Source organism: Odoribacter sp. AF15-53, from assembly GCF_003479425.1.
Classification (GTDB): domain Bacteria; phylum Bacteroidota; class Bacteroidia; order Bacteroidales; family Marinifilaceae; genus Butyricimonas.
Window position 1 is genome coordinate 737,718 of record NZ_QUHC01000002.1, and the last position, 57,671, is coordinate 795,388.

Consider the following 57,671-nt stretch of genomic DNA (forward strand, 5'->3'; position numbering starts at 1 on the left):
ATAATACTCGACGGTTCCCGTGAAACGATTACTCAACAAACCTAAATCCACTCCCAAGTTAATGGATTTCGTCTTTTCCCATCTCAAATCAGCATAGGGTAATGTCTTAATAACCAACTGGTATTCTTTCGTAATCGGATGAACGACATTTTCAGGAATTGAAGCAATCAAATCCGGTCCGAAATTCTCGGCCACGTTCCCCTGCCAACCGTAAGATAAACGAATATTTAATTCACTCAATATACTTTGTCCTTCCAACCAAGGTTCGTTATGAACATTCCAACGAATACCGGTGGACCATACTGGTAAAAAACGATTTCTCTTATCCTGCCCGAAGCGATTGGAGGCATCCGTCCGCACGCTCCCCGTGAGCACATAGCGTTCTGCAAATGAATATGTTGCCGTGGCATAAAACGAAATTACATTAGACTTGGTATCCGTTATTTTAGAAACCATTTTATCATAAATAGGATTAGGTATTGCCACGTCTCCCCATCCCGTTCCTAACCACTGCCTTTGCATTATCGTCCGGTCAGGCAGAGTAATCCCTTTTCCTCTCTCCGGGAAATAACCGTACGTGGTTGCCTGTGATCCTTTATTTACAGAAGTGCGTAGCTCTTGCCCGATAGAAGCTCCCACGCGGTGCAAACCAAACACTTGATTATACGTGAGGCTATTTCGCCAAGTCACGGACGTATTATGCGTTTCTGTCGTATTCAACTCTCCACCATGAGGCAACGGGGATTGTTTATAACTATCTGATCCAAATTCAGCCCCACCTTTGTCATATCCCCGGATGCTTGCAATGTAATACGTATTTTCAGAAGCATACGACTCACCCGTCATATTACTGGTATTCAAACCGAAAAGACTTTCAATACGAATTCCAGGTGCCAACGCCCAATTGAGATTCACGTTAACATTTAAACTCCGGGTTTCATTACTGTTCCCTGTCTCATCCAACTCGTTCAGCACGTTGAATGAAAGCGCACCGTTCATCGGGTAAAAAAACAATTTCCCGTTATCGTCATAAGGCGAAATAGCCCGGGATGTCTGAATCGCGTAAGTATAAGGATCTACTTGATAAAAAGCTTTCGTAGAAGCGACACTCCCACTCAATCGCACGCTGATGTTCAATTTATCGGTAATCCGAGCATCCAGATTCACCGATCCCCCATAGCTATCATTTTCATTTCCCTTGGCAATACCGAAAGTCTTTCTATAATTAACAGAAGCGTAATAATTTGCCTTACTGTTACCACCCGAAATACTAAGGCTATGATTATGACTAAACGGGACCCTGTACAAAATATCCATCCAATCCGTATTCATCGTCTCCAATTTTTTGACACCGGAATCAAAGTCATAATAACTAATCTCTTTATTCAAATAAAGCCGCAATAGATGCTCGTAACCCACTAAATCCGAAACTTTATTGCCTAGTATCCGACGTTCATAAATTTCCCGAGAAACGTCAATTCTTTGCTTGGAATTCATTAAATTCATTTTATCGTAATTCAATTTTTCCGTTATGGCAAACCCTCCGCTATAATTCACCGACATTTCTCCATCACTACTCTTGCCGCGTTTTGTCGTAATCACAATCACCCCATTCGCAGCCTTTACCCCATACAAGACTGTTGCGGAAGCATCTTTCAATACCGTAATATTCTCAATGTCATTTGGATTAAGCCACGATATTCCATTCCCCACGAAATCTTTGATCATATCAAAATTATCCGCCATATTTCCAAATTCCTGAACATTAAAAGGCACCGGATCTTCTTGTATGATCCCATCAACCACCCACACCGGTTCCGGATTACTTAACAACGTCGAGGTTCCTCGTACTCGTACCTTCTGACGCACCCCTACATACCCGCTGGTGTTCATCACTACCGTACCCGGTAATTTTCCCTGAAGCATTTGCTCTATACTATTCGTTCCGTCATAAAACAAATCTTCACGAGAGATTGTGTTGGTAGATCCCACCATCTCAGACTTTCGAATTTTCTGATATCCCGTTACAATAACCTCTTCGATCACTTTTTTCTCTTCCTCCAACACGACAACGAGCTCTTTTTCTCCCTTGTACTCCACTTCTCTACTAATCATTCCTATGAATGAAAAACATAATACCACCGAATCCCTCTGGGGAATAGTAAAAACAAATTGTCCGTTTTGCCCGGTAGAAGTACCCACGGTTGTACCTTTAATCAGAATAGTCACACCCGGCAACAATGTCCCCTTTTTATCCTTAACAATCCCACTGATTCGAAGTTCTTTCCGCTGTTGTTGAGTTTGAGGTTTCTCTCGAATAACCACCACATTATTGTCGTAATAATACTCTAACCCCAACCCGGGCAATATCTCGTCCAACACTTTTGATAATTCTTTTTCTTCAACCTTCACACTAACTTGTTTATCCTTTATCAAATTATAATTATAAAGGAAATCACAGTTCGTCTGCTTTCTTAATTCCAGAAAAAAGTTGTTTAACGAAACTCGTTTTACCTCCAACGTGACTTTCATCGCCTGAGATAACCCCCTAGCATGCACTGACATACAAGCTAAAACCATAATAATCGTCAAGAATTTCATAAAGATTAACATTTTACGCGACAAGACATAACATTCTGTCCACACGCCAATTCGCTTTTTTTTCATAAATTTGTTATTTAATTTATTATACCTGCTATACATTCCGTTACCTGCAAGTTTTGAGAAAGTATAGCGCATTTCAACAAACCGCTAATATGTTTATTATCGGTTTGTTTTATTTTTAATTATCACTTTGTTTTCCTTGAAAATAAACTCGACCGCATTCGTATCTTCAAATTTTTTCAACAGATACTGAATATCCGCATAACGTTTCAATTGCCCCGTAAAAAGCAAGCTTTTAGCTTCCGGGTCTTCGAAGACAACGGTCAAATTATACCAAAGAGATATTGTTGATAAAATCTCCTCCAATGATGTCTGATCAAAAAAATAGTAACCGTCTTTCCAAGATGTATACAACTCGGAATTTACCTCCCGGATAGAAGACTCATTTGTCTTTTTATCAAAAACAACTTGAGAACCGGGATACATTCGATAAGTGGTATCGGGTAAAAGGATTTGTAACGCACCCTCTTGAAGAGTTGTCGCTATAAAATCTTGCTGTGAATAGGAACGAATATTAAAGGAAGTTCCTAATACAACCACAGTCTGTTGACCGGAACGAACAACAAATTTTCGAGTTTCATCACGAGCAACTTGAAAAAAAGCTTCTCCTGTTAAGAACACTTCCCGTTGGTCCCCTTGAAACACCACTGGATAACGAATTTCCGAACCGGAATTCAAACAAACCTTAGTCCCATCTGCAAGTAAAAGATTGTACTCGGCACCAACAGGTATTCTCAACGTGTTATACTTTAACCCGCTCTCCCGTGCTCGTGCAATATAAACCAACATATTTTCAGTATTGGTAATTTCAGATAAACTGTCCGCATGAACAATATCCTGAACATCAGGTGTAAGAGATATAATTTGTCCATTATCCAATTTTAACTCGGCATACGTCTTACCTGAAGTTAAGTGAGTAATTTTAGAATCAATATTTTCCATGAATAAATAATCATACATGAAAAATATCCCCACAAATAATATAATTCCCGCGGCAACAGATGACCACCACGTCATCTTCCTAAACCGGGATTTACGCCGAATTTTCATTAATATTGAACGATAAGCAAAAGTAGAATCTTTTCCCATCCGTTCATCTACAGCATATCTTTCTCTTAACACCCTCCAAAACTCAACAAACTCCTTATCTCCCTTGTCTCGCATCAAGCGATTTTCCAAAAAAGCGGCCTCTTCCTTGGACAAAGGTTCTCCCGCTAAATAGTCAGCTAAAATCTCTTCTATTATTCTCATCCTGTTTCATATTTTTCTTCTACTGTCAAGAAAAAACAAAACAGGTGACAGTTAAACCCTCTTTTTTTCTAACAAAAAGAAAAAAAGAGTAAAAAAAAGATCATTATTAATTTGTTCCCGCAAAAAACGAATAGAGCGTACCAATTGTGTTTTTACCGTATTTACACTAATTCCCAACACATCAGCCACTTCTTGATACTTCATATTTTTAACTGAAACCATTAGAAAGATTTTTCGACGCTCCTCGGGTAATTTATCTATTATTGAAAACAAGAATTCCAACCTATCTGTCTCCAAATCCTCAAATGCGGTCTCCTCCTCTTCTCTCTCCGCGGCAAAACTGGTATAGACTTGTTGTTGCTTCTTTTGCTTTTTCAAATAACGTAACGAGGTAAAACGAACGCATTTATACATATAATCAACAATACTACCCGAAATATAAAGATGTCGTTTATGTATCCAAAAATCAACAAACACTTCTTGCACAATGTCTTCTGCTGCCTCCGGATCATCTACAATACTATCTGCAAAATAAACCAATGAACGGTAACAATAATTATAAAGAAGTTGAAAGCCTTCACCCTCATTTATTTGAAACGCGGACAATATGGTTTTAGCATCACTCATATTTTGCTGTTTTGTACAAAAATATATCATTTTAATAAAAAAACAAAGAAAAATATATTAAACACTTTCCCCACAAAAGGAGAATTGGAAATTCTCCGGCAATTATATATTTTTGTACCAATCATCAAATCCTGATTTATGCATTTATTTTACACGCCGGATATTACAAGAGACCAGTACACGCTTCCCGAGGAAGAGTCAAAACATTGCGTTAAAGTCCTTCGCCTCGAAACGGGAGACCGGATTTCGCTCATTGACGGTAAAGGCGGTTTTTACCAATGCGAGATCGTACAGGCTAACGCCAAACGTTGCGAGGTGAAATGCATTGAAAAGGTCGAAAAGTACGGACAAAGGGATTTCCACATCCACATTGCCATCGCCCCGACCAAAAATATCGAGCGCATCGAATGGTTTCTTGAAAAATGTACCGAAATCGGGATAGACGAAATCACCCCCTTACTTTGCGATCACTCCGAACGCAAAATCATCAAGGAGGATCGCCTTGAAAAAGTGATTATTTCTGCCATGAAACAATCGCTCAAAGCCTATCTTCCCCGGCTCCACCCGATGACGGAGTTCTCCCGTTTCGTGAAAAATCACGAAAACTCGCTGAAATGTATCGCCCATTGTGACGAGGGAAATAAAAAATCTCTTCACGAAATATATTCTCCCGGTCAGGACATCACGATCCTTATCGGCCCGGAAGGTGATTTTTCGGCAAATGAAATAAAACTTGCCCTAGAACAAAATTTCAGCCCCGTCACCCTAGGCGAAAGCCGATTACGAACGGAGACCGCCGGAATAGTGGCCTGCCACAGTATCAATTTCATGAATCAGAAATAAAATATTAGCACGAATAACAGACTTATTATTCTTGATAAATCATAAATCCAAAATGAAGTAGTTCCGCAATATTATTTGTATTTTTGCAGGCACAAGATTAAATGTTTTTCTGAATCGTAATTATCGTGGACTTTATTAACGAACTGAACGAGAGCCAAAAAGAAGCCGTTATTAACACGGAGGGACCCACACTTGTCATTGCCGGAGCCGGATCGGGTAAGACGAGGGTACTCACGTATCGCATTGCAAACCTGTTAAGCCGGGGGGTGCCCGCTTATCGTATCCTAGCCCTAACCTTCACCAACAAGGCCGCCCGGGAAATGCAAAAACGTATAGCGACTCTTGTCGGAAGCAGCAATGCCGGAAATCTTTGGATGGGAACTTTCCACTCGATCTTTTCAAAAATCCTGCGGGTAGAGGCCGAACATCTGGGGTACTCCTCGAATTTCACGATATATGACTCTCAGGATTCCAAGAACCTGATCAAATCCATCGTGAAGGACCTGAAACTCGACGACAAGATCTACAAGCCCAACGATGTGTTAGGACGCATCTCCATGGCTAAAAACAATCTCGTCGTGGCACAGGCGTACGCACAATCGGCAAAGATCACTTCTGCCGATCAGGCTGCCAAGAAACCCATGATCTCGGAGATATACAAATACTATCAATCGCGTTGCAAGCAAAGTGACGTCATGGATTTTGACGATCTTTTATTACAAACCAATATCCTTTTCCGGGATTTCCCGGAGATATTGGAAAAATACCAGAAGAAATTCGACTACATTCTGGTTGACGAGTACCAGGACACGAACTACTCGCAATATCTTATCATCAAGAAACTGGCTGAAAAGCACAATAATATATGTGTCGTGGGAGACGATGCTCAGAGTATTTACTCTTTCCGGGGGGCCCGTATCGAGAATATCCTGAATTTCAGGAATGACTACCCGGGATACAAACTCTGTAAACTGGAACAGAACTATCGTTCCACGACTACGATTGTCGATGCCGCAAATAGCATCATCAGCCGGAACAAGGAACAAATCCCGAAAAAAACCTTCTCCGAAAATGAAGAGGGCGACAAAATTCGGGTCATGAAATCCCTGTCCGACAAAGAAGAAGGTTTTCAGGTAGCCCAAGAGATCTTCCGAATCTCGCAGAACGAGCAAGCTGATTTTAATGACTTTGCCATTCTGTACCGGACAAATGCCCAATCCCGTATCATGGAGGAAGCTCTCCGGAAACGGAATATCCCCTACAAGATATACGGGGGACTCTCGTTCTACCAACGCAAGGAGATCAAGGATTTAATCGCCTACTTGCGCCTGACGGTAAACCAGAACGACGAGGAAGCATTAAAGCGAATCATCAATTACCCGCGACGAGGGATCGGGGATTCCACGATCGACAAGCTTAAAGAAGTTTCACAAAAATATAACGTGAGTATCTGGACTGTACTTTGTAATTTGAACAAAGTGCCCGGTACCGTTTCCGCCATGACGGCAGCCAAACTAACACATTTCAGACAGTTAATCGAAGGATTCACCGAAATAGCCAAAGAAGAAAACGCCTACGAGACGACGTACCGTATAGCGAAGGCGTCGGGTATTATCGAGGACCTGTCATCGGATGACACGCCTGAAGGAGTTTCCCGGCGGGAAAACATCCAGGAATTGCTGAATGCCGTCAAGGATTTCTGTGAAACCGCGTATAAAGAAGCCCGGGAAGATAAACTCCCCTCCTTCCTAGAAGGGGTCGCGCTTCTTACCGATCAGGACAGCGAAAAACCGGAAGACAATAACAAGGTTACACTCATGACGATCCACTCCGCCAAAGGGTTGGAATTCGAAAATGTCTTTATCGTAGGTATGGAAGAAGAACTTTTTCCCGCCCAGCAAAGCGCCTATTCTCCTTCCGCCTTGGAAGAAGAAAGACGTCTTTTCTACGTGGCCTTAACCCGTGCCGAAAAAAGAGTGATCATGACTTATTCCACGTCCCGATATAAAAACGGGAATGTTGTCTACCCGCAGCCTTCCCGGTTCATCGCGGAAATAGACCCGCATTATCTCGAAGGCTTTTTCACCCCGGCACGCTCATCCTCCGAACGTACACTAAATATTCCGGGACGTCCGGAGAGAATGGCTCGCCCGAATATCCAGCTTCAACAAAAAGTAGAAGTTCCGGATATTGACACCTCCAAGTTGAAACCGATTAACGGGGAACTCATCGTACCCGGGATGGTCATTTTTCACCCGAATTTCGGGGCTGGGAAAGTGGTTGCATTAGACGGTTTAGGTGTCAATAAAAAGGCAAAAGTGGCATTCGCACAGCACGGACAGAAGGTTCTATTGTTAAAGTTTGCAAAACTATACGTGCAAGAGGATACAAATTAACGACTTATAAACAAAAAATAGTATATTTGTCCCATATTCTAAATTCTAATGCATGCGAGGGATTGATTTTTCCGGTATTTTAGTATGATTTTTCCGGCGTTTCCCCATGAAATAAAAAAAATTTTAAGATAAAAAATATCCTGTAATGGACTATAATAGCCAAAGAAAAAGACTTATTCTTCCCGAGTACGGAAGAAACATTCAAATGATGGTTGACCACCTGGCAACAATACAAGACAGAGAAGAGCGAACTCGTGCAGCAAAAACAGTGATCAGCGTGATGGGTAATCTCTACCCGCACCTCCGGGATGTTCCGGATTTCCGTCATAAACTGTGGGATCACTTGATGATCATGTCAAACTTCACGCTTGATATTGATTCTCCCTATCCTCTCCCTGAAAAAGATATTCTAGAGGAAAAACCGGAGAAGATGCCTTACAACAATCATCGCATCAAATACAAACACTACGGTTTGTTGACAGAAAAATTGATCGAAAAGATCAAAGAAACAGAAGATCAAGAGATCAAGAGAGTTCTAACCGTTCTGACCGCCAACCACATGAAGAAATCATTCCTTACTTGGAATAAAGACTCGGTGGAAGACGAACAAATCTACGACGATATCAATACTCTCTATGGTGGTAATATCGAAATGCCCGAGGGAATGATGCTATCGCACTCGAAAGACTTGTTGCAGAAAAAGAACAACAAACCCATGAATAACAACAACAAGCAACAGAAAAACAACAAGAAGCAGTTTTACAAGAAACACAATTAATTTTAAATTTTAGATTTACAATTTTAAATTGAAGACTTGTATCTGATTTAAAATCTAAAATCTAAAATCTAAAATCTAAAATTATTTGAATGCGGGTAACTCTTATTTTCGGGGGAAATCAAGGTGACCGAAAAGCTCTTATCAATGAAGCTATAAAAGAAATGTCGGATATAGGGAAGATCGAATTATGTTCTTCCCTTTACGAGACTGCCCCGTGGGGATTCGAGTCATCGAATTCATTTTATAATCAAGTTGTCACGTACACAACCGACCTATCCCCGGAAAGCGTTCTGGATAAATGTCAAGAGGTGGAAAAAAAGTTAGGAAGAGTACGTTCCGGCGCGCAGTTCTGTTCCCGCACCATGGATATTGATATCCTTTTTTGCGACACCCAGATTATCAATACTCCCCGTTTAACAGTTCCTCATCCCAGAATGGCTCTACGAAATTTCGTACTCGCACCCCTCAATGAAATCATGCCCGACTTCGTGCATCCCGTCACGCACAAAACCATATCCGAACTTTTCACGGAAAGTCCAGACACGTTAAAAGCGGAAAAACAACTCATTCCGTGATCCGAATGATTTGATAATTTAGTCATTTCGGAGTAGGTGATTCCCACCACGCAAGGCTAACGCTTTTTTCAAATCACAAAATCATTCAATCTGCAATCACAGAAACCTTAGAATCTTTTTCCATTCTACATTTCTCAGAATTATTCTATTCGTCGAATTTCAGCCCCGATTGCATTCAGTTTTTCATCAATATGTTCGTACCCGCGGTCAATTTGGTCAATATTGTCAATCACGCTCGTTCCCTGTGCCGATAAAGCCGCTATCAACAAGGCAATCCCGGCACGGATATCCGGGGAGGTCATTTTCGTGGCCCGTAACTGCGAGTCGTGATTTTGACCGATCACCGTGGCCCGATGTGGATCACAAAGAATAATCTTCGCCCCCATATCAATCAATTTATCCACGAAGAACAAACGACTCTCGAACATTTTCTGATGAATCAACACGCTCCCCTTTGCCTGGGTTGCCACCACGAGGAACACGCTCAACAAGTCGGGCGTCAATCCCGGCCACGGAGCATCGGCTACTGTCAGGATGGAACCGTCTATAAAATCCTCTATCATGTAATGCTCCTGACGGGGAATATACAGATCATCCTCCCGCTCCTCAATACGGATACCCAGCTTCCGGAAGGCATTCGGAATAATTCCCAACTGGGGAATCGCCGCATTCTTAATCGTGATTTCCGAGCGAGTCAAAGCAGCCAGCCCGATATAACTTCCCACCTCGATCATGTCGGGCAAACAACGATGCTTACACCCGCCGAGGCTTTCCACGCCCTCGATAGTCAGCAAATTAGAAGCAATCCCCGAAATCCGGGCCCCCATGGCATTCAACATACGACACAACTGTTGCACGTAAGGTTCACAGGCCGCGTTATATATCGTTGTCACCCCTTCCGCCAGCACGGCTGCCATGATAATATTAGCCGTACCCGTCACGGAAGCCTCGTCAAGTAACATGTAAGTTCCTTTCAACTTTTGGGCAGAAGCTTTGTAGCACCCGCTAACGACATCATATTCAAACGTGGCCCCCAGCTTCTCGAATCCGAGGAAATGGGTATCCAGTCGACGTCGGCCGATTTTATCCCCGCCGGGCTTCGGCACCAAGCCACACCCGTGCATCGCCAACAAGGGGCCGAGAATCATGATTGATCCCCGTAAACTCGAAGCCTTGCTATAAAAGTCGTCCGACTCCAGATAATCAAAATTTATATCGCATGCTTTAAAAGAAAACTCACCCTTTTGAAGTTTTTCCACCTTCACACCCATTCCCCGCAACAAATCAATCAACTTCATCACGTCCAGAATTTCCGGGACATTACTGATAATCACTTCCTCTGTTGTCAACAGGCAAGCACAAATCACCTGCAATGCCTCATTCTTTGCTCCCTGGGGAACAAGCTCACCTTTTAATCGTCTTCCTCCAATAACTTCAAACTTACTCATAGCGTATAATTAAAGAGTTACAAATCGCACTCGCGGCGCTTTAAATTGCACGTAAAACTATCAAAAAAACAAACGTGAACAAAATATTGAGTTCATGGATTAAAATTTTGTATGAACAAATTATATCCATACATTTGTAAACAAGATTTATAATCTTGCACACAAAAGAGACCGTAAAATTGTTTTGATTGAAGTATTAATAAATAAAATAACACATAATGAAAAGCTTTCTGAAATACCTGTTAGCAACTATTGTCGGTATCATTATCGTACATATTATCATGTTCTTCGTGTTTATCGGAGTTATCGGGGCGATTGCCAGCATATCCAGCCCCACGGTTGAAATTAAAGACAATACGGTCTTAAAATTGTCATTCAAGAATGCCATCCCGGACCGGGCTTCCGAAAATCCGTTACAAAATTTCGACCTGATGACGCTAAGCCCGGCGAAACAAACCGGGTTAAACAAAATACTCGAATATATCAATAATGCCAGCACGGATGCCCGCATCAAGGGGATATACCTGGACTTAACCGAAATCAACTCGAATTTCGGGGCCTTGGCCACGATCGACGAGATTCGTAACGCCTTGTTGAATTTCAAAAAAAGCGGAAAATTCATTTACAGTTATTCCAACATGGGATATTCTCAAAAAAGTTATTATCTGGCTACCGTGGCCGACAGTCTCTTCGTGAATCCCGAAACCCCGCTGTTGTTGACCGGAATGAGCGCCAACATTTCATTCTACAAAGACCTACTGAAAAAGATCGGGGTACAACCGGAAGTAATCCGTGTTGGTAAATTCAAAGCCGCCGTCGAACCCTACATCGAAACACATATGAGCGATGCCAACCGGGAACAGGTTCAAACTTATTTGAATTCACTCTGGGGAAATATCGTTAAAGGAATTTCCGCCAGCAGAAATATTTCAGAAGAGAGAATCAATCAATTAACCGATGACTTCAACATCTACCCGACAGAAGAATTCGTGAAAGAAGGCTTCTTTGACGAGGCGATCTACGAGGATGCCATGCTCCGGAAACTAAGAGAAGCATGCGGTTTGACAGACGAGGAGAAATTAGCCATGACATCCTTGGAGAATTACGTGAACGCCAGCTTCCCGGCCAAGAATTTCCCCACGGATAAAATCGCCGTTATTTATGCCCAAGGTAATATCGAGTTCCAACAAGGTCCCACAAGTATCGGACCGGAACTCGCCACGACCATCCGCAAAGCACGGGAGGATAAAAACGTCAAAGCCATCGTGTTGCGCGTGAACTCTCCGGGAGGAAGCGCCCTAACATCCGATATTATCTGGAAAGAAGTACAACTGGCAGCTCAAGCCAAACCGCTTATCGCTTCCATGGGTAATGTTGCCGCTTCCGGCGGGTACTATATCTCTTGCGCGGCAGACACGATTATTGCCGACCCGACGACTCTTACCGGGTCTATCGGTATATTCGGATTACTGTTCAGTGGTGAAACCCTCATTAAAGACAAACTGGGGATATCCTCAGACGTCGTTAAGACAAACGAACACAGTGATTTCGGCGGAGGCTACCCGCTCCCCATTCCGATCAGCGACCGTCCGTTGACCGCTTACGAGCGCAACGTGATGCAGAACTATATCAACCGGGGATACGATACCTTCCTTGACCGGGTAAGCCAAGGACGTCACATGACCAAAGAGGCCGTGAACGAAATCGCACAAGGCCGGGTATGGACCGGGGAAGATGCCTTGAAAATCGGATTGGTCGACCTGCTGGGTGGTCTGGAAGATGCCATACGAATCGCAGCCGACAAAGCCGGATTGAGCCACTACCAAATCTCGGAACTTCCCGTGGAAAGAAGTGCCTTCGAGGATATTTTATTAAACTTCTCACAAAGTATCAGAACCCGGATATTAAAATCTGAGTTGGGAGACTTCTACGACACTTACCGGGAACAGAAAGATTTGTTGAAAATAAAAGGAATGGTAGCCAGAATACCTTACGATCTCACTTTTAACTAAAGCCAAGCATGGTGTTTAAATATCTAACTTTAGGACCTTTAAGCGTACTTTACGGCTTGGGAGTCAACCTCAGAAACCGCCTGTTCAACTTGGGCATCTTGGAGACACACGAGTTTGACGTCCCCATTATTTGCGTGGGAAACATCACCGTGGGCGGGACCGGAAAAACCCCGCACACGGAAGCATTAATCAAGGTGTTGAAAAATGACTACCGGGTAGCCTGCCTCAGCCGGGGATACAAACGGAAAACCTCCGGCTTCGTGCTGGCAACCGAGAAATCCACGGCAAATGATATCGGTGACGAACCCATGCAGATAAAAACCAAATTCCCAGACATCACGGTTGCCGTGGATGCCGACCGGGTGAGAGGGATAAAAAAATTGATGCAACTTCCCGAGAAGCCGGAAGTCATCATTCTGGACGACGGTTTTCAACACCGCTACGTGAAGGCAGATATAAACATCATGCTAGTAGATTATAATTGTCCCATATATGAAGATTGCTTGCTTCCTTTGGGACGTCTTCGGGAAAGTCTGCATGCCAAGGATCGGGCAAATTATATCATCGTGACCAAATGCCCGCCGAATATCTCGCCTATCGAGAAGCGGATCATTTCGAAACACCTTGATCTAAGGGCCTATCAACAGTTATTATTTACCACGATGAAATACGGGGATATTCTCCCGTTGGACGGAAGCAGTCATTGCCCGATCACATCGAAAGGCTCTATCCTCTGCATCACCGGGATTGCCCAACCCGCTCCTTACGTGGAATATTTAAAAAAATATTCCGAGCAGATCAAACATATTGCTTTCCCGGATCACCACAATTACAGCGACTCGGACATTCAACGCATCCTCCAGGAGTATGCAAAAATCGACAACCCGAACAAATGCATTTTCACCACGGAGAAAGATGCCGTCCGTCTCAAGTTATGTAACCTCCCGGAAGAGATCAGGCAACAGATATTTTATATCCCGATCGAACCGGAATTCCTGACCCCGAGAGACCAACTCATTAAAAATATATACGACTATGTTAGACAAGATAAAAGAAAGTAGCACCTACCTGGCCCCCTTCGTGAAAGGAGACCACACGATCGGAATTATCCTGGGTACCGGGTTAGGCGAACTCGGTCAGTCGATCGAAGTAGAACATGCCATCCCGTACATGGCCATTCCCAATTTCCCCGTTTCCACGGTACAAGGTCACCGGGGCGAACTGTTGATCGGTTCCTTCGGGGGTAAAAAAGTCATCGCCATGCAAGGACGTTTCCATTATTACGAGGGATATTCCATGAAAGAAGTAACTTTCCCGGTAAGGGTCATGCACGCCTTGGGGGTTAAAACCCTTTTCGTATCAAATGCCGCCGGGGGAGTCAACACGAATTACCTCGTGGGTGATCTCATGATTATCCGGGATCATATCAACCTTTTCCCGGAACACCCGCTACGAGGGAAAAATATTGATGAACTGGGCCCCCGTTTCCCGGGCATGGCGGAAGCTTACAGCAAACGCCTGATTCAACTGGCAGAAGAAGCCGGGAAAAAACTAAATATCCCGTTGCAAAAAGGCGTGTACGCCGGATTGCAAGGGCCATCATTCGAGACCCCGGCAGAATACAACTGGATTCGGGTTATCGGCGGCGACGCCGTCGGGATGTCAACCGTTCCCGAAGTCATCGTGGCCCGCCACATGAACATGGAATGTTTCGGAATGTCCGTCATCACCAACAGCACGGCCAGCGAGGAACTCATAAAAACGAATCACGCGGAAGTACAAGACGTGGGCAATCACGCCCAACCCCGCATGGGAGCAATTTTCAAAGAAATAATCAGTCAATTGTAAGAATATTACGTGGGAACGTGAAGATAAATCTTCCTTCCCACATTTTCATATCTCCTGATTTCTAAAACCGAATCTCTAACTGACCTCCCCTCCTGATCCGATCCAACTCGATCATGATCTTCGCCGCTCCCCGGGCATCACTCAAAGCCTCGTGATGATTCAAGGCGATCCCGAAATGATCGCACAGGGTATTCAACTTATAATTCGGCAACCCCTTCACCAGCTTTCGGGACAAACGGCAAGTACAAAACGACTCAGGTAACCGGGCATACAAATCCGCCCTCTCCAGACAAGCCCTTAAAACACTCATATCAAACTCCGCGTTGTGGGCAACCAAGGCTTCCGTGTCAAAATAACGCCCGATGATCCCCCATAAATCATAAAATGAGGGAGCATCCTCCACCATGGCTGGGGTAATTCCATGAATCTCGATAAACTTCTTATTAAAATAAAAAGGCTCCGGTTTAATCAAATGTGAAAATTCTTCCGTGATCTCACCACCTTCCACGACCACGATCCCGATCGAACAAGCACTAGTCGGGTAACGGTTAGCCGTCTCGAAATCAATAGCGGTGAAATCTTGCAACATTTTTAAAACAACGACATTACCCATTCTACAATCGGGACCAGAATAGCCGTCATGATCCCCATCAAACCAATCGCCAGCCCACTGATAGCACCTTCCAACGCTCCCAACTCCATCGCACGGGCCGTACCCAACCCATGTGCCGCAGCCCCAAGCGACAATCCACGGGCTATTTTACTATCAATATTCAACTTATTCAACACGAAGGGCCCCACGATTCCCCCGAAAATCCCGACAACAATCACGATCACGGCCGCAATCGCCGGAATACCTCCCGCTTTTTCCGCTACCCCCATGGCGATAGGCGTGGTCACGGACTTAGGTTCCAACGTGGCGATCAGCACGTGATCGGCCCCCATCCAACGGGCAATACAAATCACGCTCACAATCCCCACCAGGCTCCCCACGAAAATCGAAGTCATGATCGACACCGCGTTACTTTTCATGTATTCCACCTGCTCCCACAACACGTATCCCAAAGCCACGACCGACGGTCCCAGCAAAAAGTTTATCATCCGGCTCCCCTGTTGAAACGCCTCGTACTGAATCCCGATCACGCTCATCAACCCCAGCAAAGCGGGAATCGACACCAACAACGGGTGCAGCAACGCCAACTTCGTTTTCCGGTACAACCAGAGAGAAGCCAGGTAAACCCCGGCTACTAACGTTATTATAAATATCTCCGACGAAACAATGTTTTGCATCTTTTATAAAATTAATCCGTTCAACCACGTGCCCGACGATCTTCCTGCCATTGCTGGAGAAGCGCCACCACAACCAACACGAGTAAAGTAGTCACCGTTCCCACGACCAACACGATATCCCAGTAACGGGACAAAACATCCATCGACGTGATAATACCCACTCCCGCCGGAAGAAAAAAGAAGGCCATGTTGTCGCAAAGAAAACGAGCTACCGGGCGTACCCGCTCCGGTTTCACCCAACGCATCGACAAAGCCAGAAACAGGAACATCATTCCCAACACGCTCCCCGGCACGAAACCATTCACCAACCAGGCACAACACTCGCCCAGCAAATAAAAAGCCATAATAATAAAAATTCCTCCTAACATCCTATCTCCGTTTTAAGCATAATTCCAGCCCCAAATCGTCCCGTGTTCCCCCGGTCTCCCCGGTAAGAAAAGAACCGATCGTGATGACACACCGTGCAAACAGCCGCCGTCTCGATATTCGATGTCCGCACCCCGATCTCCTCCAACTGCCGACGATTCGCCTCCCACAAATTCAACAAATATTTCCCGTCTCGTTCCCCGTTCACGACCAATCCCTGTAAATCTCCCAGACCTTCCCGTGCCGCCCCGACAACTTCCTCGCCGACCTCGAAACAACAAGGTCCGATCGAGGGACCAATCCCGACAAGCACGTTCCGGGGATCACACCCGAATTCGTCCCGCATCCGTTCGACCGTCCCGGCCGCAATCCGCCCGACCGTTCCTCTCCATCCGGCATGCACGGCCGCAATGACTTGCTCCCGGGGATCATAAAGCAGCACCGGGACACAATCGGCAGCGAGTACCGTCAAGCAAATTCCAGGTTCACGAGTAATCAAAGCATCCGTGGCCGGCAATCGAGTTACTTTCTCTCGTGCCCCGGCTCCACGTTGTTCAACGGACACGACTTCTACGTGAGTCGTGTGTTTTTGTTCCCCGAAAGTAAAAGCATCGACCTCACACCCGATAGCCCCCGCCAGTAACATCCGGTTCGTTAAAACAGAATCCACCCGGTCTTCATCCATAAATCCCAAGTTCAAGGCCGCCTGGCCTCCCACGCTGACCCCGCCTTCCCTTCCTGACACGAAATGAAGTAATCCCGGAAAATCCTTCAATCCCAAGAACTGGTAATATGCAACCCTATCTCTCTCAACTCTAATCATACTTGTTTATTCTTTCGAGGGCACAAAGATACAACATTCCGATAAGAAATGTTCCGGATTCAAATTTCGCCTTTTAAGTTTTTAACCTACAAAACAAAACCCGGTCCCCCGCTAACACGTACCATAATCAAAAAAGAACGATTATGTGGCAAGAACTATGCAAAACCAGAGAAAAGTATCTCGAAAGAGCGCAACTGAACACGAAAGGCTACTCGCCCCGACGGTCCGAGACGCTACTTTACGAGATTGCCCGCATGGACGGAATGGACATCAAAAAACAGGACTTTTTCAACATCTTGAATGATATTGAGATCTCACCCAAAGTTACACGGGAAAACGTACACCGGATAAAAGACTTGAGTAACGCATTTCTCTACGTGATGAAATGCGCTCAACAACGTAAAAAGCTCGCACCGGAGTTTATTCGAGAAATTAGTGCCAAAGTGATGCAACACACGGGAAAAGAGGTATACACTGCCGTCGGAGGATACGACACCTCCCTGGGCGACTTCCGGCTAGGAGAGGAATATTACGAAGAAGGCGTACTCGCTGATTTCACGCAGATTCCCGACAGGCTAAGCCTCTTGTGCAAGGAAACAAGCGAAAAGTTAGGAAACGTTCACGATATCCTAACCGTGAAATTGGCTGCCGACTTTCACTACACCTTCATGCACATCAAACCCTTCGGGGCCGGGAACATCAGCGTCGGACTCTTGTTGATGAACTATATACAAATGATGTTCCTCGAACCCTTGATCATCATCCCGGCAGAAAACAAGGCAAAATATCTTGCCGCGATAAAAATGCAAAAAGATAACCCGACACCGGAAGCATTCGAACGCTTCGTGGGAGAGGAATTACTTTCCCAACTTCGTAAAGAAGTCATCCCACGACAATAATATAATCCATTCCCTGATGCCGAAAGTATGTCCTGACAAGCATAAACTTCGGCATCATTTCTTTTGATAGTTTCATCACAATTCCTACCTTTATTCCCGGAATTCGTGAATTTCAAGACTTTTCTCAAGTCTTTTCTTCCTAGCGATTAAAAAAGTCGCTGAATTTCTTTGTGGTTTATAATGAATCGACTATCTTTGCTGCCCGTTAAACCAAGAACAATTTTAAAATTATATACGAAATGAAAAAGGGCATACATCCTGAAAATTACAGATTAGTAGCGTTTAAAGATATGTCTAATAACACGACTACTATCACCAAGTCTACCGCCGCTACGAAGGAGACTATCGAGATCGACGGAGTTGAATATCCATTAGTAAAAATGGAAATTTCTAACTCTTCACACCCGTTCTATACCGGTAAAATTAAATTGATCGACACCGCGGGACGTGTTGACAAGTTCATGAACCGTTATAAAACTCACATGGAGAACAGAAAGAAATAATTTTCTGATAAAGCATATAAAAAAGGGAGGTTCGACCTCCCTTTTTTATTTCCATCTAATGACAAACCTTTATACCTCCCATAGCCATTATCTTTGACATCCCCTGTCGTCAAATTTATTCTCGAAAGAAATGAAAACATTTCTCTATTTATAGCGAATTTATTATTTTAGCCGTCACAATCAATACTCATTAACATGTAGGATACAAGAATATTTCATCTATACATACTTTTTAGATGCAGCAAATTTTTTCCTGTTATATGTTTTATGTATCATCCTAACACATGTTATCAATGCAAATCATCTATCAAAAACCAACTTTATTCAAAAAATCCGTCCATAATATATGGACCGATCCTTATATCCAACAACAAATATTAAAAAAACATCTCGACCTTCTATCTGACGAGGCAAGCAGGCAACAAGAATCTATTTTGAAAATAGTGAATTTTATACTCCAACATTCCACCCCCAAAAGCCGTCTACTGGATTTAGGATGTGGACCGGGATTATACACTTCGCTTCTGGCAGATGAAAAATATACAGTAACGGGCATTGATTTTAATAAGGCTTCCATAGTGTATGCCATCAAAGAACGAAAAGATATTAAATATATACTTGGGGATTATATCAGGAATTTTCCCGAGGGAAAATACGATACAGTAACCATGATTTATTGCGATATGGGGACCCACCCGGATTGTGATCGTGACCAGTTATTGGCAAATATCTATCATTCATTAACAGACAACGGCATATTCATTTTTGATGTCTTTTCAAAAGAAATTATCCATGACAAACGGGAAGGTAAAAGCTGGGAATACGCACCCGCCGGCGGGCTCTGGCACGAAAGCGAATACCTACTTTTAAGCCAAACATTTCATTACCCGGAAAACAACGTATTCGCATACCAACATAACTTGATACTCGGAAAAACAATCAAACAATTTATTATCTGGGAAAGGTATTACTCTGAAGAAGAGATAACAAACATTTTGAAGAAAACAGGATTCCGTAAAATTGCCATTTATAAAAATTTACTTGGCAAAAATACCTTCACGTCAAGCCATGAAATGTTCATCGTTGCAGAAAAGTAAAAACTCGCATCCACGCATGTAGAAACAACGGTATAGACATTCGCTAATCATGTAGCTTACCCTTCACGTGAGATCGCAAGACTCTCCCGGTAATGCCTCACGTATATATCAATTATTCATCAAGCAAACATCATGAATAAATTAATACCCCACTCAATTAACTTTCAATCAACTATCAGTTAACTTTCAATTAACTTACGCGCGAATCCCCGGCATGAATCCCCGGAAACACGCTAGAATCCACCCCTCAACAGGCCAATAGTACCCCATGATTACCCATAATAATAATTCCCCTTTCTCCCTGTCGCAGACCTCGTTATTCGTCATTATCCGTGCAACGAAAACACACAAAAGCAGCAAAGAAGAAAGGGGATTATTACCCTACTATTACCATTGTATCACCTTGGGTTCCTTACCTTTCCGGATCGGCAAACACGTGCTCGATAATCCGCCGTTCCACGTCATCAAACGTCTTATTCCGGCGTTTCATCACGGCTTCGGCCGTCGCGGCAAACTGCGTCATCTTATGCTCGGTAAACCCGCTGGCCCCGCCCCAAGAGAACGAGGGAACAAAATTACGAGGAAAATCTGCCCCGAAAATATTAGTTCCGACCCCGATCACAGTTCCGGTATTAATCATCGTCGAGATTCCCAACTTAGCATGATCGCCCATGATCAAACCGCAAAACTGAAGACCGGTCTTACGGAAATGCTTCGTCTCGTAATCCCACAACTTCACCTCCACGTAAGTGTTCTTCAGGTTGGAATTATTCGTCCCGGCACCGATATTACACCACTCGCCCAACACGGAATTACCCAGAAAACCGTCATGAGCCTTGTTCGAATAAGCAATCATCACCACGTTATTCACCTCGCCACCACATTTGCAATAAGGTCCGAGTGTCGTGGCCCCGTACACCTTGGCCCCCATCGTCAATACCGCATGCTCGCACATGGCAAACGGCCCTCTTATCAGCACCCCTTCCATGATCTCGGCATCTTTACCGATATAAACCGGACCGCCTTCCGTGTTAATCACCGCGCACCGCACGACAGCCCCCTCCTCCACGAAAACCGGATGCTTCCCGTACACCTGCACACAGGGATTCAAAGGAGCACTTTCCCGACTTTCCGTCAATAACCGGAAATCAATCTCCAACTCTTGGGCATTAAGAGAAAACAAATGATAAGGATAAACAACACGGGTGAAAATCCCCGTATATTCTTTACGTACCCCCTCGGGCAACGTCATGGGATCAAAGGTTGCAACTTCCCGTTGACTCGAACGCCAGGCAATTAAACAATCACCCTGTAACAACATCTCTCCTGCCTGTAAAGATTTGATTTTCCACAACAACTCGTCATTCGGGCAAACCGAAGCATTGATCAACAAATTGTCGTCTTCCACAGACAGCGGGAACTTTTCTTGAAGGTAATCTTTGGTCAGATATGCAACCTTATCCCCAAACCGCTTTTCCCACTTTTCCCGGATCGTGAGAATTCCTACCCTCAGCTCAGAAATCGGACGAGTAAAAGTCAGAGGTCTTAACGTTCCCCAACTCTTATCATCAAACAAAATTATTTTCATGTGTGTTTTATATTTACCTGCAAAAATAACAAATGCATTACTTTTTACCGTATTTCTACAAAAAAATCTTTGGCATAAGAATTGTCCTATTAGGTAATAGCTTATTTTCAGGGTATACTTTGTCAAAATGTCAGTTTTCTGATTTAAGGCTAATAATAAGGAAATCCAGGAAATAACGGACACACGGAAAAGTAAAAACAATAGAGATAAGGAGATCATAATGAATAAAATAGATTTAAAAGATATTTTACAAGAAAACCTATCGGAAGAGAATCAAGATTATTTATCCATCCTGGGCGACGAGAAAGAAATGCTCAACGACCACACGGACATTCCTGACACTCTGCCAATTTTACCGCTTCGGAACACGGTTCTGTTCCCCGGCGTCATTATACCCGTAAACATTGGCAGGGAGAAATCTTTAAAACTCATCCGGTACGCGTACAAGAGCAGTGTACCCTTCGGGGTTATTGCCCAAAGAGATACCAACACGGAGAACCCGAAACAAGCCGATTTATACACGATCGGTACGGTAGCTACCGTCTTGAAAATACTGGAAATGCCCGACGGCACGACAACTGCAATCATACAAGGTAAGAAAAGATTCGAATTGGATGACATCCTGTATGACGAACCCTATCACGTGGGGAAAATCATGGTCAAACAAGAAGAAAAGATCATAAACGAGGACCAGGAGCACAACGCTATCGCGGAGGCCTTGAAAGATATGGCCTTGAAGATCGTGAAATACTCCAGCAACATCCCGAACGAGGCCGGATTTGCCTTGAAAAACATCGAGAGCATGTTGTTCCTGATCAATTTCATATCGTCAAACACGGACATTGATTACCGGAGCAAACAAGAATTGCTGGAAATTGACACCCTGAAAGAACGGGCCACGAAATTACTGGAACTCCTGGGTAAACAGGTAAAAATACTGGAACTCAAGGAGGACATCCAAAAGAAAGTCAAGGTTGACCTCGATAAACAACAACGGGAATACCTGCTTCACCAGCAGATGAAGACGATCCAGAACGAGTTGGGAGCCAACCCGCTGGATGAAGACCTTCAGGAACTGGAGGAAGCAGCAGCAAAGAAGCAATGGAGCAAGGCCGTTCAAGAGATTTTTGAAAAAGAACTTCAGAAACTGAAACGCCAAAACCCATCAACACCGGACTATTCCGTGCAATTCAACTACGTGAAAGAATTGACAGAACTGCCCTGGGAACATTATTCAGAGGATAATTTCGACTTGAAAAAAGCCTCCGAGATTCTGGATTCCGATCATTACGGGCTGGATAAAGTAAAAGAAAGAATTTTGGAATACCTCGCCGTGCTAAAACTGAAAGGCGACATGAAATCCCCGATCCTGTGCTTGTACGGACCTCCGGGAGTGGGTAAAACTTCTCTGGGAAAATCCGTCGCACGGGCATTAAACAGGGAATTCGTACGTATGTCGCTAGGAGGTCTGCACGATGAATCGGAAATCCGTGGACATCGCCGCACCTATATCGGGGCCATGCCGGGACGTATCATCCAGAGCATTAAAAAGGCCGGAACTTCAAACCCGGTATTCATCTTGGATGAAATAGATAAAGTCGGCCAAGACTTCAGAGGCGATCCACAATCAGCCCTGTTGGAAGTGCTTGACCCAGAACAGAACACGACATTCCATGACAACTACCTGGATATAGACTACGATTTATCGAAAGTCATGTTTATCGCCACGGCAAACGATATCTCCACGATCGCTCCCCCGTTAAGGGATCGTATGGAAATGATCGAGGTGAGCGGCTATCTCATGGAAGAGAAAATAGAGATCGCCAAACGGCACCTGATACCCAAACAACTCGTCAATCACGGATTGAAAGCCGAACAGATCGAGTTCACGGATAATGTCCTGAACTTCATCATCGACAAATACACGCGGGAATCAGGAGTACGAGGACTAGATAAAACACTGGCCAAAATCATGCGTCAAGTAGCGAAAAAAGTAGCTCTTGATCCGGCTTTCACGATCCAACCGACCAAAACAACCGTGGAAGAATACCTCGGTACGCCCATTTTCACAAGGGAGGAATATCAAGGGAACGAACTGCCGGGAGTGGTCACCGGATTGGCATGGACAGCCGTGGGAGGAGAAATCCTTTACGTGGAATCAAGTACCAGCAAGGGGAAAGGCAACCTGACCATGACGGGAAGCCTGGGAGACGTGATGAAAGAATCCGCCACGCTGGCCTTGGAATACATCAAATCGCACACCGAAGAACTAGGTATCCAACCGTCCGCCGTGGAAGAACACAACATCCATATCCACGTCCCAGCAGGTGCCGTACCAAAAGACGGGCCCTCGGCAGGAATCACCATGGTCACCTCGTTAGCTTCATCGCTAACCGGTAGAAAAGTCAAAAAAGCCTTGGCCATGACCGGGGAAATCACCCTGAGAGGCAAAGTCCTCCCCGTGGGTGGGATCCGTGAAAAAATCCTTGCCGCCAAACGTGCCGGGATCAAGGAGATCATCCTTTGCCGTGAAAACAAAAAAGACATTGACGAGATCAAAAAAGAATACGTCAAGGGCATAAAATTCCACTTCGTCGACCACATTCGAGAAGTACTGGAAATCGCCTTAATCTAAAATTAACGGGAGCTTTTCAAGCTCCCGTTAATTTTTTGCACAAATCCATTTTTCTTTATCTCCCTTTTCTCACCTGAAAGCTAAACATTTTCAACAAAAAACCGTCTTTTATCCCACATAACACGCTAATAATCAATCATCATTAATTCAACTTATCTTGCCATAGAATCTTTCAATCAAATTTCTTGTTTTAATAAAAATAAATGATATATTTTTGTATCGGAAAACAAAATAAGAATCATTATAAATAAAAAAACAATGGAACCAATTATCAATTCACAACTTCCTGAGTTCAAAGTTCAGGCATTTCATAACGGAGAGTTCAAAACTGTAAGTAGCGACGATGTAAAAGGCAAGTGGGCGATTTTCTTCTTTTATCCCGCGGACTTTACATTCGTATGCCCGACTGAACTAGTTGACGTTGCCGAGAAATACGAGCAATTCAAAGCCATGGGCGTTGAAGTATATTCCGTGAGCACGGATTCACACTTCGTACACAAAGCATGGCACGATGCCTCAGAAAGCATCCGTAAAATCAATTACCCGATGTTGGCAGACCCGACCGGAGTATTAAGCCGCGCATTCGGGGTGATGATCGAGGAGGACGGAATGGCTTATCGCGGAACATTCGTGGTAAACCCGGAAGGAAAGATCAAGATCGCCGAAATCCATGACAACAACATCGGACGTAACGCAGACGAATTACTCCGGAAAGTGGAAGCCGCTCAATTCGTGGCAGAACACCCGAGTGAAGTTTGCCCGGCAAAATGGAAAAAAGGTGCAAGCACCCTGAAACCGAGCATTGACTTAGTAGGAAAGATTTAATTAGTTTAAAGTTTAGAGTTTAGAATTTAAAGTGGAAAATATTCTAAACTCTAAATTTTATAGCTTCAACTCCAAATTTCACACCTTAAATTCTAAACTTCATTTATATGCTAGATACCTCTTTAAAAGATCAACTGAAAAATATTTTCGCCGGACTAGAGGCCCAATACACGCTTGATGCGATCGTATCGCCTCAACATGAGAATCGTCAAGAATTAACAGAAATGCTCGCCGATGTGGCCGAATGTTCCGATAAGATATCTTATCAGATGAGAGAGGGGAAGAATTTAGAGTTTTCTTTATTAAAAGACGGGGAACCGACAGGCATCAGATTCCGGGGAGTACCTAACGGTCACGAATTCACCTCTCTCTTGCTTGCCATCCTAAATTCCGACGGGAAAGGAAAGAATTTCCCGGACGCAAGTATCTGCAACCGGGTAAAAGCATTGAAAGGCCCGATCAACCTGACGACTTACGTTTCCCTGACGTGTACCAACTGTCCCGATGTAGTGCAGGCATTAAACGCCATGACGACATTAAACCCGCGAATCCATCACGAAATGGTTGACGGGGCTATATATCAGGATGAAGTTGAAGCACTCAAGATTCAGGGAGTACCCGCCGTGTTTGCAGACGGTAAACTCCTGCATGTCGGCCGGGGAGAATTCGGGGAATTATTAAACAAACTCGAAGCTCAATACGGCATTGAAGAAAATAATCTGGACAAGGAAGAAAAAAGCTATGACGTCCTCGTGCTGGGAGGAGGCCCTGCCGGATCGGCGGCAGCCATCTATTCGGCCCGTAAAGGTCTGAACGTGGCCATCATTGCCGAACGCATCGGGGGACAGGTAAAAGAGACTGTGGGAATCGAGAACCTGATTTCCGTACCGGAAACCACGGGTAGCCAACTTGCTGACAATTTAAGAACACACATCCAACGATACCCGATTGATTTATTGGAACATCGTCGGATCGAGAAAGTCGAACTGATCGACAACAAAAAAATCCTTTCCACGGCCAACGGGGAGAAATTCTCTGCCCCCGCGGTAATCGTGGCTACCGGAGCCAGTTGGAGGAAACTGAACGTTCCGGGAGAAAGCGAATATATTGGTAGAGGCGTTGCATTTTGCCCGCATTGTGACGGGCCATTCTACAAGGGCAAACATGTTGCCGTTGTCGGAGGGGGCAATTCAGGAATAGAAGCTGCTATTGATTTAGCGGGTATATGTTCAAAAGTTACCGTACTGGAATTTTTAGATAATTTGAAAGCCGACCAAGTGTTGCAGGAAAAACTCAGAAGTCTACCCAACGTGGAAGTTTTCGTCAGTTCGCAAACACTGGAGGTTATCGGTAACGGTGACAAGGTAACAGGAATTCTGGTAAAGAACCGGGTAACCGAGGAAACCCGTACCATCGAACTGGACGGTATTTTCGTACAAATCGGATTAATGCCCAACAGTGGTATTTTCCACGGGCTAATCGACACCAACCGTCCCGGTGAAATTGTCATCGACGCGCATTGCCGGACCAATGTTCCCGGTATCTATGCCGCTGGAGACGTTTCAACCGTTCCCTACAAACAAATCATCATTGCCATGGGAGAAGGTGCAAAAGCAGCTCTTTCAGCCTTTGAAGACCGCATGCGGGGAACGATTTGAAAAGCTAAAAGTTAAAAACTAAAAGCTAAAAGTTGGAACGGAAAGCAACTTTTAGCTTTTAGTTTTTAACTTTCACTCACATCCAGCCCTTTAGTCAACGATTTGACTAACTTGTACTTATTGAAAAACTCTCTCAATATCACCCGCAGAACCGTGTAACTCGGTATAGCCAAAATCATTCCCGGTATACCCGCCAAATTTCCGGCTATCAAGATCACCAAAAAGATTTCCATGGGATGAGCATGAACGCTATTCCCGTAAATCAACGGCTGTAACACCACGTTATCAATCAACTGGGTTATAATGAAGACGATACTCATATAGATCAACAAGGGAAACACGATCGTGTAAAAATCGACATCCACATTCGTCGCGATCCCTACCGACAACCCGAAAGCCGCCCCGATCAAAGGCCCGATATAAGGAATTACATTCGTGATTCCCGTGATCAAACCGATCAACACGGCATTATTAAACGGAAGTCCCACGATCGTCAGTCCCAAAATATTCAACCCCATCACGATCAGCACCTCGAAAGTTATCCCGATAAAATACCGCACCAGCAACTTTTGAATGGAATCCAACGCGTTACCGACCCCTTCCCCGTAGCGAGTCGGCACCACCGTCAGCAACATCCGGTAAAACAACTTGCTATCTTTCAAGAAGAAAAAAGCCATAAAGGTGACAGAAAACAAAGCTATAAAAATACTACTAATCGTTCCCGCCAAAGAACCGAATATATTTTGAATCTGCGTGACATCCACAACCGACTTCAAGTTCTTCACGATATACTCCTTGATATCCTGATGCGCCTCAAGAATCCCGAAACGCTTCAATCCTTGTTCCAAATCCGCCAAAGGATCTTCGAGCTTGTTCACGATATTTGTGATACTGATATCACTCAACGATTGAAATTCCTGACTAACCAAAGGGATCACCGAATAAAAGAAAAGCACGAACACCACCCAGATACAAATCAACGCGATTGCAGCCCGCAAACCTCCCGGTATATGATACCCTTTTATCTCCAATTTCTCCATGAGATTCATCACCGGACGTCCCAAAAAAGAGATGATCACGGCAACCAAAATATAAGCAATAATCGAAGAAAAATACCATCCCAAAAAGCCGACAACGGCCAACACTAAACCTCCCAAACAATATTTTCCAATGTTATTCATAAATTCTATTTTATACAACCGGTTAAAAACCTACATCCCGTTTACGACGAGAAGGCCTTGACGTTACACGTTATATGAAACTTTTTTCCCCTACCAAAATTAGACAAATAAATTTACTTTATATGCACATCAGTATTATTTATGGGAAAAAAACACCTACATTGAAAAAACATTTTTACCTTTGATTACGTTCTTAAGGAATAGACATTAAAAACTGCCGTGTATGTTAAAAAAAGTTTGGGATCTCTATTATGACGGATTTAAGAATATGCCCCGCTGGGGACGTACTCTTTGGCTTATCATCATCATTAAGCTAAGTATCATGTTTCTGGTATTCAAATTCTGGCTGATGCCGAATTTTCTCAACTCCAACTACGACAGCGCGCAAGAAAAAAGCGATCACGTTTTCAAAGAATTAACAACAAAACCTTAATGTTATGCTTCTTGATCTGACAACAACCTCCCTCGTGGAGTGGTCTCGATGGCAATTCGCCATGACAGCAATTTATCATTACATGTTTGTACCGTTAACACTCGGTTTGGCCCTGATGCTCGCCATCATGGAAACCATGTGGGTGAAAACGGGCGATCAGAGTTGGCTGAACGCCACGAAGTTCTGGATGAAATTATTCGGCATTAACTTCGCTATCGGCGTGGCTACCGGGTTGATCCTGGAATTTCAATTCGGGACGAACTGGTCGAACTATTCCTGGTTCGTCGGGGACATTTTCGGCGCCCCGCTTGCTATCGAAGGTATCATCGCCTTCTTCCTCGAATCGACATTCGTGGCAGTCATGTTCTTCGGTTGGAACAAAGTCGGTAAACGCTTCCACCTCGTATCCACCTGGATGGTATTCGTCGGGGCAAACATTTCCGCTCTCTGGATTCTGGTAGCTAACGCCTGGATGCAAAACCCCGTGGGCATGGAATTCAACCCGCTGACTGCAAGAAATGAAATGGACAACTTCTGGGCGATCCTCTTCTCCCCCACGGCAATCAGTAAATTCACGCATACCGTGACTTCCGCTTACACGCTCTCCGCTTGTTTCGTCGTAGGAGTCAGCTCTTGGTTCATCCTGAAAAAAAGGAATCTCGAATTCGCCCGCAAAAGCATCATGCTAGCCTCAGTCTTCGGGTTGATCAGTATCATACTCACCATCTACACGGGAGACAGCAGCGCACAAGATGTCACCAAGACCCAACCGATGAAATTCGCGGCCATGGAAGGCTTGAACGAAGGCGGTCACGGGGCGTCGTTCACCGTGATCGGGCTACCCGTGAGCGACCCGTCGCTACCGACCGACAAGATGAAAAAAATGGAATACGCCATTCATATACCCAAAATGCTTTCTTTCCTCGGATATCATGATTTCAACGCTTATATCCCAGGCATTCAAAACATTCTGGACGGCTACACGTCACAAGCCGGCGTAACCTACCCCTCGCTGGAACAACGCATGGCCAACGGGCGCACGGCAATCGAGGCATTGAAAACATACAAACAAGCCGTGAAAGACGGGGATCAAACCGTTGCCGATAGCACGTTGCAAGTATTCAAGACAAACTATTCCGATTTTGGATACGGGTATTTATCCTCCCCGTATGACGCGATTCCTCATGTCCCGCTGGTATTCTATAGTTTCCGGATCATGGTCGGGTTAGGCATGCTATTCGTACTCTTGTTCATCCTCTCCCTGTGGTACGCGAAGAAAAGGAAATTCGAGAAATTTAAACTGATCCCTTACCTGGCCTTGGTTTGTGTCCCTCTCGCTTACGTGGCTTCCCAATGCGGCTGGATCGTGGCCGAAGTTGGCCGCCAACCTTGGGTGGTACAAGACCTGATGCCCACGAATGTCGCCGTCACGAAGATTGCTTCCAACTGGGTTATCACCACGTTCTGGATGTTCGCCGTGCTTTTCACCATCCTGTTGATCGCCGAGCTGAAAATCATGTTCACCCAGATCAAGAAAGGACCGGAACAATTGAAAATGGAGAATTAAAGGATTCTGTGATTGCCGATTCAATGATTAAGTGATTATTAAAAAAGCGAGAGAACAGTGCGACCGGAATCACTTAATCGGAAATCATCGCATCACAAATCAATAGTATCTAAAATCATAAATTTAAAATTAAAAGGGTTATGGAATTTCTTCAACATTACTGGTGGATATTAATATCACTACTTGGCGGATTACTGGTATTCCTGTTATTCGTGCAAGGAGGACAAACACTACTATATACCATTGCCAAAACCGAGGATGAGCGCAATTTACTCGTCAACAGCTTGGGACGTAAATGGGAATTTACATTTACCACATTGGTGGTTTTCGGGGGAGCATTCTTTGCCAGTTTCCCGCTATTCTATTCAACCAGCTTCGGGGGAGCCTATCTCGCCTGGATGGTAGTCTTGTTTTGCTTCGTGATGCAGGCCGTTTCCTACGAGTATCGCCGGAAAGCAGGAAACCTGCTCGGGGAAAAGACCTATAACGTATTTTTAATCATCAACGGGGTGGTCGGGACCATTTGCATCGGGGCCGTGGTCGGATCATTCTTCACGGGTAACCCCTTCAAACTGGGAGAAATGAACGATGTCACGTGGATGAGTCCATGGAGAGGAATCGAAGTGCTGTTCAACATCGCCAACCTCTGCCTCGGTTTTGCCATTTTCTTCCTGGCACGTACCCTTGCCTCTCTCTATTTCATGAATAATATCAAACACGATGTTATTTACGAACGAAGCCAAAAGCAAGTATTGTACAACGCTGTCCCGTTCGTGGTTCTTTTACTTGTATTCCTGACAATTATCCTGCTGAGCAACGGTTACGCCATCATGGAAGACGGCAGCATCCAACTGGTCAAATACAAATATTTCTACAACCTGCTGGAAATGCCCATCAACACGATCATCTTGTTAATCGGGGTCGTTGGCGTCCTGTTCGGGATCATCAAATCCATCATCAAACCGCATTGGAGAAAAGGAATCTGGTTTTCCGGTACGGGTATCGTCCTTGCAGTCATTGCCCTATTCATCGTCGCGGGTTTCAACAACACGGCATTCTACCCCTCGTATACCGATCTCGATTCTTCACTCACGATCTATAACGCATCGTCTTCCCTCTACACGTTAAAAACAATGGCTTATGTATCGTTAGTATCCCCCATCGTGTTTGCTTACATGTTCTACGCCTGGCGGGCTCTAAACAAAAAACAGATAGACATACAGGACGTGAAAGATGATCACCACGCTTACTAAAGGTTGCCTGCGGCAAGTTACAAGTTTACAGGTTACAAGTTCATAAAACAACATAAGCAAACCTGTAACCCGCAAACCACTAAATCAACAACTCTCTCCGTAAAAAACACCTAAATAAGAAAGTTTCATGTGTACATGAAACTTTCTTATTTTTACAAACCTGTAACCTGCAACTTGTAAACCTGTAACTAAAAAAGGCTGTTCAAGCCTTTTTTACATATAGGACGAATTATCCCAACAATGCGTACAAAGATCTTCTTTCGGTAACCCGATCGCTTTCACGATATCTTCCAGACGTTGGAATTTCAATGAATCAAGCTGTAAGTGTTGGGCCATTACCTCCAACATCTTCTTATACTTCTCCGAGTCGGGATCGGTATAAGGTTTCAAAATCTCTTCCGTCAAATCGGACGTACCTTCCAAATCCCGGATCACTCGACGAGTAAAAAGGTCAAAATTAGAACGAGAAGAAGAGAAATTCAAAAACACGCAAGGATACACCAACGGGGGACAAGCGATACGCATGTGAACCTCCTTCACGCCACACTCTCTCAACTTCACCACGTTATCCTTCAACTGAGTTCCCCGAACGATAGAATCGTCCAGGAATAATATCTTCGCATCCCTCGTGAACGCCTCGTTAGGCAACAATTTCATCTTGGCGACCAAATCACGCATAGACTGATTTTGCGGCATGAAACTACGCGGCCACGTGGGCGTGTATTTCACGAAAGGCCGTTTATACGGGATATGGCGGGCATTAGAATAACCGATAGCATGTCCCACGCCCGAATCGGGAATCCCCGCGGCGTAATCCACCTCCACGTCATCCTGCGCGGCAATGGCCGCCCCACAACGATAACGGGCATCCTCCACGTTTATCCCCTCGTAATAAGAGGACGGATAACCGTAATACACCCACAAGAAAGAACATATCTGCTTTTTACATCCCGGTTCCGTGATCCGCGTGATCCCGTCACGCGTGATATGAAGAGCCTCCCGCGGCCCCAGATCACGCACGATAGAATACCCCAGATTCGTGAAAGACGAACTTTCACTGGCGACCACGTACCCGAATTCATTTTTCCCCAACACGATTGGCGTTCTGCCATATTTATCACGGGCGGCATAAATCCCGGTCTCCGTCAGTACCAGAAAAGAACACGAGCCCTTGACAGTATTATACACGTTTTCGATCCCCTCTCTAAAAGTATTACCGGAATTTATCAACATGGCAACCGCTTCCGTCGGGTTCACGGTAGAACTGGACAACTCGGCAAAATGTTTCCGCTCTTCCAAGAAACGTTCCACGATCTCGTCCAGATTATCCAAGCGTCCCACGACCACAACCGAAAACCGTCCCAGATGCGAGGTCACCGTGATCGGCTGCGATTCCATATCGCTGATAATTCCGATTCCTAAAGTAGACCCCGAAAACTTATCCAATTCCGGCTCGAACTTATTCCGGAAATAAGCACTCTCCAAACTATGGATCGAACGATTAAAATCCACCCCGTTATAAAAAGCCATTCCCGCACGCTTCGTTCCTAAATGAGAATGGTAGTCCGTCCCGTAAAACACATCCGCAACACAATCTCGACGAGATACACAGCCAAAAAATCCGCTCATACTTTCAAAATCTTTTTAGTTACTTCTTTTCAATCATCTCCTTCGCGGCCTGCAAAGCCATATCGAATTTCGGGTAGATATTCTCAACCCCGACAAGGTCTCCGATCCCACCTTTCAACAAATCTTTCTTCACCGCCTCGTTCACTCCCGACAACACGATTCGAGTATTCTCATTGGTCAACTGAAGCACCGTCTCTTTCAGATTTTTCAAAGCGGTAGAATCCACGAATGGTACATGCCGCATGCGGATGATCAACACGTCATAATTCACGCCCAAGTTACGAATTGTTTCGCAATATGTCTTTGCCGACCCGAAGAAAAATGGCCCGCTAATCTCGTATATCCCCAATCCTTTCGGCAAATCCTTGTAGTTTTCAATAATATCCTGATCCAGATTCGTTTTACCGATAATCTCTTTCGGGGCGTTATCCGCCATACGCTTCATGAACAACAAAGCCGCCAAAACCACCCCGATCTCGATAGCCACCGTCAAATCGACCAGCACCGTCAAGAAGAACGTCACGAGCAGGATCACGATATCAAACACCGAAGCCCGCAGAATAGAACGGAAAGAACGCCATTCACTCATATTATAGGAAACCACAATCAAAATCCCGGCCAGACAAGACATCGGGATCAACGAAGCCCATTTCCCGAAAAACAACATGATCAACAGCAACACCACGGCATGCGTTATTCCCGCTATCGGGGTACGTCCCCCGTTCTTCACGTTGGTTGCCGTACGGGCAATCGCTCCCGTGGCCGGGATACCCCCGAACAAAGGAGAGGCTATATTAGCGATACCCTGCGCTATAAGCTCCGTGTTCGAACGATGATGCCCGCTGATCATACCGTCAGCCACCACCGCCGACAGCAACGACTCGATAGAGCCCAATATAGCAATCGTCAAGGCCGGTTGCAAATAATAAGACAAATTTCCCCAATCCATCGTCGGGATAACAGGTGTAAAATTACACTGGATTTCTCCGAACAACGATCCGATAGTAGTTACCGAATTCTCCGGCAGAAGCATCACGAGAGGAGTGATAACCAGTATCGCCACGAAAGAACCCGGAACCCGAGTCGTGATTTTCGGCATATACACCGTGATCAGTATCGTCACGATCGTGATCCCCACGGCATACCAGTTCACCGTGTTAATATGGCTGAAATAAGCCCCCCATTTCCCGATAAAACTACTCGGAACCTCCGCGATCGTCAATCCCAACGCGTTGGATATCTGCGTCGAGAAAATTACCAGTGCGATTCCCGAAGTAAACCCGACAATCAACGGATGCGGGATAAACTTCAATAACGTACCCAACCGCAACAAACCAAACCCGATCATAATCACCCCGGCCAGAATCGTGGCTATAATCATACCGTCGATCCCGTACTCGTGAATAATCCCGTACACGATAACAATGAAAGCACCCGTGGGTCCACCAATCTGCACGCGGCTACCACCCAAGAATGAAATCAAAAAACCGGCCACGATAGCCGTAATAATACCTTTCTCCGGAGAAACCCCCGAAGCCACAGCAAAGGCAATTGCCAGCGGAATCGCGACAATTCCCACAACGATCCCGGCAAGAATATCCTTTGACAAATTCTTCTTCACGGAACCATCCTTAATTAACCCGAACAGTTTCGGACTGAACACCTTTTCCATAATATTACCCTGTTAAAAAACAAGGCGCAAAGGTAGTTCTTTATTTCAAATTTAACCAATCTAAATATTAAAAACCTGATTAAAGAATTGTTTCAACTCCCCCTTGGATACCGCCCCGCATCCAACCTGCGGCTGTCCCTCCACGGGAACAAACAACAAGGTTGGGATACTTCGTACGTTGAAAGCCTTCACCAAATCCTTCTCCATATCGCTATCCACCTTGTAAATATCAACTTTCCCCTCGTACTCCCGTTGCAACTCCTCAAGAATCGGGGCTATGGTCTTACATGGGACACACCAGTGCGTGTAGAAATCTATCAATACCGGACGCTCCCCCTCGAATCTATACATCCTGTTATTCTGGTAGTCAAACACTTTCTGTTTAAAACTATCCTTGGTCAAATGCTCGATCATATAAAAAATAGTTACAGGTTACAAGTTGACAGGTTACAAGTTAGCTGCCCTCTCCACAAACTTACTTGTGTGCAACTTGTAACCTGCAACATATAAACATACGAAGATTTCCCAAATGAGTTACATTTCATATTATTTCCCCGCAAACGCATCAAACACTTTTATCCCAGTTCATAAAGTTGAACTTCCGGTTTCAGATCACGAGTCCTTCGGATAAGCTTTATCGGCAACTTGGCTGCCGTGGACGAAGCGCCCGCTAAGGTCCATTGACTTTATAGACTTTATAAACCTTTGACTAAAATCGCACCCGGAGAGCCATTATTGCATTTTTTATCGTACCTTTGAAAGAATCCATTCACTTAATACATGAAGTACATGAAAATTTTAGGAAATATCATCTGGGTCGTATTTGGTGGGCTCTTCGTGGCAATCGAATATTTCGTATCTAGTGTCGGATTATTCGTCACGATCATCGGAATCCCGTTCGGGTTACAAACTTTCAAGTTAGGAATTCTCGCCCTGTGGCCCTTCGGTAGTAAAGTAGTCGATATTCCCCAAAGCAATGGTTGCCTGTCCTTCCTGATGAACATCATCTGGTTCTTCATCGGGGGAATCTGGATATTCCTGTCACACATCGGGTTCGGGATACTATTCTGCATCACGATCATCGGGATCCCCTTCGGGCTACAACATTTCAAACTCGCCCGACTGGCCCTTACCCCATTCGGTCACGACATAGAATAAGAAAAGCAGGCCCCATCCCTAAGGCCCGCTCATCTAAAAGCTTGAAACAAAATCCAAAGCTCAAACTAAAAATTCAGTAACTTACATGATCTCGTGTTTTATCACGCCATCAAAATTTCTAAAATGCCAGAATCGTCAATCTAGAATTCATAGATTCTCAGATTCCTTTCAATGCGTTTAGTGTTTTTTCTGTTTCCGGATTAGACGGACGTGTCATATTCGGGTTCACGATCTTCCCTTTCTTATCCAACAGGATAAAACGAGGAATACCCCTGATCCCGTAAGCGGTCATGAATTCACGATCACCACCGTTATGCAATTGAACTCCACCTAATTCCTTTTCTTTCACCATTTTTTCCCAAGCGGCCTTGTCCTTGTCGCAAGAGATACTCACGAACACGATCTTTTTCCCGTGCATCTTTTTCTCCAACTCTTTCAAGTGAGGCAATTCACCTTTACAAGGTCCGCACCAGGTAGCCCATACATCAATATAAACATATTTCCCTTTCAAATCGTTCAGGGACACCTCTTTACCGTTAATATCTACATACTTAAAAACAGGTGATTGATCTCCGGCCTTTAACTCCGTTTTCTCTTGTGCATTCACCGTGATGAATGACAACAAAACCAACATACAGGATAAATAATGTTTTAATCTCATAGTTTTTTTCTGATTTATTGTGTTATAGATAGACAAATTTAGCGATTAAAACGCAGATTATATCACGCCCAAAAGGATTTAAGATAGATTTAATACACTCCCTACTTTTTATCGACAATCACCCGGAAACCGTCATCCAAGCGCAGAACACCGCTAAACGTGCTACCGTCCTCATTTTTAAAACCATTCAGCACCCCTGTCTTAGACTTCAGCACCAGAGCCTCCACTTGCTTTTGTGTTAATTTTTTCCCAAAAAATTCCATCGGGATAAGAAAGTCGCACGACTTCCGGTAAAGACTACATCCCCAGGCGGCCCGCCCCTTGACAACCTCCCCCTTCCCACACTTCGGACATTTCAACACGACTGGCTCCGCGGGCTTCTTCTCTCTCTTCGGGGCTTTCTCTTTCGGGGCTGCCTCTTTCTTCTCCTCTTCAACAACCTCCACGGTAATAGCTTTCCGGGGCGAACACTTCACCACATGCACCAGCTCGTTCACCATCACCTTCAACTCCTCCATGAAATCCGCCACCTCGTAGGTCCCGTCCTCGATCATCCGCAACTTCTTCTCCCATTGTCCGGTCAACTCCGCCGACTTCAACAAATCATTCTGAATCGTGTCTATCAGTTCGATTCCCGTGGACGTTGCCACGAGACGTTTCTTATCTTTCCGGATATACCCCCTCTTCAATAGCGTTTCGATAATCCCCGCCCGTGTCGACGGACGTCCGATCCCGTTCTCCTTCATCAAATCCCTCAACTCCTCATCCTCCACCTGCTTCCCGGCCGTCTCCATCGCTCTCAACAAATCGGCTTCCGTGTAATATTTGGGCGGCTGCGTCTCCTTTTCCTGCAACTCCGGGGCGTGCGGTCCCTTTTCTCCCGCCTCGTACACGGGCAACACGTTCTCATCACTCTGCTTGTTCGATGCCGCCGGGAACACGACCCGCCAAGCCGGATCTATAATCTGTTTCCCGGTTGCCTTAAACTCATGTATCCCCACCTGCGCCATCACCGTGGTATTAGCAATCTCGCAATCAGGATAGAACACGGCGATAAACCGACGGGCCACCAGGTCATACACCCGCTTCTCATCCGGCGTCATGTCATAACTGAACACCCCGGTAGGAATAATAGCATGGTGATCCGTGATTTTCTTGTCGTTAAACACCTTTGGCGACTTCCGAATTTTACTCCCGTTTATCACCGGATCAACCAACGTGGCGTAAGGCTTAAGCCCCTTCAAAATTCCCGGAACCTTGGGATATATATCATTCGGGAGAAAATTCGTATCCACGCGGGGATAAGTCGTCAACTTCTTCTCGTAAAGCGACTGGATAATCTTTAGTGTCGTGTCGGCCGAAAAAGCGAACTTCCGGTTACACTCCACCTGCAACAAGGTCAAATCGAACAATTTCGGCGGATGTTCCATGGCTTTCTTACGCTCGGAACTCTTGATCTCCAACTCCAACGGCACGATCTCCTGCATGAAAGCTTCGGCCTCCTCCTTCACCGTGAAACGCCCCTTCGTGTACGAGAACCAGCCTCCCCGGTAATCCGTCCGCACTTCCCAATAAGTCTCCGGTTTAAACTGCTCGATCGCCTTCTGCCGGTCGACGATCAACGCCAATGTCGGCGTTTGTACCCGCCCGATCGACAACACGTTTTTCCCGTTCCCGTAGCGCAAGGTGTAAGCCCGCGTAGCATTCATCCCCAACAACCAATCCCCGATCGCCCTTGCCGAACCGGCTGCATATAACGTGTCAAAATCTTTCGACGACATCAACTTGTCGAATCCCTCCCGGATAGCCTCCTCTGTCAATGACGAAATCCAAAGTCGCATCACCGGAGCCTTACACTTCGCCTTCGTGAGAACCCAACGCTGGATAAGCTCCCCCTCCTGCCCGGCATCACCGCAATTTATCACCATTTCCGCCCGGCTGAACAACTCTTCGATAATACCGAACTGACGCTTGATCCCCTCGTCATCAATCAACTTGATCCGAAAAGTGGACGGAATCATCGGCAACACGCTCAGATTCCAAGATTTCCACTTCTCCGTGTATTCATGCGGTTCTTGCAGCGAACAAAGATGCCCGAACGTCCAAGTCACACAATAGTCATTCCCCTCGAAATAACCATTCCGACGTACCTTGGCCCCCAAGACCTCCGCTATTTCCTTCGCCACGCTCGGCTTTTCTGCTATACAAACACGCATCTATTAATTTTAGATTTAATGATTTTAGATTTTAGATTCCAATCGCACAAGGCTTTCACTTTAAACTCTAAACTAAATTCAACTTTTAGCTTTTAACTTTTATCTTTTTTCCCCCGCGGGGAAATCAACTTTATAAACCTTATGAACTTTATAAACTTTACAAACTCTTTTTCAATCATTTAAAAACTCAACTGAACCCGTCCCTGAATCATGCTGAACGTCTGCTTTCCACCCTCATGCGCGTGCTTATCCAAACTCACCAGACTATAACTCATTTTGGCGGCAACATATTTATTGAAATAATATATACCCCCGATCGAGAAATCATTTTGCTTTCCCCCCATGATCCCGGCATCCTTATCGTTCATATTCGTGATATTATAACGACATAAAATCTCCAAGCTCTTCGCCCCCGGAGTCGATGCCATACCACTCATCCGGTTATAACCGTAACGCCCGTTCAACAAGGCATACCCCACTTGCGCGTACCACCCGTCTCCGTTATAATTCTCCACGGCAGCCTTCCGGTTCACGTGTGCCATCAGGTATTCACTTTGAAAATACCATTTATCAAGCACCATGACAACTTCAGCCCCGAATTTCCACTCGTTGATAGCCTCCGTCACCTCCGCTTTCAAAAACTTCTCCGGGATCAAATTCGAAGGAGCCCCCGCCGAATACGTGATCTTGTTCTCTTCCGCCTCGCCTTGTACTCCAAAACGGGAAGAAACACCGACATGAATCACGTTTTTCTCCCGCGAGTAAGGACGAAACAACACCCGCCCGGACAAGGCGTACCCCTCATCCCCTTTCTCCGTGTTATCTATATCTTTATCACTAAACACGCCACCCGACACGTTCAACACATCACAATCGTACGTGTAACTGATTCCCAGCTTGCGACGATCCCCGAAAGCGATCCCCGTAACGGCAGCCCCGTTGAACTTCATATCTGACGTCCCGATCCGGTATTCCAGGCTAAAAGGCTCAAAACAATGCCCGACCCGTAACAAACTCTTCCCGTCACTATATTCAATATAAATATCCTTCATCGACACCTTGCTCTTGGCAAATCCCATTTCAATCTTTCCCGTCCAACGTTCCAGAAAACGCACCACGGTTCCCAATCGCACATCATATACCTCCACTGCATTTCCCAACGACGTCTTGTCACTGAAAAACACTCCCCCGTCAAATAAAACCCGACCAATCAGACGGGCCTCGAAATCCCCCTTCTCCGACTTCAATGTCAACTGAGCCGAAACACTCGCGTAACATACCAACAGGATCAAAATCAAAAGCGTATGCTTCATATTCAATAATTTACAGGATTAATAAAAATTGTACCGGATTAGAATATCCCCGCAAAAATACAAAAAATTCAACAATTCACGATTCCCTGATCAAAACAAGCAACTTTTCCCACGCTACCACCCCAATCATTCCTGTCAAATCAACAAGAAAATAAATCGTTAACATGAAAATTTAAATGATATACTCGTTCGACAGAAGAGACATTTCAGACTTTTAGGACAACCCCTCCTCTATCTATCGGTCGAATAGACTTATTCACGCGAACTTCCCATCTTCCCGACTCATTATTTTTTCACTTTTTATCTTTACCTTTGTTGATCGAACGACAACTTCTAATTGACATATACATGGAAAAAGAAATCATCGAACAAACCATAAAATCCCTGGAAAGAAATCACTTCGAGGTTTATTTCGCGAATGATCGTCAAGAAGCAAAAAATATATTCTTCAACGAAATATTCGATAAAATCAAACCGACAACCATTTCGTGGGGTGACTCCGAAACGATGAAGGCCACGGGTATTCTTCCCGAGATCGAGCAACACCCGGAATGTATCCTGATCCGGACTTTTCAAGACGGTTACAGCCGGGCTCAAAAAACATACTGGCGCCGTCAAGCTCTGCACGCTGACCTGTTTGTTTCGGGAACCAACGCCCTCACCTGCAACGGTCAACTCGTGAACGTGGACATGGTGGGCAACCGGGTAGCCGGAATCACCTTCGGCCCCGAACACGTGGTACTATTTATCGGGACCAACAAGATCACGGATAACCTTGAAAAAGCCATGGAGCGCATACGAACTATCGCAGCACCCCTCAACGCCATCCGCCATCCACACCTGCATACACCTTGCCAAAAGACACAAACCTGCATGAATTGCCAAAGCACGGACAGGTTATGCAACACGTGGACAATTACCGAAAAATCATTCCCGCAAAAACGGATTAAAATTATCCTTATCAACGAACCTCTAGGATTATAATCATGAAAGAATTTGCATTTGAAATAGAAATGAAAGTACGAGACTACGAATGCGATCTGCAAGGCGTAGTCAACAATTCCAACTACCAGCATTACATGGAACACGCCCGTCATGAATTCCTGGAAACAACCGGAACCAGCTTCTCGGCGTTACACGACCAAGGCATAGATGTCATGGTTTCACGTATTGACATTTCTTACAAACACTCACTCCGGGGCAGCGATCGTTTCGTCGTGAAAGTAGCCTACCAACGAGAAGGAATCAAACTGGTGTTCTTTGAAGATATTTACAAAATCCCGGAACAGGTTCTATGCGCCCGGGGACGAATCGAAGCCATCTGCTTGCAAAACGGTAAACTTACCCGCGGAGAACTTTTCGAAACGATATTTATCAATAAGGTTGAGAAAAAATAAAAGGGAGGTGTTTCAGCCCCCCTTATAACATCTATAAACCAAATCTTTGGCTCTTTATTTTCTACTTCTGTGGCGCATAAAGAATGAACGGAGATTCAAATTTTTGGAGTCATTTCCCAATTGACAAGAACGTCCCACTGCCTCATCCTCGTCAACCGTGACATAAGAATAAGAATACGAATAACCATTTATTTTTTCAGTTCTAATCGTGCCATCCTGATTGAGAGAATACGTCATGTTTGAAGTACTCTCATCTTCGTCCACATTTCCTTCCGAATCTTTCTCGTAGTCAACCTCCGTGTATGAAACAGGGAAATAAGCCGATGCTTTTCCTAGCATACCCACTAACCCCAAAATCTGGAAGTCCTCCATATCAAGAACTCTTGTCTGAGTTATAGAGAATTGCCCTAACTCATTTTTCTGATCCCCGTACTCAATCGTGCAAGTGTAACCATCTTCCCATTTCTCTCCATCCTCAATCTCACTTCCTTCGGATTCAACCTTAACCAAGTTTCCATTTTTCCAAGTATAGGTAGTTTTATAGGTTCCTTTATAAGAATAACTACCGTCCTCATCCTTACCACTCTCACTGGAAGATATCGTGCAAGATGTCAGTTGCCCTCCCTTATAAGAGAAATGAACCTCGCCGCTTCCTTTAGAACTGCCATACTCATCCTTCTCGTTCCACGATGATTTAATGCTTTTAATATACCCCTCACCGGTAAACTTCACTTCAGCCTCTTCATCATCCGAAATCAGAAGCCCCTTGTCATAATCAATTTCACCAAGTACATAAGAACCGCTTTTAACTTGGACGCATCGACCGTTTTCATCGTACGTGAAAATATAACCATTGACGTTAGAAGGTAATTGCCCGGCATACGTTATCACCGGTCCCTGTGGCATTTTGTCATCGTCATCATCACTACAAGCTGCAAACAAGCACATTACCATGGCTAGTGTTGCCCATAACAAATTTTTCATCTTTCTATTTAAGAATTATAAAATAATCTGTTCGCGAAATTAATCAAGCCCATTAGAAAAAACAAACTCATGAATTCTTTTTTTTAATATTTTAATTCATATTTTTTGAATTATCACGAATCTTCCCTCTTCTGCCTTTTTACGCTGCATTCAAGATAATACAGTATCAGAATCCTACATAACTAATACTCGAAAAAATCATCTTTATCTATTTTTTTGAGAAAAATATCCCGAATCTTTTGCAGTATTCAAAAAATGCACTACATTTGCATCCGCAATCACGCAACAAGGGCGCTTAGCTCAGCTGGTTCAGAGCATCTGGTTTACACCCAGAGGGTCGGGGGTTCGAATCCCTCAGCGCCCACTAAGAGACTCATAATGAGTCTCTTATTTGTTTTTATAGGTACTTTTTAGTCCCTCCTGACCTCACCCAAGGTTACTTCAAGGATCAATTTTGACATTTACACACTTTTAAGAACACTATCCAAGGAGAAAAGCGTGCAGCCGAAGGATAGATATAAAAAGGAAAGTGGTGTTTGAATGGCTGCAACGCTTATTAAAAAAATTATAACTCGTACCCGCTATCACCTGGAAATAACGGTGCATTTGCCATCACCGCTAAATCCGCCTGCATCTTCTTTCTTCGTTTCAACAAACGAAGATCACCGGAAGTCACCACAAGCGTGGAATTACCCTGACGTTGCCACACCACACCATTCAGCATAACAACGGCGTGATACTCCGGCACGGAAACCGCGCAAACAATCGCGTTCCCGAAATACCGGAATTTAATGACAATTAACCCGTTCACGTCTCCCCCGAAATACGCGGCGATCTCCTTGCGCAAGAACAACTCGTATTTATCCGTGTTGCACCGCAAGTAATCCAGATCGTTTTTAATCCCGTCAGGAATACCAAAATCATTCACGCCTATATAGAGAACCCCACCCGCGCCATTAAGAAAACCGCAAATCGTTTTTAAAATCACACCGACCTGTTTATCCACGTCCGGCTGCCATTGAGCTTCAGCGGGGTAGACGATCGAGCATTTAAACTCTCGTGCCCCGTTCTCGCTACCAAATTTTATTTTTTCCTCTTCAACTTCCTTATTCTCAAAATCAATTGACAACAACTCTAGCAATTCCTGCCGGATAGATTCAACCGCACCGGGAGACGAGGCCACTAATTTCGCCGCGAGCACGAGTTTTGCCACTTTTGCCAAATATTTATCATGAGCCTCCACGTGAGAGTATAATTCCCGGAGGTCACATTCTTCCTTTTTATTAAACACGGCAAGCAGCTTGAAAACATCACCTCGCTGTTTAAGCACGGGGAATTTTAAAAAATCACTCTCTATTTCCGTGAAATTCGAAATCGTGCGCCCTTCGCCGTTTATAAAAACCTGCATCGCGGTCAAGTACCGGATACAACAATCGTAATATTCTTTTAGCTTATCATCACCCGACACGTGAGCCACCAGTTTCAAGAAACAAAGCAAGTTCAAATTCCTGACACTATTCTTTGAAACCATGAAAAGCTGCAACACACGTGTAAGCTCAACGATATAATTTCCCGTCAAAAAAGAATCATCATTCTCGATAACCTCCTTCTCTCCCACCGTATCGACATCCACGACTCCTTTACAGTAATTCACGTACTGCCGGACGAGCTTCGCGACCGCCTCGTGCCTGTCAAAAGTTACATTCGAGGGCATTTCTATCCGACCCGCGACATACCCGTTCAAGAAAAGTTTTTCAATTTCAAGCAAATAAAAACTTCCGACTTCCGGCGTAAATGAAACGTCAGGCTTCGTGAAGATCCTAAACCCCGACTCGCTCACCCAAGTCAACAAATCCTCGTTGACGTGTAACAGCAAAGCGTTACAGGGTTCCCCGGCATGATACCGGGCTATCATATATTTATCAATTTCCCCCGTGATAGAGAATTGCAAGCGTTCATCGGGCGATTCAATCACGGAAGCATACAGCAGGTCTCCGGGATAAAGAATACATTCCAATGTATCCAACCTTACCCCCGTCATGTTGCTAACGTGTAACGCCCCCTCCCCCTCGTAAAAATCATCAACGACACTAGCAAACGCCAAAATCGGCTTCGCTTGATAAATATTTTTAATTCTTATCTTCACGACCGTTCCGACAGGCGGACGTTCCTTGCGTATTTCTTTTTCGGGTTGTTTAATAGTATATCCAGCAAACACATCTTTCCACGAAACCAAAGTATCCAAAAAATCGCCATCCAACTTGATCTTTTTATCACTACTCACTCGTAATTCCAAACCGTTCACCTCAAGCAAAAAGACGGGTTTACGTGAAACGGAGTACGGGGATAAAGTTATAGCCTCCCCATCTATACTCAACTGCCCGACTTTCTCGAATCGTTTCACCCGTTCATCCTTCAACGCGACGGAAGTCTTCGACACGATCGCCCCGGCAAGGTCGGGAACCGAAAATTTCAACAAATCATCCCAAGAGAAAAGAGTGTTTTTCTGGTAGAAAAGAAGAGAATTAAAGGCGTTGTTCCTGATCAGTTCAGACGCGGAATGGCATACTTCATGAATATATCGAAAAAACATGGAACGAGTCAGCGCCAATTCGTCGGAAGATTCTCCCTCCAAAATTCTAGCACCAAGAACCCAAATCGCGCTTTCAAGACGTTCCGCGTGTTCCTCGCCCCGTTCCTCGTAAAATAATCCCTCCTCGTGTTCCTTCACCCAAGCCACCCGCTCGTGAAAATAATCCTTTACCTCACCAAGATTCTCGCTCGAAGAGTAATATAGCAACTGCACCAGATCACGCGAAGGCAAATCGTTCAAGTTCTTGCTAAACCGGAATATCGTGTTTATCGTTATGATCACTTGCTCTTTACGTAACAAATTACCCGACATTTTCCACCTCTCCACTTTCCACGAGATATAACCTACCTCATCACCACTGGAAAGTATTGAAACGGCATCCTTCATCGCGTTTATCTCGTCCCAGTAACGCTCTACACGACTTTTAATTATTTCTTTTTCCGTTTTATCAAAACCATTCAAGTAGCTTGATCCCTCGAATACCCATTCTAGCACACGTTCAAAAACTCCCCCGAGAAGTACAAAATCTTCCAGCACGATTCCCTGTTGCCTTAACTCGAAGCGAAAAACTTCTATCATTTCAAGTATCCATCGTGGATTTTGTTTTTTTAGCTGTTCTATGAAATTACTTTCTTTGACACTAGGCGAAACCATTATTATTCGACTAACGGCAGCTTTTTCCTCATCTGTCACCTGAATAGATTCCATAAACTCGTCAAAGACTTCTATCGCTTCCATAAATTCATTATTAAAAATACAAACCCCTCTCCAACCGTACTAATGTAGCCTATTTTGCCGACATAACAAACGATATGGTTTACAAATTATAAAAAAAAGGAAAGGGGAGGAATGGATATTTCCCCTTTCCTGTCGCGGGCTTCTTCTGGTTGCATTCATTGTAGTTCAAAAAAAAGTATTGTCCGCGATATAATCCTAATTTGTCTTTCGTTTATACACTTTCTAAACTATAAAGAAAGCAGCCATCAAACAGCCAAGGAGGAGATACTTCTTAACGATAATCCAGCTGCCTTCTTGTTATACATTTCAACCGGGCAAAAAAATAACCCCGGACTGAACAAGCCACCCCAGAGTTAAATATAACGGCAGGGGCGCTTAATCCATGTGCGTCGCTAACATCAGCATGGAAAAAGCAACCCCACGCCGCTATAAGTATGATTCTATAAAGAATATACGTATAGACAGACGTGAGTGTTGCGATCCACTTCCTTCTGATGTTTAAATCAAAGCAGCGACGCAAAGGAAATAGTCGTTTAACTCAACATCGTACAGGGACTATCTTGGCGGCTCTCCGCACAGTCCTCAAATGCAAAAGTATATAATTTTTTTATTTCTCCCGCAACATTTCAAATAATAATTTACACATAATCTCGTAAATAGCCTATTATCTGACAACACATGCACGTTTAAGGCAACTATCACAAAAGCCTGCAAAGTCAATATAAAATAGACTTTACAGGCTTTACCAGTAAAAAGCATTTCAACTGATTTACACTTCTACACGCACCTTTATTTTCCTTTTCTTCCAATCAATACCACTATAGCCGGCAAAAGAAGGATTGCCGGGAAAATCTTCTTTGTCTATCATAGTTTCACCACGACTGTTCAATGTGACTTGATAATACGGATATAAGATATTCTTTTTTATTTCCAATTCCCGTAAAACGCTTACCTACAGAACCCTTCTACCTTGCCGCTTCCTAGTCTATCATCACATTTTCATGAATATTCTCCCAAGAGGAAAATCCGAACCTTTCTTTTTCATTACTCGAAAGACTAAAGGTCAGCCCCTCTTTCTCTAAAGTAACTCAATCACATCTTATCATCCAAACACATTCCTACAAGTATCCAATATACTTCAAAAAGAGTCTAAAATCCAAATAACATCAATTCAAAAATCAATTTTATCGAGGATGAATGCTTGATGAATGCAAGATGAATGCTCGATGATGATAATGAACTATAAACGGGATACCAATAACCAGATAATTAATCCAAGTTCAACCCTAACTTTACCCCGACGAATGGTAAGACCAATCCTACCGGAATCCCCAGATCAAATGCAGCAATACAAATTTTAATCCCCACCCTCACTTGCCCAACCTTTCAAGTAACCTCTCATACTCTTTCATCGTATTCATTTTATGAATATATTTGTATTCTTCATTTTTTTAACCATAAAATAATACTGCATGTCTCACTTACCGACTTTGATTACTGACTTGGCCCTGATTCTTGTATCTGCCGGGATTATTACCCTTTTGTTCAAATGGCTCAAACAACCTCTTGTCTTGGGCTATATCGTGGCAGGACTTTTGGCGGGACCTTACGTGCAGGTATTTCCAACGGTAGGAGATATCGAAAACATTAATATCTGGGCTGAGATCGGGGTGGTCTTCCTTCTTTTCGCTTTAGGTCTGGAATTCAGCTTCAAAAAGCTGGTAAACGTAGGGGCAACAGCCTTTATCACGGCGACGACCGAAGTCATCACGATGCTGATTATCGGTTACCTCGTGGGGCATATGATGGGTTGGTCCACGATGAACAGCATCTTCCTCGGAGGAATGCTCTCCATGTCCTCCACAACCATTATCATCAAGGCGTTTGATGATCTGGGATTACGGAGTCAGCGATTCACGGGGATTGTCTTCGGAACGCTGGTAGTTGAAGATCTGGTGGCCATATTGATGATGGTCCTACTTTCCACGATGGCCGTCAGCCAGCAATTCGCGGGCGAAGAACTGATCATGAGCGTCCTGAAAGTCATATTCTTCCTCGTGCTTTGGTTCCTGATCGGAATATTCATCATCCCCTTGATCTTGAAAAAGGTAAAGCGATTGATGAACGACGAGACCTTGTTGATTATCGCGCTCGGTCTATGTCTGGGCATGGTGGTTCTGGCCACGGAAACCGGATTCTCTGCCGCGCTAGGGGCTTTTATCATGGGATCAATACTAGCAGAAACCGTTGAAGCCGAACATATCGAACACATCATCAAACCCGTGAAAGACCTGTTCGGGGCAATCTTTTTCGTTTCAGTAGGCATGTTGGTCAATCCGGCAATACTAGTGGAATACGCGTGGCCGGTAGCCATTATCACGCTAGTAACGATCATCGGGAAAGCCTTTTTCTCAACATTCGGAGTCTTGTTGTCGGGACAGACATTGAAGACCTCCATCAAATCGGGATTCAGTCTCGCACAGATCGGGGAATTCGCCTTCATCATCGCCTCGCTAGGCGTCTCGTTGAAAGTCCTCGACGATTTTGTCTACCCGATTATCGTTGCCGTATCGGTAATCACCACGTTCACGACACCTTATTTCATCCGGCTTGCCAATCCTTTTGCCGACTGGCTGTACAAGGTATTGCCCGATCGCACGTGCAACTTTCTGGATCGCTACTCATCGGGAGCGAAAACCATTAATCACGAAAGCGACTGGAAGCGTTTGCTGAAAAGCTTTCTTGGTCGAGTTTCCATTTACAGCGTGTTGCTGACAGCGATATTCCTATTGTCCACGCACGCGATACATCCTTTCATCATCGAGCAATTCCCCGATACCCCGGTATTGGACAACCTAATCACGACCTTCGTCACCGTGTTACTGATGATCCCTTTCCTGATCGCCCTGATCTCGAACAAAAACAACTCGCCGGAATTATTCCTGAGCCTGTGGAATGATAATAAATACAACCGGGGACGGCTGGTCGCCCTGGTACTTTGTCGAGTGTTTCTCGCCACGTTCTTCGTTTCGCTGGTTCTGATCCGGTATTTCCATATCCAGTATGGTATCGTGATTATCATCGCATTGGCAATACTCGCGTTGATCGCACTTTTCCGCAGAGACTTGAACCAGTACACGAAACTGGAAAAACGTTTCATGATCAACCTCAATCAACGAGAAGAAGCGGCACGACGACGCAACCCGTTACGCTCCAGTTTTCACCGAGACCTGAGCGACAAGGACATTCACCTGTCCGCGATCACGGTCTCCCCCAATTCCTCCTACGCGGGTCTTCCCCTTTCCGAACTTGCTTTTCGTAAACGTTACGGGGTTAGCGTGGTAGAAATCATCCGGGGCGACCACCGGATCAACATTCCCCATGGGGCTGAACGCATTTACCCGCAGGATCGGGTGGTTGTCGTGGGCACGGATGAACAGATACAACTTTTCTCAACCGACATGGAACGGATTCAGGCGGAAAACCACGAGGACATGACGACAGAAGAAGTTTCATTGCAATCGTTCACCGTGGATGACCACTTCGCCTTCCGGGGACAAACCTTCGCCGAATCGAACGTGGGCAATCGCTACAATTGCCTGATTGTCGGAATCGAGAGGGATGATAATTCCATCATGAACCCGGCCAAAGACACCGTTTTCAAGGATGGCGATCTGGTTTGGGTGGTCGGTGAGAAAGAAAATATCAAGAAAATGATCAGTGGGAGTTAAAGAAAAACTGAAAGAGATGTTTAAAGAATAGCTTTTAAAAAACAACATGCTCACCAAAAGTTTTATCCCCGATTTAGAGAGAATATTTCATACGAATTCTCCTCTTTGGTTAGTCTAAATAACCGTTACTGATTATTTAGGACTAACCAGACCCATCAATCCGGAATTTTTACTTTTTGTGGTTCATCATGCTGAAACCGTTCGAATTCTCTCAACACCAAAACCATATCATTCGTGAATTCCAAACTGCACCCCTTTTGTATGGCTATCTCCAAATAGGCTTTCAGCGTTTCTATCGCGCACACGTCCTTTCCCGTTAACACGAATGCCGGAACGTCCTCTGTCAAACATTTATGCAAAACCTGATGTTGATCTTTCATCTCATTTTAATTTGTACGTTAACACCTACAAATATATGAAATTCTCTTCAACTGCTTTTTGATATTGATCACCAAGTCCAAATTCCACAACTTAACCGAGATATTTAAAGCGAAAGGCGAGCCATAAGGTAACAAACCGTAGATTCTGCCCCTTGATTCAAATTAACATTATCCTCTTCAAGCCCGTCATAACAACCTCCCGTGGCCGGATTATAAATAATTTGATGTAAGTGGTTATTACCCAGAAACCAATTAAAAGCGATCCTTTGTTTGTCCCGGTAATCCATTTCATGAAATACCTCGTGGAAAAGTCCTAGCGTGATCACCGTGTTCGCGATATCCACGGGTTGTTCTCCATAAATTTCACTACTTTTCCCTTTCAACTTCCACCCCCGGTTGGAGATCACCTTGATCCCGTTCCCGATAAATATCTGTTTCAGAAGAAAATCAAACGACTCACGAGCAATATCCCGGAATCGCGTATTACCACCGTCTTGAAATGCATACAACAGTGCTTCGGGCATGATACTATTGTCATAAGTCAAGCTTTCTTCAAACCATTTCCATTCGGGGACTGCCGTTTGCTGATAATAATTTGCCAGCTTATCCGCCAACGTTGCAATCAAGGCTGACCTTGAGGCTGTCGGATTCTTACAATTACCATAATACAGGCCTTTTATCGCGAAAGCAATACCACGGGGCGAACGGATGGCATGCAAAGGAGGAATAGCCTGTTCCATAATTCGGGAAGCCTCACGAATCCACGCTTCCGGAAAGACTTCACCCAAATGCAGAAAATATCCCAAAGCACAAATAGCACGTCCCGTACTGTCATCCAAACCGACCTTCTGATTTTGCGAGGTGAAATTACGCTCCCGATCAACATAGTTCAGAAAAGAACCATCCGGTTGCATACAATGAACAATAAAATTCAGATATGTCCGGATATACCTTTTACATGAACTATCTGTCGTTGCTATATACGCGCAACACATGGCCATCAAAGCCCTGGCATTATCATCCAACGTGTATCCCGTTCGTATATCGGGACGATTCCCTTTTGAAAACTGAATAATCCCGAAATTCCGGCTCATTCGTTTAACCTGTGACAGATTTACAGGAGGGAGCGAATAGCACAACTCCTCTTTATCACCTATTATTTTTTTGAATAAATTGACATGAGCAATAGCCGAATTTTCCCAAGCCGTTATCATGATCTTTTGTAATCCCATAAGCCGCATCCTCTGTCGCAGCCCCTCGTTTGCAAGCAACCTGTTAACCGCAGCTCCCAACTGCATGGAATCTTTGAAATCAAAAATAATACCGGAATGGTCATGCAAAAGCTCCAAAGCGTGGGGAATCGGTGTCGCAACAATCGGACAACCACATCCCAGGGCATACACGAACGTACCGCTGACAGCTTGATTCGGATCCGAGGAGGTAAACAGATAAATATCTGTCAATTGCAAGTACTCAAGCAAAATGGGGAGTTCCAAATAGGCATTAATAAACCGGACATGATTGCATACCCCCAAGTTCTTGATTTTCTTTTCCAGCATCTCCCGGTATTGTTCGCCCTCCGCTTTTATGACGGAAGGATGCGTCTTACCGATAATCAGGAATATGACGGAAGGATTTTCTTTCACGATATCAGGCAATGCTTCTATCGTGGTTTCGATACTTTTCCCTGCACTCAACAGACCGAAAGTCGTGAGGACTTTCCGGTCTGCTACCCCGTATTTTTCCTTTAAAATCTTTTGATCCCGCTGCGAGACCAAATGAGTCCCGTGTGGGATTACATGTATTTTTTCGCCGGGAATATGATAATCTTCTTGCAGGATATTCGATGAGTGTTGAGTCATCACGATAACGGCTTCACAGGCCCTCGCAACCTGTTGCAGGTAAACTTGTAAATCCTTCCCCGGACACGATAGCACGGTATGGAAAACGATCACTTTGGGCTGGGAAATACGTTTTAAAAATTGCAAAAAAACATCCTCTTGCCCGTGGAAAAGCCCGAATTCATGTTGCACCAGCACAAGCTCTATATCAGCATCTTGTTCAACAAGATTCGCCACCGATGTATAAGCTATTTCGGAAGATGTATCAAGCGTGTACTTGACAATCGGGTCATAAACATGTTTCTCGTTTTCAGACTCCAACGCGCAGACCCGAAAGGCATAGGATGTACCAAACTTCTGGTGTACCGCACGAACCAGATCATCCGTGAACGTGGCAATCCCGCATTCACGAGGCGGATAAGAACTAATACACAATATTTCTTTCATACTTTATGTCGGATTAATTCATTTAATAAATCTTGCAAGACTACCGACGCACAGGCAATATATTGATCCGCCGCACCATAGTATATGTAAAGTCTATCATCAAACAACGCCGTACCCGTGGGAAAACACACGCGGTTTACCACACCCGACAATTCGTAATTCATTTCAGGAGAGAATAACGGGTAAGGCAAACGGCTCAATTCGATTTCGGGATTTTGTAAATCCAGCAAACTCGCGCAAGCAGAATAAACGTAACCTTCCGGGGTATCGTACACGCTATGATAAATTAACAGCCACCCCTCCGGGGTTTCTATCGGGGGACAACCGGCTCCGATATAACTGGATTCATGAGCATAGCGTGATCTTAATAGAATATGCGAATCCAGATGACGGAAATAATCCTCCCAGAAATCCCGGTTCAATTCTTCCAGATCATTAACGGCAACCAGTTGAACCTCCGGTTTAATCCGGTGCATAAAATAAAGCTTTCCATGTATTCTACGAGGAAAAAAAACAACATTTTTATCTGTCAGGTACAACTTTTCCCCGGTCTCGTTTTCGGTTTCCCGTTTATTATACGTTCGGAAATATTTATCCGTCAAGTGTTCCTGAGAGGCCACGAGTTCGGCAAACTCGGCATACGAGAATACTGGTGTTATAATACCCTGTTTTTGAAAATGAACCAGATCGTCTGAAATAGCTAACGCCCCGAAGGCATTTTTCCCGTCATAAGCCGTGTAGCTCATGTAGTAAACCGATCCGATTCTCACGATACGGGGATCCTCTACCCCTTGGCGTTCATAATTAAATTGCGGCGACACCAAAGGCAACTCGTTCCGTCGAACAATTTGAAGAGGTCCTTCCAACCGACAATAACCTATCGTGGAATAGTTTCCCTTTTTGACTGCCCGGTAAAACATATGTACCGTATTATCCCGCGTGATAACAGCCGGATTCATCACGCCCTCATTCTCAAATGAACGCTCCGTTTTTCCAAGAATAATTCCTTCTCTTCTGATATTTATCATTACTTTTTAGGTATTGCGTGTATCGGCGAATCGGTCTTTGCCATTTTTTCCTTTTGATAGTCAGACAAATTCTTCACTTTCCCTTTTTCATCTTTGCATTTTTTCTTCTCTTTCTTTACTTCTTTACCTTTCATGGTGATTTTTTTAGTGATAATTATTCCAGAACCGAATAAGAAATCGGCAACTATTTTCCCTGATGCAGAAAGAATGAATATGCAGGCTTTAATCTGTTTTATATAAAAATACCGGAGAGAATATCTTCATTCAAGATACCGAGGGTATCCTTCATCCTTCATTTTGGTAAGATAAGCAAAAATATCGGAAACACCATTCTAATAATGACAAATATTTATTTCACAGGAAGTTCAATCCTCATGTTTTCTGTCAGACAAGACATTTAAACAGCTTTATGAAACATTGCCAACCCCTTATCGTAGAAATAGATAAAACTAAACATTATGAAACATATCACTACACTCATCACGTTAGCACTTGTGCTAGGCTCGCTGGTACCTCTTAGCGCTCAAAAAAACATGACGGCTAAAGAGAGACGGGCACAAACAAGACAAGAGCGCAAAATCGCTCAACAAAAAGAAAACGAACGCTTGCACAATGAAGCAGTCAAAGCGTTAGAAAGCAATGATTTCGTACTGGAAGCCAATCACCTCATTTTCAAACGAGGCAGATCGGTAAGCGTAAGCTCTTCCAGAAACTTTATTTCCATGGCCAACAAAAAAGCCACCGTACAAGTCAGCTTCGATACCCCTCGCCCTCTTCAGAACGGGTTGGAAGGCTTCACCGTGGAAGGCAACGTCTCTGACGTCAAAATGAAAAAAGACAAAAATGGCGGTATTATATATAGCTTCCTGGTTCAAGGAGTCAGTATTTCCGCCTACGTGAACCTATCCCTTTCACCAGGATCTAATAATGTATCGGCAACCATCGTGCCTTCATTCAACTCGAACAACCTCACGATGAACGGGAATTTGATACCTCAAGAAAAAGCACGTGTTTTCGAAGGTTTTAAACGCTAAACCTTCCATTCCCAAAAACAATTGAGTCAAAAGTTTGAAATCCTTTTGACTCAATTTTTATATCGTTATCTATTTAGCAATCGCCACACACGAACACCTCCCTGTCCTCTCTATTCAAAAAGAGCGTCCCCGTTGGAGACGCCCTCTTCAATTAAAATAATAACAACAATTTTAAATATTATAAAACGTAGTGAAGGCCTTTATCACGTAAGCGTGATCCAACACCCCGCCCGTCTCCCGGACAGAATGCATAGCCCACATCGGGTTACCGATATCCACTCCGCGCATTTCCATTTGCGACAACAAAATATTTCCTAACGTGGAACCACCCGCCATATCAGAATGATTCACGAACTTCTGGCAAGGCACTCCCGCCATTTTACAAATCGTCTCGAACACGGCAGCAGAATCCCCGTCGGTCACATACTTTTGGTTCGCGTTAAACTTGATCACGGGTCCCCCGTTCATCACCGGGTGATTCGTCGGGTCATGTTTCTCCACGTAATTCGGGTGAAGCGCGTGAGCCATATCTGCAGAAATCATGAATGAATTGTGAATAGCCCGGTATAAATCTTCCGGTTTACCCCCCAACCCGAATACGATACGCTCCACGATTGTACGCAAAATTGGTGATCCGGCACCTTGTTTCGTACCACTTCCCACTTCCTCGTTATCGAAAATGGCAAGCACTTTCGTCTTGCGACATTTTTCCGATGCCACGAAAGCCTTCAACCCGGCATGTGCCATAGCCAAATCGTCCAGTTTACCGCTTGAAATAAACTCCTCGTTCACGCCAAACAGACAACCTTTCTCGTATTCATATAAAGTAAGATCAAAATCAAGAATATCCTCGGGACTCACGCCCATCTCCTCCGCGATAAGCTTCACCAGATAATCATCCTTCTCGAAAGTATCATTAATCATGGCGATCACGGGAAGCATATCCTTTTGCTTGCTCAACGGGTTCCCCTGGTCATTCACCGCACGATTAAAATGAATGGCGATGTGAGGAATAACCATCAGCGGGCGTTTGAAATTCACGAATTGAGTTGCCGGCTTCAACGGATTCAGGCTCCGCAACATCACGCGCCCAGCCATGGATAAAGGTCTGTCAAACCAAGTATACATGATCGGTCCGCCATACACCTCCGTGTTCAACTTCAAATACTTCCCGGCAACAGGCATCTCCGCGTTCGGCTTGATTCTAAAAGTCGGGGAATCACTATGCGCGCAAACGATCTTGAATCCATCCTCGGCTATCTCGCCGCTACCGATCTCGAAAGCAAAAAGCGAAGAATGATTCTTCGTCACGAAATACTTCCCCCCCTTTTCAATCTGCCACGCCTCTCCCGAAAAAAGTTGCTTGAAACCGTTGCTCAACAACTCTTTCTTCGCGTTTGCCACTGCATGAAAGTTCGTCGGACTCTCATGTATAAACTCTATTAATTCCTTTGCGTATTGCTTTTCCATTATATCTTGTTTTTTTGTTTCAATTCTTCGAGTCCCAAGATAATCATTTTTTACTATACTCTTAACCTTGAAGTTCAAAAAAGTCTTGTTTCCCCCCTTAATTTCCTCGTGAACACGTTTTCCGAACATCACAAAAGGAGAACTTATAATATTCTCTTTATTATAACACACCTTTCCCCCGGTCTCGGCATTCACGACCAACCCTCCCGTGGCCTCCACCAACACCTGTCCTGCCGCAACATCCCACTCCGAACACTTCCCGAACTTGGGACAAATATCAACTTTCCCCTCGGCCAGCATACAATGTTTCGAAGACGCTCCCAACGGCACAAGCTCCACCTCATGCCCCAAAGACCGCAGATAATCAATATACTGCATTTCCCATTCCGTCAAATGGAAACGACTGACAGCCACTTTCAATTTTGAAGCCGTGTTCGGCTCATTCACCAACACTTCCTCCCGTCCAGCCCGAATCATCCCACACTCCCCACTCTCAAAAGCCCACAAAATCTCCCCGTCACACACGTTATTAATCATCCCAAACACGGGTCTCCCCTCTTCCACCAACGCTATATTAATACAAAAACGCCCGTTCCGGTAAATAAACTCCTTGGTTCCATCCAACGGATCAACAATCCAAGCATATTTCCATTTTACCCGCTCCTCGTATGGCGGCAACGAGGCTTCTTCACTGATTACCGGAACTTCCGGATACAATTTTCTCAACGCTCCCACGATATACTCACTCGAAGCCCTATCCGCTTCCGTCACGGGAGTCATATCCCCTTTTAACTCTACATTAAAATTTCTTTTATCATATACCTCCTTCACCAATGCTCCCGCATTTTCAATAACAGACTGAATATCTGATACTTTTATCCAATTTATCATATTAACTAATTAACTTGAAACGATTTGTTAAACATACGAATAATATCCTTTCAATAGCCTACTTGCGAATAAAAAATTAACAAAAAATTATCTGTATTTACACAAGCAAAATCCTATTTTTACTAATAATTAATTAGTTATACTGGAAAAGGCATATAATTATTCAATATCCGGCTTTATAGCGACCAAAAGATTAACCAACGTTAACCAAAAAAGAAGCTTTTATTAACAGTAAATATTCTTCAGAACGAAACATTGGCCTTATCTTTGCACCGTCTTTAAGAGATTGAAGATTTTTCATAAGTTTGTATGGTTTAGGTTAGTAGTTAGTAATGTAATCTTAAGAGTCGACATCCCCGTCGACTCTTTTGTATTTAACGACATGAGTTAGTATTATTTTCTTGAAAACAAAAATTAACTTTTATGAAAGGAATCATCGAAATTGAAGGAATGGAATTTTTCGCTTATCACGGTTGTTACGAAACAGAACGCGTCGTAGGCAACAAATTCATGGTTTACGCACGAATCGAAACAGATTGCAGCAAAGCAGCCCAATCCGATAACATCGAAGACGCGCTAAGTTACCTCACCGCGTATGAAATCATCGCCCGAGAAATGATGATCACCTCCCATTTGCTGGAACACGTGGCCCAAAGAATGATCGACGCGCTCTACTCCACCTTCCCGCAAATTTCACACGTAACCATCAAAGTATCAAAACTAAACCCGCCTCTAGGGGGAAAGATTGCGGCAACAAGTGTCACCTTATCAAAATAAATTGCAGCAAGGTATTGCAAAATCCAAAATATCGCCTTATCTTTGCACTGCAAAATCGCAACAGGGTCGGTTGGCCGAGCGGTTAGGCAGCGGTCTGCAAAACCGTGTACAGCAGTTCAAATCTGCTACCGACCTCAAAATCAGTCACTTTAAAAGTGACTGATTTTTGTTTATAGCATGTTTTTAGAGCAAAACAACCCCAATAAATAATCAACTACAGATGCAGAAACATCTCTCATTTATATTTCCCAATACACCAACTATCACTATTTATTAGCACACTCTAATCTAACCGCACATCTAACCTATCAGCCAATTCAATAATACCATCTTTCCTTACCAATACCTCCAACCATTCAGAAGGAATTGTATCATAACCGTATATGATTCCTGCTAATCCACCTGTAATTGCTCCCACGGTATCAGTATCATCACCTAAATTCACGGCTTTTAAAACAGCATCTTTATAATTAGTAGTATTGAAGACACACCACAAACTGGCTTCCAAGGTATCTATAACATATCCAGTAGAACGAATATCCTTCAATTCAATAGCTTTAAATTCCTCGTAAGATAAGCCTATTAACCTTTCAAAAGGAATATCTTCTTCAATAAACATTTCCTTTTTCAGAAGTTGTAAAATTGTTTGCTGCATAGCTTGATAAGCTCTCTCAACTGCTTGCAGGTCGATATACTGTATTGCGAACTCGCATAATGCAATACAGGCTAAAATACTTCTTGGATGCCTGTGAGTTAATGACGATACTTCTCCAATTATCCTGAATCTATCTTCTTCCTCCATGTTAAGGATATAAGGTACCAACGGAAGGATTCTCATAAGAGAACCATTACCATTATCCCTTTCTCTATCCATACCCGCTAAATTTGGTTTGATGCCACTTTGTAAATTACTAATTGCTCTTGCCGTTGTAATTCCAACATCAAACACTCTTCCATAAGGCGTACAGTAGCCATCATAGTACCATCTTATAAATTTATCTGCAATATCATTCAAATTATAGCCATTGCATAGTGATTCAGCCAAACAGAGGGCTAAAGAACTATCGTCTGACCATGTTCCTTTGGGTTGGTTATGCGTACCATACTCTCTCATTCCAACAACAGGATTCTTCTCTAACACCTGCCTGTAT

46 protein-coding genes, 2 tRNA genes and 1 pseudogene (2 of these 49 cut by a window edge) are annotated in these 57,671 nt (G+C 44.2%); 24 read left to right on the top strand and 25 right to left on the bottom strand.

Annotated features, from left to right (window positions below; translation table 11 throughout):
* The 3 genes from DWW52_RS07485 to DWW52_RS07495 all read right to left on the bottom strand — a co-directional run.
* Nucleotides 1-2,667 carry the 5' portion of a SusC/RagA family TonB-linked outer membrane protein gene (locus DWW52_RS07485; protein ID WP_118714833.1) on the bottom strand. Its footprint begins 969 nt before the window's first position, so only the first 2,667 of its 3,636 coding nucleotides appear in the window; it begins with the start codon at nt 2,665-2,667; the stop codon falls past the left edge of the window.
* Between the two features lie 96 nt (nt 2,668-2,763).
* Nucleotides 2,764-3,915: a FecR family protein gene (locus DWW52_RS07490; RefSeq protein WP_118714834.1), complete on the bottom strand. Its 1,152-nt coding sequence runs from the start codon at nt 3,913-3,915 to the stop codon at nt 2,764-2,766.
* Nucleotides 3,916-3,966: 51 nt separating this feature from the next.
* Nucleotides 3,967-4,542, bottom strand: a complete 576-nt coding sequence (locus DWW52_RS07495) for an RNA polymerase sigma-70 factor (protein ID WP_158582516.1) — start codon at nt 4,540-4,542, stop codon at nt 3,967-3,969.
* A gap of 138 nt (nt 4,543-4,680) precedes the next feature.
* Between DWW52_RS07495 and DWW52_RS07500 the strand changes: the two genes are divergently transcribed.
* From DWW52_RS07500 to folK, 4 genes are all read left to right on the top strand, one after another.
* Nucleotides 4,681-5,385, top strand: coding sequence for a 16S rRNA (uracil(1498)-N(3))-methyltransferase (locus DWW52_RS07500; RefSeq protein WP_118714836.1), 705 nt, complete (start codon nt 4,681-4,683; stop codon nt 5,383-5,385).
* Between the two features lie 125 nt (nt 5,386-5,510).
* Nucleotides 5,511-7,781, top strand: a complete 2,271-nt coding sequence (locus DWW52_RS07505) for an ATP-dependent helicase (protein ID WP_233556760.1) — start codon at nt 5,511-5,513, stop codon at nt 7,779-7,781.
* Between the two features lie 145 nt (nt 7,782-7,926).
* Entirely contained in the window at nt 7,927-8,559 is a 633-nt protein-coding gene (locus DWW52_RS07510; protein ID WP_118714838.1) for a DUF4290 domain-containing protein, read from the top strand.
* An 89-nt stretch (nt 8,560-8,648) separates the two neighbouring features.
* The gene (gene folK, locus DWW52_RS07515) at nt 8,649-9,134 is read left to right on the top strand and encodes a 2-amino-4-hydroxy-6-hydroxymethyldihydropteridine diphosphokinase (RefSeq protein WP_118714839.1); all 486 of its coding nucleotides are present in this window, start codon (nt 8,649-8,651) and stop codon (nt 9,132-9,134) included.
* A 140-nt stretch (nt 9,135-9,274) separates the two neighbouring features.
* On the opposite strand, the gene murA is transcribed toward folK, so the two are convergent.
* The gene (gene murA / locus DWW52_RS07520) at nt 9,275-10,582 is read right to left on the bottom strand and encodes a UDP-N-acetylglucosamine 1-carboxyvinyltransferase (RefSeq protein ID WP_118714840.1); all 1,308 of its coding nucleotides are present in this window, start codon (nt 10,580-10,582) and stop codon (nt 9,275-9,277) included.
* Nucleotides 10,583-10,800: 218 nt separating this feature from the next.
* Here murA and sppA point away from each other — a divergent pair, with 218 nt between their 5' ends.
* The 3 genes from sppA to DWW52_RS07535 are packed head-to-tail and all read left to right on the top strand — an operon-like array spanning nt 10,801 to nt 14,442.
* On the top strand, nt 10,801-12,594 hold the full coding sequence (sppA, locus tag DWW52_RS07525; RefSeq protein WP_118714841.1) for a signal peptide peptidase SppA: 1,794 nt from the start codon (nt 10,801-10,803) through the stop codon (nt 12,592-12,594).
* An 8-nt stretch (nt 12,595-12,602) separates the two neighbouring features.
* On the top strand, nt 12,603-13,655 hold the full coding sequence (gene lpxK, locus DWW52_RS07530; RefSeq protein WP_118714842.1) for a tetraacyldisaccharide 4'-kinase: 1,053 nt from the start codon (nt 12,603-12,605) through the stop codon (nt 13,653-13,655).
* Entirely contained in the window at nt 13,630-14,442 is an 813-nt protein-coding gene (locus DWW52_RS07535; RefSeq protein ID WP_118714843.1) for a purine-nucleoside phosphorylase, read from the top strand. Before lpxK ends, DWW52_RS07535 begins: the two co-directional genes overlap by 26 nt.
* 61 nt (nt 14,443-14,503) lie before the next feature.
* Here the strand turns inward: DWW52_RS07535 and DWW52_RS07540 are convergent, their stop codons facing one another.
* The 4 genes from DWW52_RS07540 to pgeF are packed head-to-tail and all read right to left on the bottom strand — an operon-like array spanning nt 14,504 to nt 16,921.
* Nucleotides 14,504-15,031, bottom strand: a complete 528-nt coding sequence (locus DWW52_RS07540) for a 3'-5' exonuclease (protein ID WP_118714844.1) — start codon at nt 15,029-15,031, stop codon at nt 14,504-14,506.
* A gap of 2 nt (nt 15,032-15,033) precedes the next feature.
* Nucleotides 15,034-15,732 (bottom strand): LrgB family protein, encoded by a 699-nt coding sequence (locus DWW52_RS07545; protein WP_118714845.1) that lies wholly within the window; start codon nt 15,730-15,732, stop codon nt 15,034-15,036.
* Nucleotides 15,733-15,752: 20 nt separating this feature from the next.
* Nucleotides 15,753-16,100: a CidA/LrgA family protein gene (locus tag DWW52_RS07550; RefSeq protein WP_118714846.1), complete on the bottom strand. Its 348-nt coding sequence runs from the start codon at nt 16,098-16,100 to the stop codon at nt 15,753-15,755.
* Nucleotides 16,094-16,921: a peptidoglycan editing factor PgeF gene (gene pgeF / locus DWW52_RS07555; protein ID WP_118714847.1), complete on the bottom strand. Its 828-nt coding sequence runs from the start codon at nt 16,919-16,921 to the stop codon at nt 16,094-16,096. Before pgeF ends, DWW52_RS07550 begins: the two co-directional genes overlap by 7 nt.
* 143 nt (nt 16,922-17,064) lie before the next feature.
* Between pgeF and DWW52_RS07560 the strand changes: the two genes are divergently transcribed.
* The 3 genes from DWW52_RS07560 (at nt 17,065) to DWW52_RS07570 (ending at nt 19,420) form a co-directional block, all read left to right on the top strand.
* A complete protein-coding gene (locus DWW52_RS07560; RefSeq protein WP_118714848.1) occupies nt 17,065-17,820 on the top strand; it encodes a Fic family protein in 756 nt (251 codons plus the stop codon).
* Nucleotides 17,821-18,059: 239 nt separating this feature from the next.
* Entirely contained in the window at nt 18,060-18,323 is a 264-nt protein-coding gene (locus DWW52_RS07565) for a type B 50S ribosomal protein L31 (RefSeq protein WP_118714849.1), read from the top strand.
* Between the two features lie 293 nt (nt 18,324-18,616).
* Nucleotides 18,617-19,420, top strand: a complete 804-nt coding sequence (locus DWW52_RS07570) for a bifunctional 2-polyprenyl-6-hydroxyphenol methylase/3-demethylubiquinol 3-O-methyltransferase UbiG (RefSeq protein ID WP_118714850.1) — start codon at nt 18,617-18,619, stop codon at nt 19,418-19,420.
* Nucleotides 19,421-19,832: 412 nt separating this feature from the next.
* Here the strand turns inward: DWW52_RS07570 and DWW52_RS07575 are convergent, their stop codons facing one another.
* A complete protein-coding gene (locus DWW52_RS07575) occupies nt 19,833-21,008 on the bottom strand; it encodes a GlmU family protein (RefSeq protein ID WP_118714994.1) in 1,176 nt (391 codons plus the stop codon).
* A gap of 220 nt (nt 21,009-21,228) precedes the next feature.
* Between DWW52_RS07575 and lon the strand changes: the two genes are divergently transcribed.
* The 3 genes from lon to ahpF all read left to right on the top strand — a co-directional run bounded on the left by lon (nt 21,229) and on the right by ahpF (nt 26,126).
* Complete coding sequence (gene lon / locus DWW52_RS07580; RefSeq protein ID WP_118714851.1) at nt 21,229-23,643, top strand: endopeptidase La; 2,415 nt, start codon at nt 21,229-21,231, stop codon at nt 23,641-23,643.
* A gap of 258 nt (nt 23,644-23,901) precedes the next feature.
* On the top strand, nt 23,902-24,468 hold the full coding sequence (ahpC, locus tag DWW52_RS07585; protein WP_118714852.1) for an alkyl hydroperoxide reductase subunit C: 567 nt from the start codon (nt 23,902-23,904) through the stop codon (nt 24,466-24,468).
* Between the two features lie 107 nt (nt 24,469-24,575).
* Entirely contained in the window at nt 24,576-26,126 is a 1,551-nt protein-coding gene (gene ahpF, locus DWW52_RS07590; protein WP_118714853.1) for an alkyl hydroperoxide reductase subunit F, read from the top strand.
* A gap of 65 nt (nt 26,127-26,191) precedes the next feature.
* Here ahpF and DWW52_RS07595 read toward each other — a convergent pair whose 3' ends face one another.
* Nucleotides 26,192-27,307, bottom strand: a complete 1,116-nt coding sequence (locus DWW52_RS07595) for an AI-2E family transporter (RefSeq protein WP_118714854.1) — start codon at nt 27,305-27,307, stop codon at nt 26,192-26,194.
* Nucleotides 27,308-27,530: 223 nt separating this feature from the next.
* Here DWW52_RS07595 and DWW52_RS07600 point away from each other — a divergent pair, with 223 nt between their 5' ends.
* The 3 genes from DWW52_RS07600 to DWW52_RS07610 all read left to right on the top strand — a co-directional run bounded on the left by DWW52_RS07600 (nt 27,531) and on the right by DWW52_RS07610 (nt 30,560).
* Nucleotides 27,531-27,740, top strand: a complete 210-nt coding sequence (locus tag DWW52_RS07600; protein ID WP_118714855.1) for a DUF4492 domain-containing protein — start codon at nt 27,531-27,533, stop codon at nt 27,738-27,740.
* Between the two features lie 4 nt (nt 27,741-27,744).
* Nucleotides 27,745-29,307, top strand: coding sequence for a cytochrome ubiquinol oxidase subunit I (locus DWW52_RS07605; RefSeq protein WP_118714856.1), 1,563 nt, complete (start codon nt 27,745-27,747; stop codon nt 29,305-29,307).
* A gap of 140 nt (nt 29,308-29,447) precedes the next feature.
* On the top strand, nt 29,448-30,560 hold the full coding sequence (locus tag DWW52_RS07610; RefSeq protein WP_118714857.1) for a cytochrome d ubiquinol oxidase subunit II: 1,113 nt from the start codon (nt 29,448-29,450) through the stop codon (nt 30,558-30,560).
* Between the two features lie 213 nt (nt 30,561-30,773).
* Here the strand turns inward: DWW52_RS07610 and DWW52_RS07615 are convergent, their stop codons facing one another.
* From DWW52_RS07615 to trxA, 3 genes are read right to left on the bottom strand one after another with little or no spacing between them, the layout of a single operon-like run.
* The gene (locus tag DWW52_RS07615) at nt 30,774-32,189 is read right to left on the bottom strand and encodes an amidophosphoribosyltransferase (protein WP_118714858.1); all 1,416 of its coding nucleotides are present in this window, start codon (nt 32,187-32,189) and stop codon (nt 30,774-30,776) included.
* Between the two features lie 19 nt (nt 32,190-32,208).
* Nucleotides 32,209-33,861, bottom strand: a complete 1,653-nt coding sequence (locus tag DWW52_RS07620; protein ID WP_118714859.1) for a SulP family inorganic anion transporter — start codon at nt 33,859-33,861, stop codon at nt 32,209-32,211.
* Between the two features lie 60 nt (nt 33,862-33,921).
* Nucleotides 33,922-34,275 carry a thioredoxin gene (gene trxA, locus DWW52_RS07625; RefSeq protein WP_118714860.1) on the bottom strand — a complete coding sequence of 118 codons (354 nt, stop codon included), beginning with the start codon at nt 34,273-34,275 and terminating at the stop codon, nt 33,922-33,924.
* Between the two features lie 375 nt (nt 34,276-34,650).
* Here trxA and DWW52_RS07630 point away from each other — a divergent pair, with 375 nt between their 5' ends.
* Nucleotides 34,651-35,019, top strand: coding sequence for a YccF domain-containing protein (locus tag DWW52_RS07630; protein ID WP_118714861.1), 369 nt, complete (start codon nt 34,651-34,653; stop codon nt 35,017-35,019).
* A 157-nt stretch (nt 35,020-35,176) separates the two neighbouring features.
* On the opposite strand, the gene DWW52_RS07635 is transcribed toward DWW52_RS07630, so the two are convergent.
* The 3 genes from DWW52_RS07635 to DWW52_RS07645 form a co-directional block, all read right to left on the bottom strand.
* The gene (locus DWW52_RS07635) at nt 35,177-35,680 is read right to left on the bottom strand and encodes a TlpA disulfide reductase family protein (RefSeq protein ID WP_118714862.1); all 504 of its coding nucleotides are present in this window, start codon (nt 35,678-35,680) and stop codon (nt 35,177-35,179) included.
* Nucleotides 35,681-35,781: 101 nt separating this feature from the next.
* Nucleotides 35,782-37,896 (bottom strand): type IA DNA topoisomerase, encoded by a 2,115-nt coding sequence (locus DWW52_RS07640; protein ID WP_118714863.1) that lies wholly within the window; start codon nt 37,894-37,896, stop codon nt 35,782-35,784.
* Nucleotides 37,897-38,075: 179 nt separating this feature from the next.
* A complete protein-coding gene (locus DWW52_RS07645) occupies nt 38,076-39,209 on the bottom strand; it encodes an OprO/OprP family phosphate-selective porin (RefSeq protein WP_118714864.1) in 1,134 nt (377 codons plus the stop codon).
* A 348-nt stretch (nt 39,210-39,557) separates the two neighbouring features.
* Between DWW52_RS07645 and DWW52_RS07650 the strand changes: the two genes are divergently transcribed.
* Together DWW52_RS07650 and DWW52_RS07655 are read left to right on the top strand one after the other, a co-directional pair.
* The gene (locus DWW52_RS07650; RefSeq protein ID WP_118714865.1) at nt 39,558-40,193 is read left to right on the top strand and encodes a lactate utilization protein; all 636 of its coding nucleotides are present in this window, start codon (nt 39,558-39,560) and stop codon (nt 40,191-40,193) included.
* A 2-nt stretch (nt 40,194-40,195) separates the two neighbouring features.
* Entirely contained in the window at nt 40,196-40,606 is a 411-nt protein-coding gene (locus DWW52_RS07655; protein ID WP_118714866.1) for a thioesterase family protein, read from the top strand.
* Between the two features lie 54 nt (nt 40,607-40,660).
* On the opposite strand, the gene DWW52_RS07660 is transcribed toward DWW52_RS07655, so the two are convergent.
* Nucleotides 40,661-41,590, bottom strand: coding sequence for a DUF4595 domain-containing protein (locus DWW52_RS07660; RefSeq protein ID WP_233556762.1), 930 nt, complete (start codon nt 41,588-41,590; stop codon nt 40,661-40,663).
* 289 nt (nt 41,591-41,879) lie between these two features.
* On the opposite strand from DWW52_RS07660, the gene DWW52_RS07665 reads away from it, so the two are divergent.
* Nucleotides 41,880-41,954, top strand: a tRNA-Val gene (locus DWW52_RS07665).
* A gap of 201 nt (nt 41,955-42,155) precedes the next feature.
* Here the strand turns inward: DWW52_RS07665 and DWW52_RS07670 are convergent.
* The gene (locus DWW52_RS07670) at nt 42,156-44,921 is read right to left on the bottom strand and encodes a helix-turn-helix domain-containing protein (protein ID WP_118714868.1); all 2,766 of its coding nucleotides are present in this window, start codon (nt 44,919-44,921) and stop codon (nt 42,156-42,158) included.
* A 1,472-nt stretch (nt 44,922-46,393) separates the two neighbouring features.
* On the opposite strand from DWW52_RS07670, the gene DWW52_RS07675 reads away from it, so the two are divergent.
* Nucleotides 46,394-48,652 (top strand): cation:proton antiporter, encoded by a 2,259-nt coding sequence (locus DWW52_RS07675; protein ID WP_118714869.1) that lies wholly within the window; start codon nt 46,394-46,396, stop codon nt 48,650-48,652.
* A gap of 155 nt (nt 48,653-48,807) precedes the next feature.
* Here the strand turns inward: DWW52_RS07675 and DWW52_RS07680 are convergent, their stop codons facing one another.
* The 4 genes from DWW52_RS07680 to DWW52_RS21305 form a co-directional block, all read right to left on the bottom strand.
* Nucleotides 48,808-49,032: a hypothetical protein gene (locus DWW52_RS07680; protein WP_118714870.1), complete on the bottom strand. Its 225-nt coding sequence runs from the start codon at nt 49,030-49,032 to the stop codon at nt 48,808-48,810.
* Between the two features lie 104 nt (nt 49,033-49,136).
* Nucleotides 49,137-51,320 carry a glycosyltransferase gene (locus DWW52_RS07685; RefSeq protein ID WP_118714871.1) on the bottom strand — a complete coding sequence of 728 codons (2,184 nt, stop codon included), beginning with the start codon at nt 51,318-51,320 and terminating at the stop codon, nt 49,137-49,139.
* Entirely contained in the window at nt 51,317-52,348 is a 1,032-nt protein-coding gene (locus tag DWW52_RS07690) for a pesticidal protein Cry7Aa (protein WP_118714872.1), read from the bottom strand. Before DWW52_RS07690 ends, DWW52_RS07685 begins: the two co-directional genes overlap by 4 nt.
* Nucleotides 52,348-52,482: a hypothetical protein gene (locus DWW52_RS21305; RefSeq protein WP_255418964.1), complete on the bottom strand. Its 135-nt coding sequence runs from the start codon at nt 52,480-52,482 to the stop codon at nt 52,348-52,350. Before DWW52_RS21305 ends, DWW52_RS07690 begins: the two co-directional genes overlap by 1 nt.
* Nucleotides 52,483-52,806: 324 nt before the next feature.
* On the opposite strand from DWW52_RS21305, the gene DWW52_RS07695 reads away from it, so the two are divergent.
* Nucleotides 52,807-53,382, top strand: a complete 576-nt coding sequence (locus tag DWW52_RS07695; RefSeq protein WP_118714873.1) for a DUF4251 domain-containing protein — start codon at nt 52,807-52,809, stop codon at nt 53,380-53,382.
* Nucleotides 53,383-53,553: 171 nt separating this feature from the next.
* On the opposite strand, the gene DWW52_RS21235 is transcribed toward DWW52_RS07695, so the two are convergent.
* Complete coding sequence (locus DWW52_RS21235; RefSeq protein ID WP_233556776.1) at nt 53,554-54,852, bottom strand: M18 family aminopeptidase; 1,299 nt, start codon at nt 54,850-54,852, stop codon at nt 53,554-53,556.
* A gap of 147 nt (nt 54,853-54,999) precedes the next feature.
* Nucleotides 55,000-55,743 (bottom strand): annotated as a pseudogene (locus tag DWW52_RS21240) (3'(2'),5'-bisphosphate nucleotidase CysQ); the annotation flags it as partial.
* Between the two features lie 423 nt (nt 55,744-56,166).
* Here DWW52_RS21240 and folB point away from each other — a divergent pair.
* On the top strand, nt 56,167-56,520 hold the full coding sequence (gene folB / locus DWW52_RS07705; protein WP_118714875.1) for a dihydroneopterin aldolase: 354 nt from the start codon (nt 56,167-56,169) through the stop codon (nt 56,518-56,520).
* A 64-nt stretch (nt 56,521-56,584) separates the two neighbouring features.
* A tRNA-Cys gene (locus DWW52_RS07710) sits at nt 56,585-56,655 on the top strand.
* Nucleotides 56,656-56,803: 148 nt separating this feature from the next.
* On the opposite strand, the gene DWW52_RS07715 is transcribed toward DWW52_RS07710, so the two are convergent.
* A protein-coding gene (locus DWW52_RS07715) for an ADP-ribosylglycohydrolase family protein (RefSeq protein ID WP_118714876.1) crosses the window boundary here: on the bottom strand, nt 56,804-57,671 show its 3' portion. 74 nt of this gene lie beyond the right edge of the window; the window shows 868 of its 942 coding nt (coding positions 75-942); its start codon lies beyond the right edge, outside the window; the stop codon is at nt 56,804-56,806.

Coding starts and splice junctions, on each gene's coding strand:
- DWW52_RS07640 (WP_118714863.1), bottom strand. CDS start 37,896: ATGCGTGTTTGTATAGCAGAAAAGCCGAGCGTGGCGAAGGAAATAGCG.
- DWW52_RS07605 (WP_118714856.1), top strand. CDS start 27,745: ATGCTTCTTGATCTGACAACAACCTCCCTCGTGGAGTGGTCTCGATGG.
- DWW52_RS07670 (WP_118714868.1), bottom strand. CDS start 44,921: ATGGAAGCGATAGAAGTCTTTGACGAGTTTATGGAATCTATTCAGGTG.
- DWW52_RS07645 (WP_118714864.1), bottom strand. CDS start 39,209: ATGAAGCATACGCTTTTGATTTTGATCCTGTTGGTATGTTACGCGAGT.
- DWW52_RS07495 (WP_158582516.1), bottom strand. CDS start 4,542: ATGAGTGATGCTAAAACCATATTGTCCGCGTTTCAAATAAATGAGGGT.
- DWW52_RS07595 (WP_118714854.1), bottom strand. CDS start 27,307: ATGAATAACATTGGAAAATATTGTTTGGGAGGTTTAGTGTTGGCCGTT.
- DWW52_RS07660 (WP_233556762.1), bottom strand. CDS start 41,590: ATGAAAAATTTGTTATGGGCAACACTAGCCATGGTAATGTGCTTGTTT.
- pgeF (WP_118714847.1), bottom strand. CDS start 16,921: ATGATTAGAGTTGAGAGAGATAGGGTTGCATATTACCAGTTCTTGGGA.
- DWW52_RS07635 (WP_118714862.1), bottom strand. CDS start 35,680: ATGAGATTAAAACATTATTTATCCTGTATGTTGGTTTTGTTGTCATTC.
- DWW52_RS07550 (WP_118714846.1), bottom strand. CDS start 16,100: ATGTTAGGAGGAATTTTTATTATTATGGCTTTTTATTTGCTGGGCGAG.
- DWW52_RS07575 (WP_118714994.1), bottom strand. CDS start 21,008: ATGAAAATAATTTTGTTTGATGATAAGAGTTGGGGAACGTTAAGACCT.
- murA (WP_118714840.1), bottom strand. CDS start 10,582: ATGAGTAAGTTTGAAGTTATTGGAGGAAGACGATTAAAAGGTGAGCTT.
- DWW52_RS07560 (WP_118714848.1), top strand. CDS start 17,065: ATGTGGCAAGAACTATGCAAAACCAGAGAAAAGTATCTCGAAAGAGCG.
- DWW52_RS07655 (WP_118714866.1), top strand. CDS start 40,196: ATGAAAGAATTTGCATTTGAAATAGAAATGAAAGTACGAGACTACGAA.
- DWW52_RS07540 (WP_118714844.1), bottom strand. CDS start 15,031: ATGTTGCAAGATTTCACCGCTATTGATTTCGAGACGGCTAACCGTTAC.
- trxA (WP_118714860.1), bottom strand. CDS start 34,275: ATGATCGAGCATTTGACCAAGGATAGTTTTAAACAGAAAGTGTTTGAC.
- folK (WP_118714839.1), top strand. CDS start 8,649: ATGCGGGTAACTCTTATTTTCGGGGGAAATCAAGGTGACCGAAAAGCT.
- DWW52_RS07695 (WP_118714873.1), top strand. CDS start 52,807: ATGAAACATATCACTACACTCATCACGTTAGCACTTGTGCTAGGCTCG.
- DWW52_RS07620 (WP_118714859.1), bottom strand. CDS start 33,861: ATGGAAAAGGTGTTCAGTCCGAAACTGTTCGGGTTAATTAAGGATGGT.
- DWW52_RS07685 (WP_118714871.1), bottom strand. CDS start 51,320: ATGAAAGAAATATTGTGTATTAGTTCTTATCCGCCTCGTGAATGCGGG.
- DWW52_RS07650 (WP_118714865.1), top strand. CDS start 39,558: ATGGAAAAAGAAATCATCGAACAAACCATAAAATCCCTGGAAAGAAAT.
- DWW52_RS21305 (WP_255418964.1), bottom strand. CDS start 52,482: ATGAAAGGTAAAGAAGTAAAGAAAGAGAAGAAAAAATGCAAAGATGAA.
- lon (WP_118714851.1), top strand. CDS start 21,229: ATGAATAAAATAGATTTAAAAGATATTTTACAAGAAAACCTATCGGAA.
- DWW52_RS07565 (WP_118714849.1), top strand. CDS start 18,060: ATGAAAAAGGGCATACATCCTGAAAATTACAGATTAGTAGCGTTTAAA.
- DWW52_RS07680 (WP_118714870.1), bottom strand. CDS start 49,032: ATGAAAGATCAACATCAGGTTTTGCATAAATGTTTGACAGAGGACGTT.
- DWW52_RS07545 (WP_118714845.1), bottom strand. CDS start 15,732: ATGCAAAACATTGTTTCGTCGGAGATATTTATAATAACGTTAGTAGCC.
- DWW52_RS07615 (WP_118714858.1), bottom strand. CDS start 32,189: ATGAGCGGATTTTTTGGCTGTGTATCTCGTCGAGATTGTGTTGCGGAT.
- DWW52_RS07510 (WP_118714838.1), top strand. CDS start 7,927: ATGGACTATAATAGCCAAAGAAAAAGACTTATTCTTCCCGAGTACGGA.
- DWW52_RS07500 (WP_118714836.1), top strand. CDS start 4,681: ATGCATTTATTTTACACGCCGGATATTACAAGAGACCAGTACACGCTT.
- DWW52_RS07690 (WP_118714872.1), bottom strand. CDS start 52,348: ATGATAAATATCAGAAGAGAAGGAATTATTCTTGGAAAAACGGAGCGT.
- ahpF (WP_118714853.1), top strand. CDS start 24,576: ATGCTAGATACCTCTTTAAAAGATCAACTGAAAAATATTTTCGCCGGA.
- DWW52_RS07490 (WP_118714834.1), bottom strand. CDS start 3,915: ATGAGAATAATAGAAGAGATTTTAGCTGACTATTTAGCGGGAGAACCT.
- DWW52_RS21235 (WP_233556776.1), bottom strand. CDS start 54,852: ATGGAAAAGCAATACGCAAAGGAATTAATAGAGTTTATACATGAGAGT.
- lpxK (WP_118714842.1), top strand. CDS start 12,603: ATGGTGTTTAAATATCTAACTTTAGGACCTTTAAGCGTACTTTACGGC.
- DWW52_RS07610 (WP_118714857.1), top strand. CDS start 29,448: ATGGAATTTCTTCAACATTACTGGTGGATATTAATATCACTACTTGGC.
- DWW52_RS07570 (WP_118714850.1), top strand. CDS start 18,617: ATGCAAATCATCTATCAAAAACCAACTTTATTCAAAAAATCCGTCCAT.
- DWW52_RS07535 (WP_118714843.1), top strand. CDS start 13,630: ATGTTAGACAAGATAAAAGAAAGTAGCACCTACCTGGCCCCCTTCGTG.
- DWW52_RS07600 (WP_118714855.1), top strand. CDS start 27,531: ATGTTAAAAAAAGTTTGGGATCTCTATTATGACGGATTTAAGAATATG.
- sppA (WP_118714841.1), top strand. CDS start 10,801: ATGAAAAGCTTTCTGAAATACCTGTTAGCAACTATTGTCGGTATCATT.
- DWW52_RS07630 (WP_118714861.1), top strand. CDS start 34,651: ATGAAAATTTTAGGAAATATCATCTGGGTCGTATTTGGTGGGCTCTTC.
- ahpC (WP_118714852.1), top strand. CDS start 23,902: ATGGAACCAATTATCAATTCACAACTTCCTGAGTTCAAAGTTCAGGCA.
- folB (WP_118714875.1), top strand. CDS start 56,167: ATGAAAGGAATCATCGAAATTGAAGGAATGGAATTTTTCGCTTATCAC.
- DWW52_RS07675 (WP_118714869.1), top strand. CDS start 46,394: ATGTCTCACTTACCGACTTTGATTACTGACTTGGCCCTGATTCTTGTA.